Source organism: Streptomyces sp. NPDC059679, assembly GCF_042734105.1.
Classification (GTDB): domain Bacteria; phylum Actinomycetota; class Actinomycetes; order Streptomycetales; family Streptomycetaceae; genus Streptomyces.
Genome location: NZ_JBHWES010000079.1, coordinates 1 through 51,389, shown reverse-complemented (window position 1 = coordinate 51,389; position 51,389 = coordinate 1). Strand labels below are relative to the sequence as shown.

The following is a 51,389-nucleotide window of genomic DNA, read 5'->3' as shown; positions in this document are numbered from 1 at the left end:
CAAGACGGCAACTACGGCAGAAGCACAGGTCAACGCAGCTTTTCAGCTGGACATTTTCACGCGAACTGTTCTGGCCACTTTCACGCGAGTCACCAGGGAGGTTGTGGACGATGGCGTTCTGGACGAGGTTCGTCATCATCCGCAGTATGAGCGCCGCGGAACCGACGGACTGTGTTGTCTCGCCGGTGACGTCGAGCGTGATCTGGCGCTTTTCGGCGAGGGGAAGCAGCGTTTCGGCGGCTTCTTCGGCTATGAGGGAGAGGTCGACGGGCTCGCGGGTGAAGCTCCTGCGGTCGGCCCGGCTGAGCAGCAGGAGGGCTTCGGTGAGGTTGATCGCCCGCGTGTTGACAGTGTGGAGGCGTTCGATGAGTTCGCCCTGGTCCCGCGTGGGGTCGTTGCGGGCGGCGTCGAGAAGTGTCTGAGAGATTGCCAGCGGAGTGCGCAGTTCGTGGGAGGCGTTCGCGGCGAACCTCTGCTGCTCGGCGACGTGGGATTCGAGTTGTTCGAGCATGGCGTCGAACACGTCCGCGAGTTCGCGGAATTCGTCCTGGCGGCCCTGCATACGGATCCGGTGGGACAGCGACCCGTTCGCGGCCATCCGTGCCGCGGATGCGACCCGTTTGAGTGGTGCGAGCATCCGGCCGGCGAGGATCCATCCTCCCAGGAGGCCGAACACGAGGAGGAAGGCCAGTGCTATGGCCGCGGCGGGGACAAAGCCACGCAGGAGGTCGGAGCGGTTGGGCCCGCTGATGATCACGGGGCCGAACGTCTGCTGGAGGGATCTGGGGTCGTCGTCCGGTACCCAGCGCAGCACGAATACCCATACCACGGCCAGCAAGAGCGCGCCGGCGAGGACGAGGAATCCAGCGTAGCTGATGGTGAGCTTCAGCCGGGCGCTCAGCCCTGGGCGTCTATTCATGAGTGCTGCCGGGGCGCGTGGTGTCCATGCCGGTGTCGATTCGGTAGCCGACACCGGGCACCGTGACGATGAGCCATGGTTCACCAAGCCGTTTGCGCAGGGCGGAAACGGTAATGCGGACAGCGTTGGTGAAGGGGTCGATATTGTTGTCCCAGGCCCGCTCCAGCAGCTCTTCGGCACTGACGACACCGCCTTCGGCAGCGACGAGGACTTCGAGCACGGCGAACTGTTTGCGAGTGAGCACGACATAGCGCCCGTCACGGAAGACCTCCCGGCAGAAAGGATCCAGCCGCAAGCCGACGATCTCGCGGGGGATGCCGCGGCGCAGGCCCAGGGTGACCTCCAGCCGCCCGCCGACGTAGCCACCCAGGAAAAGCCCCTCCCTGACCCCGATCGCTGCGACCGCGACACGCTGTTCGGCCTCCCGGATCTCCCGGATGCGCTCGCGCGGTTCGCCGCAGTCGGCTTCTCCGCGGGTGACGATGAGGTACGCAACATCCGACCAACGCGGCCCAACGTGGGCACAGTTCACATCAGATGAGACTCGCATCGGTTCCGGAATACGCCGGAAATATGCCGCCGCTGTGATCAACCTCGGCGGCGGGCGGCGGGGTCGCATTCGGCGGCATGCCGGGCGACCGTGCCGACGCCGGGTCGCGCGTACCGCTCCAGGGGACCACCACGCGTGGCGGGAGCGGGTCAGCAGCATCGGCGTGGGCTTGCCTTGCTCCGTCGTGTGTCAGCGCGGAGTACCGGAGCCGGTGGAGCGTCCAACCCTCCAACTGCGCGGTCAGGGCTTCGTGACCATGGCCGGCGGACACCGGCCGCGCCTTACCCCGGACCAGGCCGCGCCCGTCCGACGCGGATAGGATTCAGGGGCCTGCGAACCACACGGTGGCCAGGAGCGAGGCAGCGGTGCGCTGGTGGAGGTGTTCGCGCGTGCCTCCCTGCTGGGCGGTGGTTCCGGCGGCCCGCCCGGCCTGACGGTTGAGGAACATCCGTGTCAGCTCGCGCGCTGAGCTCGCGTCGCCTCTGGTGGGTGGCTGAAGGAGTGTCGGGGATCGGGCCGGTGCGCAGCGCAGTCACTCACACCGCGCGACATCACGTCGCAACCACGGTTTCTGCCAGTCTCCTCATAGGTCGTAGGTTTACCCGTAGGCGTAAGGTCTCAGCGGGCCCGCTGCCGTGGAGGTGCTCTTGCCGGTGACGGCTTCGAACCAGGCCGGGGGGACGATTGCAGGAGGTGCAGAACATGGCTCGGCGTTCACGACTGCGGCCGGCTGGGGATGTGGCAGCGGCCGACTGGGCGGTTGCGAGGATCGGGCCGTTCGGGTCCGGCGTGGGTGCTCTCGTGCCGCGCGGATTCGAGGCGTACGCGCGGATTCTGCATCCGGCGTTGGCATCTCACGAAAGCCCCGTGACGTGGGCGGAGGTGGCCGCATGGTCGGGCAGGCTGGTGCATCCGCGGGTACAGTTCCGGGCGCTCGCCACTCCTGCGTCGGATGTGCGAGCGGCGAAGCCTTGGGAGGAGGAGCCCGAACCAGGCACCCTGCCTCCCGCCACATTGGCGGCGCTGTGTGACGTCCTGGCCCGGCACACCACGTCAGGTGACCGCTGCTGGTTCTGCGTCTGGGACGGGTACGAGCCCACGTCAGACGGCCGCGCGACCATCATTTTCACCTCGAAGGAGGGGGACGGGCGGCCGGAGCCGAATCTGCTTCCACCGGAGTTTCCGTCAGGCATCGTCAATGGCCCTCGAGTGGAGCTGCCGCAACGCAGCTATCTCCTGCTCGAGGGCCCGCTCGACGCCGCGGGGGAACTGGCGATATCACTCTTTCCGCAGTCGCCCAACCTGTTCTGGCCCAACGAACAGGCCTGGTGTGTCGCGACGGAGACCGACCTCGACTCCACCTATCTCGGTGGCACGGCGGCGCTCGTCGCCGACGTGCTGGCGGATGAGCGACTGGAGGCCGTGCGGGTCGAGGTGACCGATCCAGTGTGGGCAGACAGCGATGAGGTCAATCGCTGATTCCCAGGGTCAGCACTTCGTGAGGTGCACCTTGGCGGTCTTGGCGCCCATGTTCGCGGTGTGCGGGGTGTGCGGGGTGCAGCCGGGAGGCGCGGTGCCTGGGGTGGCCGACTCGCCCTCGTAGTAGCCGGCTCGGCAGACGAGCGCCGCGTTGCCCTTGGCGGCGGCCCGCCCGACGCTGACGTAGGCTTTGATCTTCGATCCGTGGTTGCTGAAGAGGCCGATCTTTCCGCGGATCATCCTCACCGGCTTGGTGCAGGTCACGCGGACCCGGACGTTGACCGTACCCGGCACGTGGCCAGAGTGGTGAGGCGCACCGTGGTTGGCTCAGATGAGCGCCATCTCGCAGTGGATGCCCTTTGCGCTGGCGGCGGCTTCGCCATGAGGCGAGGGGGGAGTGTAGCGGGGGTTTGGCATGGGGGAACGGTCTTGGGTCAGCCGTCCCGCGAACGTGTGCCCGCGCCGCAGCGCTTGGTGGCGGCGTCGCCATCGGGACCAGTTCACCGCGTGGTCGCGGCGTGCAGTTCGCGCTCCTGCACGGCCATCACCGCGCGGCACGCGTGGGCGAGCATGGCGAGTGTGATGTGCCGGTATCAGCCCACGTAGCGGCGGACCTCGTACTGGTCCAGGCCGCACTCGTTTGCCGCGCTCTGGAAGCACTCCTCGATCTCCCAGCGGCTTCCGGCAACGCGGACCAGGCCGGTGACGGAGGCGTCCAGCGGCGCGCAGGCGAGGTAGCAGGCCATCTCGTCGGGCTTGCCAATGGTGCGGCGGGCCGGCATCCACCGCTGCCGGATCGGCTCGCCGCCACCGAACTCGGCCACGGCGGGCAGGCGGCCAGCGGCCCAGTCGTGGAACCGTTCGCCCTTGGCTCCCGGCCCCGCCGGCAAAGGACCGCAGGTCAACCACACGGCCGAGACCGCGGTGCCGCCCACCCGCGCAGCGACACGGGACGGGCGTGCTCAGCGACAGAGCGCCGGCCCACCGCCGGCCCAACGGCCAGGTCAGCAAATGGGCCGCCACAGCCCACATCAGCCTCGACGAACTCACCCAGCAGATAGCGAAAAACCCAGAACCTCACGACCGGCCCCATGACCGAACCCCAGGAAACGGCGGCCCTGATCCCGCTCCCCCTGTCCGACACAACCAGCAACATCACCGGCACCGACCACACCACCGACGGCGCCACCATCAAAACAGACGGACCCACACCCACACCGAGACCAGGATGCGACGAGAGAACCTGGACACCCCACACGCACACCAAAAACCCCGGAAACCCAACACCCCCAACACACCCAACCACACACCAGCCAGACAACAACAAAACCCACCCCAGCCATCAACCAGCGGACCACGCCCTCGGACGGCGACCAGTACAGCCCGATCTCAACGGCGGGATGCGCGCGCTTGCAGGCTGCCAGCGACCAGGTGAGAGTGAGGAAGGCTCCCGACTCCAGCCTCACCGTGCTCAGGCCCTCCCTGGTGGCCCCCGGCGACAGCACGCCGCCCCGCATCGAGCTCGCCCAGGGCACATACGACGTGATCGCGGAAGAGCTTGCCGCTGTCGTCCAGCCGGAGCCCGCCGCCCTGACCGAACAGTGAAAGTGCCGCCAGGCGCCTGAGCTGTGTGCGCGAAGAACAAGCGTAATTCGGTGGCGTCTGACGTGGAGATCAGGAAGGCTCGCGCGCATGGTCTCGGTATTGCAGAACGTGGCGATCGACTGTGCGGATGCCTACGAACTGGCCCGGTTCTGGAGCAGGGTGACCGGCCGGCCGCTGCACCCGGAAGACAAACCAGGTGACCGGGAGACTCAGGTACTGCTGGCGGAGGGCCCAGTGCTGCACTTCAACCAGGTACCCGAGGCTAAGACGATCAAGAACCGGATCCATCTGTGCTTGCGCCCAGAGACCTCACGCGATCAGGAGGTGGAACGGCTGCTCGGCCTCGGCGCCACCTTTGTCACCGATCACCGGAATCCCGACGGCTCCGGCTGGGCAGTCCTTGCTGATCCCGAAGGCAACGAATTCTGTGTTCTGCGCAGCGACTCCGACCGAGCCGCCATGACTTCCTGACACTCACGCGGTCACCCCCGCCGGTCACAGCCCTCCCTGACGGCTACGACGAGAACGGTCGCTTCGCAACGGGCGGCGAGTTTGCCATACCGGACGGCCACCGCCCGGTGCCTCTTGAGGCAGTTGATGCCGCATTCGACTGCGTGGCACCGGCGGTAGTCGGTCTTCTCGAACGTCGGCGGCGGCCACCACGAAAGCCGGGCTCCCGGCAGTCCGCGAACTGGCCGACCCTGTTCAGGATGGTGCAGCGAATCCCGCGTCTACGCAGACAGGCGCGGTTCGCCCAAGACGAGTACACCTTCCACGCGGACTCTGCGCGGCCGAGTCCCCAAGTGCCCGCCCAGATCGCCGTCGATCTCCGTGAGACTGGCATCCCAGGCGGGTTGACCGGGTACGAGTACCGGCCGCTGAGTGAGGCGGTGTTCCTCGGGGGGATCGGTGAGCGTGGGCGGGTCGGTCGCCATCGCAGCGAGTGGCCTGCTGGGACGGATCGCCGTCGACATGGCCACTGGTCACGTGGCGCAGATCCCCACAATCGGGTCAGCGATGGCCAGCCACGTGAACAGCGACCTCGGCTCCGTCAACCGATACGTCGCGGCCGTGATCGCACGCTTCCCGTTCTATCCGAACGGCGACGCGGAAAGGTGTGAGGAGGTGGCGGAAGAGCTTCGCGATCTCACCTCCGGCATCGACAAGACCGCCCTCGTGCACAACGGTCGGCGTTTCACGACTCTGGTCATCTCGCCGAGGTCCGCGGCGGCCAGATTGCCCAGGTCGCGCTTGACCAGCGCCCAGATGCCCTCGGTCGGACTGAGGTCAGGAGTGTAAGCCGGGAGTTGGAACACGGACAGCCACTCGGCGCTCGCGTCGATGAATTCCTTCATGCCGGCGACCAAGAGGTGGACATTTGCCCCAGACCGGCACGATCGGGCCGCCGAGCCGGATACGGGCGGCGCACGACCAGGTCGCGGGAGTCCAGCCATCCGAAGCCCTTCGGCTCGTCCCTGCAGAGCCGATACTCGCGGATCGCAGGGACGAGCCGGGATCGCCTGCCCGGCTTGAAGCAGGCCATGCCCGCCATCGGCACCCGCCCCAAGCCTCGGCCCCGCACCCGCACGACCGGCGTCTGGCCGATCCGACCCCAGGTCCTGGCACGCGGCGGAGTCTTCGACTGCCCGGCTTCGTCCTCGAAGACGACCCAGGCGCCGCGCTCTGCCGCGGTGCTCCTACCCGCGGCCATGCCTCCTTCTTCCACACCTCGACCGCATCGGCGTCGCGTTCGATGGCTCGCCCGGTCGGCTGCTGCCAGCTCCAGCCGTGACGCTTCAGCAGCTGCCAGGTGCCCTCGACGGTGTAGGAGACGCGGAACAGGCGGCCGATCAGTGTCTTGATCCGCTCCAGCGTCCACCGCTGGTCCGCCCAGCCGTGCACCAGCGGGCCGCGCTCCAACTCTCTTCCAACCTGGCGATCTGGGTCTCGCTGAGCCGGGGCCGCCCCGGAGAACCCTCCGACAGGACCCCGGCCTCGCCGCACTCGCGCCAGGCCCGGCGCCACCGCTCCACCGAGCGCTCGCTCACCCGCAGAGCGGAAGCGATCTCCCCGTTCGTCTCCCCACCCCCGAAACGGACGACAGTCTGCAACCGGATCCGCTCCCCCGCGGTCCTCGGCGTCGGTCAGTCCACCACCCTGCGCGTATCTCTCCCCCAGGAGCTACCGGCCCCCGTCCGACCGGCCGCTGTCGGGCGAACAGCCCGACAGCACCCAATCAGGTTCAGCAGCAGGGGCCGTCCTCCCGACAGCATGCGGATCGGCACCGGGAAATGAGCACCAGAGTCCCCCTGCTATGGTGCGCCGATGTCATCGGTCAAGCAGTTCCAGGTCACCTTCGACTGCGCAGAACCTGAGCGCGTCGCTCGCTTTTGGTGCGAGGTGTTGGGGTACGTCGTACCGCCGCCACCGGAGGGGTTTGCTACGTGGGGTGATTTCGATCGCTCTCTGCCGCCTGAGCGGCAGGGTTCAGCGTTCGCCTGCGGTGACCCCTCAGGCGTGGGCCCGCGGCTGTACTTCCAGCGCGTCCCCGAAGGCAAGGTCGTCAAGAATCGGCTGCACCTTGACGTGCGAGTCGGCACCGGGCTGGTGGGGGAAGAGCGCCTCGCCACGCTCGAAGCCGAGTGCGCACGATTGGTCGCGCTCGGCGCGGTACGCGTGCGACTGCTGCTTGCCGATGACCACAACGAGTCGTGCATCGTGATGCAGGACATCGAGGGCAACGAGTTCTGCCTCGACTGAGCATCCTCTGAGGCGGCGAGGTGGGAGCCGTCTGCCTCGGGCCTCTCAAAGGTGGTCCCGTGCGGGGCGGGAGTCATCCCGTGAGGGCGAGGTTGTGAAGTCGGGCGATGCCCAGCATCGCGGTGTGAATGCCGTCGCCCTTCAAACGGCAGTCGCGAAGGATCTTCCAGGTCTTCATCCGCACGAGGACGTGCCCGACGCGGGCCCGGACCTTGCGGTGGGAGGTGTTGTGCTCCTTCCCCAAGCAGGCAGTACGGTCCGGCCGCGTTCGCGGCGGTGCGGGACGGCCAGACCGGTGCCCTCATAGCCGCTGTCCGCGATGACCGTGGTCCGGCCGACGGCAGTCCTCACACCGGACAGTTCCCACGCCTTGCAGTCGTTGCGGCTGCCGGTGACCGGCCGGGCGACGACGAGTCGCGGGTCGGCGTCGATGATGACCTGGTGGTTGGCCGAGTGCCGGAGCTCTTGGCCTGCTCGGCAACCGTGTGATCCCGCGTGGGGACCAGAGTGCCGTCGGCGATCAGCACGACATCCTTCCGGAACCGCTTGCGAGGCTGAAGCGCGAGCGACGGCCCGAGGTGGCCGATGATGCGCTCAGCCGGCCGACTTCGACACCCCGAACAGCGGGCGAGCTGCCGCAGCGTCAAGTTCGTACGTCAGTAGGCCGCTGCCAGCAGGAACCGGTCCTCCAGGGGCAGGCACCACGGCCGGCCCTTGAGTACCGGGTCCGCACCCTTGACGCCCCATCGCAATGACCAGTTTGCCGCACTGCCGTGGGCTCAGCCCGGTGAATGGGGCTGTCCAGGCCGGATCCGACACCGTGGTCACACCAGCCAACACAAGATCATCTCACCCGTGACCAGCAGATACGGAACCACCCTTAGGTTCCCGGGGTTGCGGCCGCTGTGTGGAGGGTGTCGGTGTATCCCTCGCGCAGCGGTCCGCCCAGCAGTTCCAGGACACGGCAGGAGGCGGCTACCAGCGCCTTGGGGTCTGCGTGTTCGGCGAGCGCCAGGTGCCCACGCAGCAGTTCCTGACCGAGGATGGGGTCGGCCTCAACCAGGCGCCGAGGCAGCCATTTGCCAGCCCCGTTCCAGGCGCGGTGGTGAGCGGTCAGGAGGTAGGCGGCTTCGCGAAGCACGCGGTCAGCGATCGCCAGTTGCTCGTGACGATCGCTGCCGGGCCGGGTCTCGGTCAAGTCGTCCAGGAGGTCCGTGAGCAGGAAGCGGCCTGCGTCGCACTCCTGTGGAGTGAGCGGGTCGGGACCGGCGGCGAGCAGGTTACGGGCCTCGGCGCGGAGTTGCTCGGCGTGGCCGTGGGGGTCGTGGAGCAGAACGGATTCGGCATAGAGGAACAGCGCGGTTGCCCGGCGGGTGACCCGGCTTCGCAAGAAGGCTTGCCGTAGGTCCGCCCGGGTGTTCAGGAACGCCTCTGCCAGGCGGCCCTCGTGGCGGAGCACCTCTCGGCGGCTGGCCCCGTCGTCGGGAAGGAGAACGGTGATGTCGAGATCGCTGGCGGAGGTGGCCTGCCCACGGGCGCTGGAGCCTCCCAGTACGGCGCCTACGGCATCCGGGTAGCGGACGGCGACCAGCCTTCTGGCGCTGCGGACATACAGGTCAACTGAGCGAGACAACGACGCCTCCGGCGTGTGATCGCGATGGGGCTGCCGGGTGCCGGGGCCGCGAAGGGCCCTCCCGTTTCTTCACCTACTTGGCGGTTCGACACCGGTCAGCAGAGTCCCGAAAGCTGTGAACAGGGCGAGGAACACCATGGTGCCAGCAGCGCCGACGTCGTTCTCGACCACATGGCCGCCGACGAAGAACCATGCGATCGCGCCGAGCATCACCAGCAGGCGATGGCCGCGTTCCCGCAGCACCGGCATCGACACCACGCCCGTAATCCCCGCGAAGAGCGGAGAACGTCCCGTCCGGATCGGTCTCCCCCGCCCACTCGTCCAAGAACCCCTAGAGCCAGTAACGGACGACAGCCGCCACCACCGACACGAGTGTGCCCTTCAGCCAGCGGGAGGGCCTGCCCTTCATCATGTCCTCACTCTCCCATGACGCCGTGGCGGAGGTATGAGCACAAGTGGGTATGAGTGCGTGCCCTTCGCCGCCGTGCCCGTGGGCGCGAACAGCTCCCGGCTGCAGGCGCGCCTCGGCGGCACGCCAGACCTCGATCAGCCGAGCCCTGCTCTTGCATCCCACGTCAACGGTCGCAGTCCGGATCCCGTTCGAGGACGGGCGGGATGACCTTGCCCAGACGGAATCGTTGGCGGCGTCCAGTGGACCCCGTACTGGAATCCCTCCTTGCGCAAGCAGGCGCTCCCGGCACGTATACCGGAAGCGGATCAAGGCAGTTGCTGAGCAATCACGGGCGGAATGAGGCGATCTCGCCCCGATCTGGCCCACCCGCACCCCATCCGACGGGCCAGGGTCCCGACCCGGCAGAAAGTGCCTGATCACACAGGGGGTGCGGGTGTTATGGTCCCTCGCATGGCTGAACTGATCGTTCCCACGGGTCGGCTGCATTCCTCGTGGCTCACGGCGCGTGACGAGTGGCAGGCCGGCGCTCACCAGGACGGGGCCGGCCTGCGTCTGGCCGGTGACGATGACCTCGACAGCCCGGAAGGGTTCGCCTCATGGGTCGAGCGACTGCGACAGCAATCGGACCGGTCGCTGCCTGTCGGGGAAGGACGCGTCCACGCAACGCACTGGTGGATTGTCGATGGCGAGACGTACCTCGGGGCCATCGACCTCCGGCACTACCTGAACGCCTTTCTGCTGGAAGGCGGCGGAAACATCGGCTACAGCATTCGGCCTTCCGCCAGGAGACGCGGACTGGCCTCGTGGGCGCTGGCAGCGGTCCTGCTCAAAGCGCCGGCGCTCGGTCTGGACCGGGTCCTCCTCACCTGCGACGACGGCAACATCGGCTCGGCACGCACCATCGAACGCAACGGCGGCGTCCTCGAAGATGTACGCAGCACCGAAACCGGGGTCAAGCGCCGCTACTGGATCACTCTCAACGACGCTGGTCACAGCCATTCACTGATAGCCGCGACGAGGACGGCCGCCTCGTAGCAGACCGCGCGCGTGTCGTACCTCATGGCCACGACGCGGTGTCGTTTGACGCGATTGATACCGCACTCGACCGCGCGTCTCCTCTTGTCGTCCCCGGGGTCGAACTTCGGCGGACGACCGCCGAACGAGCTGCGCTCCTTGCAGTTGCGGGCCTGATCGGCCTTGTCCGGGATGGTGCAGCCGATGCCGCGCCCTCCACAAGCAGGCGCGGTTCTCCCGGGAAGTCGTACGCCCTGTCCGCGCACACCCGCCTCGGCCGGACGTGCGGCCTGCCCAGCCCCGGACGGGACACCCGGACGAGGACAGCCTCGAACTGCAAGATATCCCGCACTGCCCGGCGATACGACGGACCTGAATTTCCGGCCCTCCTCGACGCCCAGATGCAACTCAGTAGCCAACCCGCCACGCGAGCGCCCGAGCCCCTGGTCATCCGGCTCGACAGCAACGCCCCCGGACGGCTCCATCTGCCCCAGCATCCGACGGTCCGAGGAATCCCGCCGATCAGGCGATCGGCCTCTCCCGGCACCTCGGCGCGTGATGCCCCGTCCCGTTCGTTCTGTTCCCGTCCCGCGTGAGCTGGTCCGCTTCGTCGACGTCTCACGCGATCTGGTCGCAGCTACCTACTCGTAGATCCGCGCGACTGAGAGCTGTAGGGCTACGGATCTCCACGTAACGGGTTCGAGTTGCGCGTGACGTGGTGAGTTGGCGCCCACCCAAGCGGCCCAGGCGCCGAGCCAGTCGTAAAGGGTGCTGTGCGCCCAGCTACCTCCATCGCCTGCCCATTGACCACGGTCGATCTTTGCCTGGCACTCCTCTTGGTCCCGAGCGAAGTCGGTGGCGAGCGTCGCCACATACCTCCGCAGGTCGCGGGGCGTGTCGACCTCGTTCGGTTCGATTTCGGAGTCCGCGAGCACGAGGTTGAAGCCCGGCGATATCGTGCGGGCGATGTCCAGTTGGTACGCCAGTCCCTGCCAGCCGGGTCGGTCGGGTGCTTCTTCGTGAAGTAGGTCGGTGCCGTCGAGGCGGCCGCCGAGCAAGCCGGCCCACCCCCACAGAAGACCATCGATGGTCCGGTTGGTCCAACGGCTGACCGTCGGCGGCTCTGCCTCCTGGCCGCTGCACGCCTGCTCGCAATCGAAGGCCAAGAAGCCGAGGTAGGCAGCGAAGCCCTGCCGGGACTCCACCTGTCGCCAGGAGTCGATGCTTCGGGATGCGGACACATCGAGAGGCTATGGCCCGCCCTGGCCGGCGTCGACCAGATTGTTTGAGGATGAGCGCGCTGATGGCACGCGTCTCCCCGCTGACTCCGGGCAGTGGGCTGCCAGGAGTGTCACGCACCGGTACGACCACGGTGGTCAGCGCGACGGTCTCCGCCTCGTCGGCGAGGCCAAGCCAGAGCAGACGGTCAAGGTAAGGCCGGAGGCCAGGGTAAGGGCCACGGCGGCAACGCGCAGGGGCAGCGACGAGCGGCCGACCTCCACGGTCACGCCGCTGACCTGCATGGCGGGCTTGCCGTGCTCCTGCACGTCGACGAGCACACCGGTCACTTCGGCGGGGCCCGCGCCTATCTCGCCGACCCGCAGGCGACCCGTCCCGCGGGGGTGATGATCGGCAGCCCAGGCCTGGAGGATGTCGTGATCGGCGGCCTGGGCCTGTGGCCCCGCTGGCCCCACGGGGAGCTGTTACGACGAGTGATATTGCCGTTTGATTCGGAGGCGTCGCGGAGCCGTCGGCCGGGAGCCAGCCCGTACTCTGGGGTGCCCCGGTGTGAGTGGTATGCGATCGGCTCCGCTGCCGGACGTGGCAGCTGGGTCCGGCGCTCGCCGTCGGGCCCGCGCCCCGGACCGCCTTGGCTCAGCCCAGCGCGTCCATCAGGGCGGTGACATAGGCATCCAGCCGCTCCTCCACAGCTCGCGTCGTCAGCTCTGTCCTCCCTGCCTCCCGCCATGGCTGCGACACCAACTGCACTTCTTCTGAGAACGCCAGCCCGGACCGCACCCGCCAGTACAGCCGCTCGCTCGCGGTCTCGGCCAGCACCCCGCCGGCCTCCTCGTACGCCTCAGCGAACCGCAGACCCCACGCCGGGCCGTGCAGCAGCGCGAGATTGGTGGAGCAGTGCGCCACATCGAGATCCGCCGGGCCCCAGGAAGTCGCTGCCCAGTCGACGACGCCGGTGATCCGGGTATCTTGCGGCCTTGTGGGCGGCACGTCGAACAGCACGTTGCCGGGTTGGAAGTCCCGGTGCAGGAAGCGCCCTTCATACGGCGGCGCGGGCTTGCGGATCACGTCGATCGCCGCGGCCCATGCCGCCGCGTCGGCGCCCTTCGGAACGACGACGGTGTCGGCTGTCGTCAACGTCACATACTTCCGGGGCCGCTCGGCGGGGCGCAACGCGTGGATCGCAACGAGTTGATGGGCCAGCAGAGGGACGCGCGTCTCCAATCCCTCGTCGTCGAGGACCGTCCGGCCTGCCAGATGTGTCATAAGGAGCGACGGATACTCGCAATGCGCGGCGGTCGGATCAACCGCGACCAGCCCAGGAGCCGGCACACCGGTCCCCGTGAGCAGGGTCAGGGCGCCGGTCTCCCTGCTCAGCCAGTCCTCGGCGTGCTCCACGTTGACGAAGGTCCGCAGAACCAGGTCACGAGTGCCTCCGCCCCGCGTGCCGATGGTCAGCCTCCGCATTTCGGCAGTGATGCCGCCGTGCAGCGCCTCGGTTCTGACGATACGTTCGCCGGCCTCCAGGTGCCGGCTCACCCAAGCCAGCGTCAACGGTCGGACAGCCGCCGCTTCGTCGTGGTTGGTCACCGTGTCACCTCATCATCCGGACGGCGACACGCGCAAAAGCTTTTAAGCGAGGGACCGTTCATCGCCCACACCATGCGGTTCCTCATCGAGGCCCGCAAACCCTCCTGACACTGCCCCGCCGCCGCGGCTCCGACTGCGCCACCGGCCCGTCCCACTGACCGACGGACCGGCATCGGCGCAGCCTGACCGGCTCGGCAGGAGTTGGCTCTCAATCTCACTGCCCGACTGGCTCCCAAAAGACCTGCCGAAAACTGAGGTGAGCCGGTGCCGCACGCCAGTGCGCACGAGCAGGGCGTGTGCTCTCCGCATCGCCGAGGTGAGCGGCGCACGGCGCACGGCCACTCGGCCTGCCTTGTGTCCTCCTGCTGTGCTCGTAGGGGAAGGTAGTTGGTCGCCGTCCAGTACTCGCCGACGTAAAAATCCGTGGCAGATTACGGTTGGCAGGTGCCAGAGTGGCCGTATCAAAGGGGCGTAGCTCAGCCCGGCCAGAGCAGCGGACTCCAAACCCGCGCGCCGCAGGTTCAAATCCTGCCGCCCCTGCCAGTCGTTCCCCTTGGTGTTGCATCGGCACCTGCGCCCCCCACGACCCGGTATATCGGCTGAACGGAAGTCCAGGGAAATGGTTCGGTCGAACCGGTGGCCGGGTGGGTGGCGCCCCGCTGGTTGTCGAGGGCGATTGGCCCGATTCCGGCACTGCCCAGGACCGGTACACCGAATGGGTACGATGCGGAGCATCTCCTCCACGCCCGCGTAGACCATCCTCGTGGCCATTGTCACCACGGTGGTGACGAACCACCCCAGCTAACCGACAAGGGAGCGCTTCGCCTGCCTCAGCGGACTGGGGCGGTCGGCGCCGGGTTGACCCGCTCACCTTCACGCTTGCTCCGTTCTGGAAGGCAGATCGGCGTTGCCGGTCGGGAGCGGTTCACCCGTACTGGCATGCGGACCCGGCGGCACCGGGAGGAGGTGGATCCTCCAGCCCGGACGCTACCGAGCCTCCGGCCGGGCCGATGGCGCCCAACACCCGGGTTCACCGAGACGAACGACGGGTCAGACGACTACTACGCCGACCCGCTGCACCTTACGCTCGTCTTCAGCATCGACGAGAAGACAGCCATCCGCTACGCGAACTCAGCATGCGCGCTTCTGGGAGAAGCTGACGAGCAGACAGCGCAGTGATTCTCCAGCGCTTCGGGCACGAGCTGCCGCTGGCCGAACGTCTCGCCGAACTGGACGACGAGTACGACATCCTCGAATACGGCGACAGAACACCGGAACGGCATCACCATCGACCCCGCCGGGACCCGACGCGCGATGCTCAGGCTGCCCGAAGTCGGTGACATCATCCGGTCAGGCGGCCCAGCAGCTGGCCGGCTTGGGGGCCGAAGGTGGCGTCCTCGGTGTCCCGCGCCCGCTCCAGGTACCGCACGGCCTGGGCAGTGTCGCCGTCCTGGCCGGCCATCTCCCCGAGCCGGTAGGCCGCCTCGGCGACCAGATCCGGGTTGCTCCTGGTGGCGTCGAGGGTGCGCTGGTAGAACTCACGTGACTGGTCCCGGTCGCCGACCCAGTAGTACAGCTCGCCGAGGTGGGCAAGAGCGAGCTCCCGCTGGAACAAGTCGCCGGAGTCGATCACCCACTGGTACCAGCGCCGCGCCTCGGCCACGTCCCGGCGGTCCTTGGCGTCGCCGCCCAGCATCATCGCCCCCATCGCGGCCGTACCCCGCTCGGCGTTGTCGACCATGTCCAGGTAGCGGCGCCGGGCTTCCTCGGTGTCGCCGGACAGCGTCGCCAGCTGGGCCAACCGCAGACGGCATACGCCGACGACCGTTTCGCCGTCCTCTCCCAGCCTGGCCCCTACGTCGGCACCGCGCTGTTGGGCCTCCTTGGCCAACGCGAGATTCCCCTGGTCCTGGTACAGACAGCCAAGTTCGTACCAGGCCATGCCGCAGGAGAAGGAGTCCTGGGTCGCACCGGCCCGCTGGTAGGCCGCGATCGCCGCGTCGGTCTCACCTCGGCCCGCGTGCGCCTTGCCCAGGTAGCAGTTGGCACGGACCGCCCAGGTGATGTCGTCGGTGTCGGCGATCAGCCCCCAGGCGAGGATGGCCTCGTCGATCCGCCCCGCCCCTTCCAGATCGGTGCCCAGCTTGAAGCAGTGCTCCGGATGAACGCCGGCCGCCATCAACTCCCGGGCCTCCTCGTGCCGACCCTGGTGCCGGAACAGCACGCCGAGGTCGACAGCCGCCCTGCTACGCGCCTCCGGGAACTCCTGGGTGACCCGCTGGTACAGCTCGATCGCCTGGTCGAGGTCACCGGCAAGGTAGAAGCGGCGGGCGGCCGCCAGCACCCCGCCGCCCGGGGGACCGCCGCGGCGCAGGTTCGACGCCTCCCTGGCGACCAGTTCGCCGTCCAGATCGTGCTGGATCTGACAGACTTTGATCAACCGCTCCGACACCTTGTAGGCCAGAGGTGTGCTCTGGTCGCCAAAGTCGGCCAGCACAAGGAGGGCCCGCCGGGTGACGGCCGACTCGTCGGGCAGCTTCCAGAGCACCGACATGCAGCACTCGGAGGCTATGTCCAGCGATCGGTCGTCCCACCGGGCCAGCCGCCCGAACACCGACCGCATGCCGTCGACGTCCTCGTCCAGCAGCAGCCGTACGGCCAGCGCCGGGGCACCGAACTCGGGATCGGACGCGGGAATCCGCTCCAGCGCCTCCCGTCCGCCGTCCAGATCGTCCTCATAGGTGATCAGCTTCTCGGCCGCCAGCCAGGCGAGCGGTGGAACCGCCTCGGCGGGCAGATCGCCGGTCAGCAGCTCCTCGGCCAGCTCGTACCGCTCTTCCGCCGACCAGCTGTCCGCCGGCGAGGAGTTGAACAGCCCGGCCGCGGCGCGGGGCACGAGCGCGCGGTGGCCTGTCTCGAGCACGCCCGTGAAGAATGACTGGCTGTCGCCACTCCCATAGCCGTTGGTCAGACCCGCCTCGCCGAGCCGGACGGCGGCCCAGGGCAGCACGGCGGGCGCGGATTCGCAGGCTTCGGCGAGCGCGTCCACGACGCGTTCGGTGTTGTCCCACATCGTCAGGTTGATGGCGGTCAGGTAGGCGGTGTAGCCGGCCGCCAGCCTGTCCTCCGACTGCACAGCCCTGACCTCCCAGTGGGCCGCTCCCGACCCGGGCCGGCCGTCGTCGAGCAGGTCGCCGAGCAGGGCCGCGAACACCCCGGCCAACGGGTGCCGGCCCTGGGCCAGTGCTTCCAGGTCGGCCAGTACGTCCAGGTCACGGGTCAGGTAGCGGGCGAGCGCGCCGACCGGGCCGACGGTCGTGGTGAGGTCCGGAGGCGCCGCCTCGGCGGCGTCCAGGATGGCCAGAGCCACGGCCGCGCGCGGGCCGTGAGTGAAGTCGGCGGTCTCGGCCAGGTCGCCCAGGAGTTGGCGGGCGGCGCTGCGATCGCCGTGCCGCAGTTCGATACCGGCGAGCACGATGCCGGCCTGGTGCGCGGCGTGACGCCAGTCGCCGGCGGCGATGGCGCGCAGCTCGGCACGGGCGGCGGCCAGATCCCCGGCGCGGTAGTGGTCGAGACCAGGCCGGACCGGAGCCAGCCAGAAGGGCGGCGCCTCCGGCTCGTCCAGCGGGGCCAGCGCGAGATCGGCCAGGTCGGGCACGTCGGCCTCGGGGCCGACGTGGTCGAGGACTCGGGAGGCGCCCTCGTCGTCGCCCGCCTCGCGCAGCAGCCTGGCCAGTGGCGCGGCGGCCCGCGGCCGGAACCAAGGGTGGCCGGAGTCGACCACGGCCTGGTAGGCGCGGATCGCCGCCAGGAAGTGCCGCTCACCGCGCAGCAGCCGACCGAGCTCGACACCGGCTGCCGGAGCCAGGTGCGGGTGCCCGCTGCGGGCGAGCGCGGCCAGTTGGCCGGGGGCGGAGTCAGCCTCCCAGACCTGCGGATAAGCGACCGATTCGCCGGCCGCGATCCTGGCGAGGTTGGCCCGCAGCGCGGCGAACCCGCGCACGTCGGACCGCCAACTCAGGTCCTTGGCGCGCTGGTGCGACTCCACCGCGGCGGCGAACTCGCCAAGCTCGAACTGGGCCAGGCCAACGCAGTTCAGCGCCACGCCGCGCAGGTCTACATGCCCGGCGGCGAGCACCCGCTCGTGGACTGCGTGCGCGGCGGCTAGGGCCGCCCGGTGGTCGCCCTTCCGCAACTGCTCGGCGAACACCGCGAACGCCGTCCGATGCGCCTGGTAGCCGCTGTCCACCCCGGACGAACCGTCCACCACTGCCCCCGCATTCATGATCCGCTCTGGTCGTCTGCTGCGCAGAGCATAGGCGACAGGTCCGACAGCGGAGTTGCGGCGGCGATCAGCTTGCCGAGGCCACCCTCTCGTCGTGGTCACGGTGCCTTGTATGGCGCATTGAACAAGGGCGCCTGGACGTGGACCGGTTGCGGCGGACGGCCGCCTGATCCTGGCCGTCGATGTCTCGCCGTGGCTGTGACGATCCCGGGCCGGCCGTACTCGCTCGTGGCCGCGCTGGAGACCTGGCCGCACCTCCTGGACCGCGGGACCACGGTGCTGGATGCGATCCGCCTCCAGCCCGAACGGGCTGAGTGGGCGGTCAGTGTGCGACGAGTTGCCGGCCGCCGTCGATGTCGTACGTGGCGCCAGTAGGGGCTCCGTTGGCCATGATGTGCAGCGCGAGGGCGGCGACGTCCGCCGGTTCGACCACCCGGCCGATGGGCAGCGTCTTCCTCAAATCCTCACGGTGCGCCTCAAGTTGGTCACCGAGGAGAGCGCCCGTCACGGCCATCCCGGTCGCGGGCCGCCGACCGCCGGTGCCGCCGATGAAGGGTTCGGCGAGGGGGGTGTACGACGGGCTGCCCGCCGTGACCACCACATGGTCGACCTGCCCGGGCAGCTCCCCGAGAAAGCGCCCCAGGCGGTCGGTGTCCTGGGCGTCGAACGCGGCGGTGCTCAGCGGGTCCAGTTCGTCCGCCGCCCGCTTCAGGCGTTCGGCGTTGCGCGCCACGAGCACCAGGTCGCCGTGCGCCGCACGCACCTGTCGCGCGGTCTCCAGACCGATGCCTCCGCCGCCTCCCACCACCACGACCGTCTGCCCGGCCAGCCCTCCGCGCGCTCCACCGGCTCCTCCATCGTCCCATGCACAGGGGTCACCACCCTCAGAACACGATCTGGCGTTACGGGGAGCCCTTGCCCGCCCCGCCGTTCACGATGTCGACGAACTCGTCTGTCCTGAGGATGGCGTGGGCGTACAGAGGCGCGTTCAGCTCGAATGTCGCTGTCATCTCGTCCCAGCTGAAGGAGGCGATGGCGTCGCGGATGAGGGTCACGTGGTAGCCCAGCTCCTGACCGAAGCGTGCGGTGGTGTCCACACAAGTGTTTGCCCGCATACCGATCAGCGCGATCTTGCGGATGTGGTGCTGCTTGAGCATGAAGTCGAGGTCGGTGTTCGCGAAGCCGCTCGAAGCCCAGTGCTGGCGCACGACCAACTCGTCCTCGCGAGGGTGGAGGTCGGGGTGCCACTCGGCCCCCCAACTGCCCTCGGCGAAGGTCTGCTGGGTCACGATGCGCTGCTGGGTCGGGGACAAGTGGTCCCACGTGATGTAGTCGTTCGGCGTCGTCTGGTGGTGGGGCACGATGAAGACGCGAAACCCCTGGCTGCGGGCCGTGGCGAGCATGGTGCGCATGTGGTCGAGCAGGCCGACGCCTTCTGCCACTTCCTTCGCCCGGGGCCACAGCTTGCCGCCCTCGGAGAGGAAGTCGTTGTACGGGTCGACGAGCAGAAGAGCGGTTTCGTCCGGGGAGTACGGCGCTGCGGAAGTCATGAACGGCTCCCATCTGATCAGCGAACGGATCGATCGCCGCTGGGATGCGAGACGGAGTGGACGACCAGGGCACGCCCTGCTCCTCTGGTGCAGGCCGCCGACTGGACTTTTAGTCTGTCACTCGTCCGGCCGAACGGCATCCGCGCCGTTGGACCCGGACGCCGTCCACGCGGTCTGGGAAGACGCCGCCGGGCCGGACTGGGCAGGCTGGTCACACCGTCTGCGCAAAGAGCGGGGTTGTGGAAGCATTCGCGGAACGGTCACCGTGACCATTCCGCGAGAGGCCGGCCAAGACGGGCCGCGCACTGGGGTCGAGCTCAGGCGGGCAGCTTTGTGTCGATGACGAAGCTGATCTCGATGACCTGGCCGGGGAAGGTCAGTTCGGTGACGCCGAAGACCGTGCTGACCGGACGGTGGTGGCCGAAGTACGCCAGGTTGCCCTCCGCCGTCGCCGCGGCATTCTGGCGCAGGTTCACCACGTACAGGGTCTGCGAGACGACCTGGTTCCGGGTGACGCCGTAGTGGTCCAGGACCTTGTCCAGGTTGACGTAGTCTGCTTGAGCTGGGCGTCGAAATCGTCCGCGTAGAGGAACCCGCCCGCCTCGTCGAGCGAGAGCTGTCCGGAGACGTGGATCAGATCCCCGGACTTGATCGCCTGCGAGTAGCCGAAGTCGCTCTCGGCCGGCACATTGTGGTTGAAGACATCGATGGTGGCCAACAGTGCTCGCCCCTCTGTTCACTCTCACTTGTGGTTACTCAGGAACTGTAAGAGAGTGAGAGCCGACCTGGAAGAACGCACTTTTCGGTGACTGAGGAACCTCATGGTGACCAAGCAGCTACTCAAGGGCCTGCCCGAGAACGCAGACCTCAGGCGCGCGGACTCCCTGGCGCGGGAGATCTTCTCGGACGTCGCCAACAAATGGGCGCTCCTGATCATCGAGGCGCTCGGTGAGCGCACCCTGCGCTTCAGCGAGCTGCGCAAAGAGGTCGAGGGCATCAGCCACAAGATGCTCACCCAGAACCTGCGCATGCTGGAGCGCAACGGCTTGGTCGAGCGGACGGTGCACCCCACCGTGCCGCCACGGGTCGAGTACACGCTCACCCAGCCGGGCCGTGCGCTACGGGCAACGGTCGACGCCATATGCGGCTGGACCCACCAATACCTCGGTCACATTGAGGACGCGCGCCGTCGCTTCGGCGACTGACAGCCCCACAGCACCACACCCGGAACACCACTGTCAGTGCGGACGAGTGGACCGGCCAGCTCGTACCCTGCTTCCCATGTCTTCCTCCCGCCTGCGTCGAGTCGCCGTCCTCGTGCTCGAGGGTGCGAAGCCGCTCGATGTCGGCATTCCCGCGCAGGTGTTCACGACCCGCGCCAGCATGCCGTACGAGGTGCGGGTGTGCGGCGCGGCGCCCGGGCTCGTGACCGGCGGCGACGGCCTGGCCTACCACGTCACCCACGGCCTCGACGCGCTTGGATGGGCCGACATGGTCTTCGTCCCCGGCTATCGGTTCCCGGACCGCGACGACCCGCCACGGGCCGTCGTCGATGCGCTGATCGCCGCACACGGCCGGGGTGCACGGCTTGCCGCCATCTCGACGGGCGCCTTCGCGCTCGCCGCCACAGGGCTGCTCGACGGCAAGCGCGCCACGACGCACTGGCACTACACGCGGGCGCTTACCCAGAAGCATCCGCTCGTCCGGGTCGACGAGAACGTCCTGTTCGTCGACGAGGGCAGCGTGCTGACGTCGGCCGGCGCCGCCTCGGGCATCGACCTGTGCCTGCATATCCTGCGCAGCGATCTCGGGGTGGCCGCGTCGAACCACGCGGCCCGGCGCCTGGTCGCGGCCCCCTACCGCAGCGGCGGCCAGGCGCAGTACGTGCCGCGCAGCGTGCCCGAGCCGCTCGGTGAACGGTTCGCCGCCACCCGCGAATGGGCCCTGCACCGGCTCGACGAACCCCTCAGCCTCGAATCCCTCGCCCAGCACGCGGCGGTCTCACCGCGCACGTTCTCGCGGCGTTTCGTCGAGGACACCGGGTACACGCCGATGCAGTGGGTCATGCGCGCCCGTATCGACCTGGCTCGTGAGCTGCTCGAGCGTTCGAAGCGCAGCGTCGAGCAGATCGCGAACGACGTCGGTCTCGGCACTGGCACGAATCTGCGGATGCACTTCCAGCGCATCCTCGGCACCACGCCCAGCGAGTACCGGCGTACCTTCACCCGGGGCGAGTAGCCCGCCGCCCGGGCGTCTGGCGTGATCCTTGCGAACCATGGCGCTCACGCCACGGCCATGGCCGGATCCCGCACGCGAAGCTGGTGACGAACCGAAGGGACACCACGACACATGACTCGCATCGCCATCAACGGATTCGGCCGCATCGGACGCAATGTGCTGCGCGCCCTGCTGGAACGCGGCAGCGACTTCGAGATCGTCGCCGTCAACGACCTCACCGAGCCCGTCACCCTCGCCCGGCTCCTCGCGTACGACACCACAGCCGGACGGCTCGGCCGTCCGGTGACCGCCGACGGGGACGCCCTTGTCGTCGACGGCCGACGCATCACGGTGCTCGCCGAGCGGGAGCCGGCGCGGCTGCCGTGGGGCGAGCTCGGCGTCGACATCGTGCTGGAGGCGACAGGCCGCTTCACCTCCGCCAAGGCAGCCCGCGCCCACCTCGACGCGGGAGCGAAGAAGGTGCTGGTCAGCGCGCCGTCGGACGGCGCCGACGTCACGCTCGCGTACGGGGTCAACACCGACGCGTACGACCCGGACGTGCACACGATCGTCTCGAACGCCTCCTGCACGACCAACGCGCTCGCGCCGCTGGCCGCCGTGCTCGACGAACTCGCCGGCATCGAGCATGGCTTCATGACCACGGTGCACGCCTACACGCAGGAGCAGAACCTGCAGGACGGTCCGCACCGCGACGCCCGCCGCGCCCGTGCCGCCGCCGTCAACATCGTGCCGACCACGACGGGCGCCGCCAAGGCGATCGGTCTCGTGCTGCCGAACCTCGACGGCAAGCTGTCGGGCGACTCGATCCGCGTGCCGGTACCGGTCGGCTCGATCGTCGAACTCAACACCACCGTCGCCCGCGACGTGACCCGCGACGACGTGCTGGCCGCGTACCGCGCCGCCGCACAGGGCCCGCTCGCCGGCGTCCTCGAGTACTCCGACGACCCGCTCGTATCCTCCGACATCGTCGGTAACCCGGCCTCGTCGATCTTCGACTCGGCCCTGACCCGCGTCGACGGCCGCCACGTCAAGGTGGTCGCCTGGTACGACAACGAGTGGGGCTTCTCCAACCGCGTGATCGACACGCTGGAGCTCCTCGCCACGCGCTGACCGGTCCCCGAGCGTGATCGGGTCCGTGAGCCGGCTCGCTCACAACCACGACCGGATGTGTGCCACGGGGCCCTGTCGGCCCGCGTCCCTGACAGGCGCGGGCGACAGGGCCCGGCTCCGTTCGCGGCTCAGCAAGGACTGGCGGGGGCGACCCTGGACTTGCCGCCGGCGTCGGGCGCCCTGTTGGCGCGGGTGGGGTCAGACGTCCAGCATTCCCGATGTGTCGATGACCTGACGGATCGCCCGGCCCGAGGCCAGCTCCTCCATCGCCGTGTTGATGCCGGTCAGCGGCAGAGTGCCGGTGTGCATCCGCTCCACCGGCAGCCGGCCCGCCCGCCACAGGTCCAGGAACCGGGGGATGTCGCGGCGCGGTACCGCGTCGCCCATGTACGAGCCCAGCAGGGACTTGCCCTCGCCCGCGAACGTCAGCGCCGGGACCTCCAGCACCCGGTCGGGGGCGGGCAGGCCCACCGAGACGGCCGTGCCGCCCCGGGACAGGGCCGTCAGGCATTCGGCCATCACCTTCGGGCTGCCCACCGCCTCGACCGCCAGCTCGGCACCACCGGACGTGAGGTCATGAATCGCCTCGACCGCCTCGCCAGGGGCGTACGTGTGGGTCGCGCCCAGTTGGAGGGCCAACTCGCGCTTCTCCGGTACCGGGTCGACCGCGATGACCGGGTACGCGCCCGCCGCGCGGGCACCCAGCACCGCGGCCAGGCCCACGCCGCCCAGGCCGTAGACCACCGTCGACTGACCGGGACGCAGGGACGCCGTGTTGATGACGGCTCCGGCGCCGGTCAGGACCGCGCAGCCGAACATCGACGCCACCGTGAACGGGATGTCCTGCGGTATCGGTACCACCGACTCCTGGGCCAGCACCGCGTGTTCGGAGAACGCCGAGACACCCAGCTGATGGTGGACCGGGTTGCCGGAGGCGTCGGTCAGCAGGGACGGGCCGTGCAGCAGCGCTCCCGACCCGTTCGCCGCGGCGGCCTGTGCGCACAGGGCGGGCCGACCGGCCGCGCAGTCGGCGCAGAAGCCGCAGCTGGGCACGTAGACCAGGACCACGTGGTCACCGGGACGGACCCGGGCGACGCCCGCTCCGGTCTCCTGCACGACGCCCACCGCCTCGTGCCCCAGCGCCATCGGCAGCGGGCGGACCCGGTCGCCGTTGACCACCGACAGGTCCGAGTGGCAGAGCGAGGCGGCCGCGATCCGGACCAGCACCTCGCCCTCGCGTGGGGCGCCCAGCTCCAGCTCCTCCACCTCGAGCGGGCGGGTCTCGGAGTAGGGGCGGGCGGTCGATATGCCGCGCAGCACCACCGCACGGGTCTTCATGCCCGCACCTCCGGACGCGGGGCACAGCGCAGCACGTCACGGCTCTCCAGCAGCGGGACGACCTTGCCGAGCACGATCTCCTGGAAGTGCGGGGTGGCGCAGTGTGCGGTGAAGTCGGCTTCGGAGACGTACTCCTCGTACAGCACGATCGTCCGCGGGTCCTCGGTGCCCTGGTGGACGCGGTAGGCAAGGTTGCCCGGCTCCTGGCGGGACGCCGCGGCCATGGTGTCGAGCAGGGGGAGGACGGTGTTCTCCTTGCCCTCCTTGGTGCGGTAGCGGGCGACGACGACGTATGACATGGGGGCTTACTCCTGGGAGGGTGCGGCAGGTCGCTTCCGTGCTGCGGGCGGAACCGGCGGCAGCTGGTCCCGGCGCAGGTGCCAGAGGCGGGGGTCGGACGTGGCGGCGGCAACGGATCCGAGGGCCAGCGCGAGCGCCACGTCCGAGGGGGTCTCCACGAAGCCCGCGGCGACCGACGGGGACATCGCGCGCTGTGCCTGCTCGCTCATCCGGGCGACGATCGGGGCGGGCATGATCTCGACCAGGTCCGGCGCCCCGCGCGAGACCGCGTCCGTGGAGCGGCGCAGATTGGACCGGTCGGTGACGAACACCTTCATCATCGTCAGCAGACCGAGCGGCCGGCCCTTCTCGATCAGCGAGAGCCGGGTGCTGACCACACCGTGTGCGCCCATGTTCTTGATGAACTCCAGCGCGCCGCGGTCCTGGGCCAGACCGGGGCTGCTGTCCACGTTCACGAACACGGTCTTCCCCGCCCGGACCAGCGCCGGCACGGCCTGGGGCAGCTGCCCCACCGTGAGCGACGCGACGATGCACACCTTGGCCGGTGCGGTCAGGAACTGCCGCAGCGGCTGGGGGGTGACGACCGACGCGATGACCGGGACCTCGGCCAGTGCGGAGACCAGCCGGGCATCGAGTGGGGCACCGGACCGGGACGGGGAAGGGGTCATGGCGAGGGCCTACCTGGGGTCGAGGGTCGGTGGCTGCTGAGGTCAGCTCAGCGGGGACGTACCGAAGCGGCTGGGAAGGCCCAGCTTGCCAGGGTTGAGGAGGCCGGCCGGGTCCAGGGCCTTCTTCACCGCGACGAGCGTCGCGAAGCCCGCCCCGAGGGATTCCTCCAGGTAGGGGCCGCGCAGCAGACCGCAGCCATGGTGGTGGCTGAGCGCCGCGGCGTGCTTGATGAGTACGGCGTTGGCCGCGTCCCACACCGCCCGGTACCAGTCGCGGCGCGCCTTGGGCGCCACGTTTCCGCGCAGGGAGAAGTAGACGCAGGCGCCGTCGGTGTACGCGTGGGACTGGTGGGCCGAGGCGGCCAGGGTGCCGTCCACCGCCTGGATCGCGGCGACCACCTCGTCGTAGACCACCGGGAGGTCGGTCCAGGACGCGGCCATCTCCAGGGTGTCGGCGACGAAGCCCGGACCCGGCTTGAAGCCTTCGGCGGACTTGCCGACCAGCATTCGCTCGTCCAGCCAGCGCTCGAAGACGGCCTGGCTGTCCAGCTCGGGCCCGTACTCCTCGCAGATCTCCTTCGCCACCCCGATCGACGCGTCGACGATGGCCGGGTCGCCCTCGTCGGCGATGAGCAGGAGGTTGGTCTCCGGGTGGCCGAAGTGGTTGCCCGACTCCAGAGTGTCGTACAGGCGCAGGACGGCCGGGGTGGCGCCGCGCTGCATGATCCTGCGGCAGGCGTCCAGGCCCTCCGCGAAGGTCTTGAAGCCGTACGCGGCGGCGCTCGCGTACTCCGGCAGCGGGTGGACCCGCAGCCGGGCCGAGACGATGACACCGAGGGTGCCCTCGGAGCCGACGAACAGCTGGCGCAGGTCCGGGCCGACCGCGGCGCGGGCGTAGTCGCCGTACGTGGCCCGGGTGCCGTCCGCGTGTACGACGTCGACGCCGACGACCATGTCCTCGATCTTGCCGTAACGCGTGGAGAGCTGACCGGCGCCGCGGCAGGCGATCCAGCCGCCGACGGTGGAGACGGCGAACGCGGACGGCCAGTGGCCGGTGGTGACGCCGTACTCCTCCTGGAGCTGCTTCTCGAAGAGGTCGCCGAACATGCCGGCCTGGACGTCCACGATGTTCGACTCGGCGTCGAAGCCGATGATCTGGTTCAGCCCGCACATGTCCAGGACGACGCCGCCGAAGACGGGGAGCGCGGCACCGGTGACATTGGAGCGGCCCGCGGACGGGGTGACCGGGATGCCGGCCTCGTGGCAGATCCGCAGCACGGCCGCGACCTGGTCCGCGTCGGCGGCCTCGACGATCACGGCGTTCGGGGTGGCGGGACGGCCCTCGGTCTCGCCGATCATCGAACCGGCCCACCAGTCACGGGTCCGGGTGACGACCTCGTCGCGGGAGGTGTGCACCGCGTGCGCGGCCTCGCGCAGCGCCTCGACCACGGGCTCGGGGACCTCGACCGGGTTCACCTGGAGCGCGGCCTCGCCGTCACCGATCGGGGTGTTCCGCGCCCACGTGGCGAAGCTGGGGGCGCCGACGGTGTAGTTGCCCCGGTTGAACGGGTGGGTGATGGTCTGACGGCTGATCATGCTGGTGCCCCTTCGAGGAGTACGGACTTTTCGTGACGGACGGCTGCGAGGTACTCGGCGACCGAACGCTCGACCTCCGCCTCCGTGAGGTTCAGTTCCTGGCCGAGGATCGCGCCGACGGCCTCGGCGGCGTCGACGGAGGCGTCCCGGGCGAACAGCCGGGCGCGCGTGCGGCGGGAGAGGACATCGTCGACCGACCGGGCCAGCTCGGCACGGGCCGCGTACACGACCTCCGCCTTCGTGTACGGGAGTCCGGCGACGATCGGCTCGGCCAGCGACGGGTCGTCCTGAATGAAGTCGCCGATGAAGCGGGCCTCGGTGCCGAAGCGCTCGCCCAGGTGGGCGGCGATGCCACCGGACGCGGCGACGGCCTCGGAGTCGTAACCGGCGCCGCCGAGGAGCGGGAGGTCGGTGGTGCGGCTCTTCCCCTTGCGGCCGAGGACCGTCATCACCTTGTCGATGACGAGTTCGCCCATGTGCCGGCTGGTGGTGAGCTTCCCGCCGGTCACCGTCACCATGCCGGTGCGGCCGACGGTGATGTGGTGGTCGCGGCGCATATCGAGGGTGGCGCCCTCCTTGCCACCGACCAGCGGGCGCAGACCGCCGATGGAGCCGACCACATCGTCCGGGGTGAGCTTCCCTTCGAAGGCGGTGTTGGCGCCCTCCAGCAGGAAGTCCATCTCCTCGCGGGTGCAGTGCACGTCGTCCGGGGAGCCCTGGTAGTCCTCGTCGGTGGTGCCCAGCACGACGTTGTTGCCCCAGCGGGTGCAGGTCGCCCGGCGGGCCCGGCCGGGGATCGGCACGGTGACCGTACAGTTGATCCGCACTTTGTCCCACGGCACCACGATGTGGACGCCCTTGGCGGGCCGGACCTGCGGCCTGTGACCTTCATCCGCCTTCGCGTCCAGCTCGTCGGTCCACACCCCGGTGGCGTTGACGACGGCCCGCGCGCGGATGTCGATGGTGTCGCCGTCCACCGAGACCCGGGCACCGGACACCGTGCCGAGCTGCATCAGCAGGCCCTCTGCCCTGGCCCCGTTGAGGACCGTCGCGCCGAGCACGGCGGCGGTGCGGACGATGGTGAGGACGAGCCGGGCGTCGTCGGTGCGGGCGTCGAAATACATCAGCCCGCCCTTGAGGTTCTCGGCGCGCAGCGTCGGAGCCTGGGCCAGCACCTCGGGAACGGTGAGCCGCTGGTGGAGCTTGCCGATCCGCCATCCGCCGACCAGGTCGTACGTCCACAGCAGGCCCTCGAAGCCCTTGGCGAGGCGGGCGTCGAAAACACCCTCCTTCTCCAGGATCGGGAAGAGGAATGGCAGCCGGTGCACCAGGTGCGGGGCGTTCTTCCGGAAGCGGTGGCGCTCCAGGAGCGAGTGGCGGACCAGACTGACGTTGCCCTGCTCGATGTAGCGCAGGCCGCCGTGCACCATCTTCGACGACTTCGACGAGGTGCCGGAGGCGAAGTCGTCCTTCTCGATCAGGGCTGCGCGCAGACCGCGTGAGGCGGCGTCGAGCACGGCGTACGCCCCGGTGATGCCACCTCCGATGACGAGCACGTCGTACATGTCGTCGGCCAGTCGGCGTTTGAGGGCGGCCCGGTCGAGCAGCAGCGGTGTCCGGCGGGTCGCCGCGGCGGTGCGCCGCGGTTTCCGGGCAGGCATGGTGATCACAACATCAACTCCTGGTGTTTCGGTTCGGCGGCCCCGGCATCCTGCGCGGGTCGCCGGTGCGACGGATGGGGGCCGTCAGTGGGGGGTGTGAGGTTCGGGCGTGCTCTCCCTCAGGGGGGTGCTCTCCCGCAGGGGGCAGCGCGGGGTCATTCAGATTCGTTGAGATGGGCGATCAGCACATCGCGCCAGGCGGTGCGCAGTTCGGTGCGCTCGGCCGACGTGATCGACGGCTCGAAGACCCGGCCCTGCGGTTGCGCCTCGACGACCTCTTCGAGCGAGGGCCACAGGCCCTGGGCGACCCCGGCCAGATACGCGGTGCCGCGCAGGCTCGCGGTGGCGGAGTCGGAGACCCGCTCCAGCGGCAGGCCGGTCAGGTCGGCCTGGATCTGCATCAGCGGATCGCTGCCGGAGACGCCGCCGCCGACCCGGAGCCGGGTGAACGGGGCGCCCATGGTGTCGGCGACCCCGTCGATCAGGTCACACACCGAGTGCGCGATCCCGTCGAGCACGGCGCGGGCGAGATCGGCACGAGTGGTGGCCAGAGTGAGCCCGGTGAGGGATGCGGTGGCCTCCGGGTGCCAGACCGGCGTACGGACCCCGGCGAGCGCCGGGACGAAACGCGGGGTGCGGCCCGGCCGGGTGGGGACCCGGCCCGCTTCCTCACCGAGCTCCTTCGGCGACGCGAACAGGCCCAGATCGTCACAGAGCCAGCGCAGCGCCGAACCCACGGTGGAGGTGTATGCCTCCAGGCTGTAGTGGCTGATGTCGCCCTGCCGCCGGCCGGGCTGGGCGAGCACTCCGGAGATGTCCGGCCGGGGCAGGGCGGGCGTGGTGCCGGTTGCCGCGTCGACGAACGCGCCGGTCCCGTACATGCACATGCCCTGCCCGGCGGCGAGACCGCCGAGCGCGACGAGTGCGGCGTGCTGGTCGCCCATGGAGGCGGCCAGCGGGACGGCGATACCGAGGGCGGCCGGGTCGGTCGTACCGAAACCGGTGTCGTCGGAGCGGAGCTCCGGCAGCAGGCCGAGGGGGAAGCCGAGGTGGCCGATCCACTCCTCGTCCCAGGCGTGCCGCTCCAGCAGGTAGCCACCGGTGGACGCGGCGTTGGTCGGGGTGGTGGCGTGTACGACGCCACCGGTGAGGCGCCAGATCAGCCAGGTGTCGACGGTGCCGAAGAGCAGCCGTCCCGCCCGGTGCGCCTCGGCCACCTCCGGGTGTGCGGCGATCTGCCGGGCGGCCCAGAGGAACGGGGCGCGGGCGCCGACCGGCCGGCCCTGCCGGGCCAGCAGGACGGCGTCCCACTCCGCCTCGTAGGCGGCGAGCTCATGCGCATACCGGCGGTCCTGCCACACCACCGCGGACAGTAGCGGCCGCCCGGTGACCCGGTCCCACAGCATCGCCGTGGCCCGCTGTGTGGACAGCGCCACCGAGGTGATCTCGATGCCGTCCTCACGCGCTTCGCCGACGGCCCGGCGCGCCACCTCGAGGGTGGCGGTCCAGATCTCCATCGGGTCCTGCTCGGCCGAGAGGTCATTCGGATGGCTGACCTTGATCGGCCGGTAGAACACCTCGTGGGTGGCGCCCGAGTCGAGCACGACTCCGGCCCGGGTGCCCGTGGTGCCCTCGTCGATGGACAGCACACCGCGCCGTGGGGAGGCGCCGGGGAACGTCTGGGTCATGGCAGCCCTTTCATTCGAGCATCGCGAGCGAGCCGTGCGGAGGGATACGGAGGGGACGGATGCGGGGGGCGGGACGGATGCGGAGGGAACGGATGCGGAGCGGACGGATACGGAAGGGACGCACACGGAAGGGCGGGGACCATCGCGCGGTGCGCCAGGTCCGGCAGTCGGTCAGCGCGCAGTCACGGAGAGCGCCGAAGTGGCGTCGCGGTCCTGTCCGGCGACCTCGTCGGGCGAGGCGGCCTTCGTCGGGTCCCACTTGATCATCAGGCAGGTGATCAGGCCGAGCAGCGGCACGACGGACAGCATCAGGAAGGTGTCGGCGAGTCCGAGCGAGTCCTTGATCTGCGGAAACACATACAGGCCGACGACACTGCCGAAGCTGCCGACCATCCCGGTGACACCGGTGCCCAGGGCGCGGACGTCACTGGTGTAGGAGAGCGCGGCGATGGATTTGCCGTTGGCGCCGGGGCCCGCCGAGTGGCAGAGGATGAACAGCACCGGCAGCAGGAAGGCCACGGCCGTGGGCACCTTATCGAAGGTTAGCCCCATCGCCACCAGGGCCACGAACACCCCGGCAAAACCGGCAGCGGAGCTGAGCCGCAGCCCGAGGCGGCGGCCGAAGTATGCGGACAGCAGCCCGCCCGCGATACCGAAAGCGTTGAACACCATCGAGCCGATGGTGGCCTTCTCGAAACTCTCGCCGAAGATCGTCAGGCTGATCAGCGGGAGGTACCAGCCGACCGCAAAGTACTGCATCGACTGCCCGAGCGAGATCACCGAGGAGAGGATCGTACGCGGCAGGTACTCGCCCTTGAACAGAAGCCCGGCCTGGCGGAAACCGATGACCGGTGCCTCAACCGCAGTGCGGGGCATAGCGTCGGACGTACCGACGACGGCCTTGATCCCGTAGATCCGGTCCAGATTGGCGACGGACTCGTCCAGCCGGCCCTTGCTGGCCAGCCAGGTGGGGCTCTCCTTGAGCATCAGCGCCTGACTCAGCAGCAGCGCGACGGCGACGACCGCGGCCGAGCCGACCGACCAGCGCCAGATGTCGGCGCCGACGTCCAGGTTGAAGAAGAGGAGTGCCAGGGCGAGGTTGCTGGTGGTGGCGACGTACCAGACGGCTTGCCACAGGTTGAGCCGGCCGCCCAGCTTCGCGGGGGTGTACTCGGCGAGCAGCGCCATGGCGACCGCGAAGTCGATGCCGTACGCGACACCCACCAGCACGCGGCCGAGCCACACGACGGTGAAGCCACCGGCGAACGCGGCGAGCAGGCCACCCGCGATCGCGAACACCTTGGCGATGAGCAGCGGGGGAACGCGGCCGATACGGGTGGCGAGCCAGCCACCGAGGGGGTTGAAGATGATGGCCAGCGCCGGAGCAGTGGCCGTGAGGATCGAGACTTGGGTGCTGGTGAGCTCCATCTGGGTCGTCATGGGCCCCAGACCGGCGCTCAGCGCCGCGTTCGAGTAGGCGTCGAGGAACAGCCCGCCGAACACGAGGAACCAGATGATCTGCGCCCGGCCGGTGATCTTTCCCAGCCCATCGATGAGCGCAACGACGTCGGCGACGCTTCTGACGCTCGGACGTTGTGCCATGAATCCGCCTTCGAGGAAAACCTACCGGCGGCACGGGGAGCACAGAAAAAGGCACGACGAAGCCACCGACAGGTGGTCTGTGTCTGTGCCTGCCCAAAAACCGCGGAAAGCGCCGCAGCACCTGAACTGCTGGAACTGCCGATTACGCGGTGCAGTGAGAGTAAGAACGAGCCATGAGAAACGTCAAGAGTTTCAGCCAGGTTACCGAAACGTGACGGGTGTCGAGCGGGGGGCGCGGGTGGGCGTGCGCCGATCACCCCGGCCGCCCGCCGCGATGGCGGCCGCCGGCTGACTGCGGAATGACCGCCATGCCGGCGAGGCAGATCAGTGCGCCGTGGCCGGCCCCGTCGGCAGGGACCCGGACGTCCAGGTGCAGGTGCGGGCCGTCGAGGTGAAGCCGGAAGCCGAAGAACGGGCAGCACCGCTGTTCGGCGACGGCCAGCTCCGTGATGCCAGCGGCCCGCTCGGCGGGCAGGGTCAGCCGCAGCCCATCCGGGATCCCTACTCGCTCGGCGCCATCAAGGGCTGCGTGCCAGGCGCTTGCGCGCTCGGCCATATCCTCACCACTGAGCGAGCAGGCCACCGCGGCGCTCTTACGCTGTTCGGCCTCTTCTCCCGCCTGTCGGCTGGGCGCGAGCACCATGTCCGTCGGCCGCGCGACAGGCACAGGGGCGGTGAGGAAGCCGCGCTGCGGGTCGCAGCGGCCGGAGCGGTCCGGCAGCGCGTCCAGACGCTCCAGTGCAGCGTGCAGCGAGGAGGCGAAGGCCCGCACTTCCGCTGTCCGGCGTTCGGCCTCGGCCAGGCGGGCGGCGATCTTCGGCCGAAGGCTCGCCTTCACCTCGGCGCATGCGCCGCCCTCCCGTACCCCGATCAACTCGCCGACCTCGTCCAGCGGCAGTCCCAAGTGCTTGGCCGCGCCGATGAAATGCCAGCCGCTCCACCGCCTCCTCGCCGTACACCCGGTAACCGGCAACCGGCAACCGTGCTCAGTGCGACGCACGCCTGGAGGTGAGTGTGCAGCAACAGCGTTTCAAGGCCCGAACGGCGAGGATGTCATCCAGTTCAGCGCCGATGCCCCGGTCACCCACCTTGGCGCGCTGTCGCACGTTGGCTGATTGACTGCCGGCGCAGGGCTGGGCGGTGCCGTAGCCCACGCCCGCCACCCCGACGTCCTCGCCGCCCAGCGTCGCGAGCGCGCACGTATCCGCAGCGAGAGGGGCATCATCTGGGGTCAGCGGCTCACAAAGGGCACAGCGTCAGGGGCGGGCGTGAACACCGATGCCTCCGGAGACGGTGAGGTTGTCGCCGGTGATGTAGCCGGCGGCGTCCGAAGCGAGGAAGGCCACGGCTTCAGCGATGTCGGCGGGAGCGCCGACGCGGCCAAGCGGGACGTCCCGAGCCCAGGAGTCGATCATTTCCTGGGAGACACCCATCTTGCTGTAGGCAGGGGTGTTGATCATTCCTGGGCTGACGGCGTTGACGCGGATGCGGCGGGGGCGAGTTCGAGCGCGAGGGACCGCATGAGGGGCAACAGTGCGCCTTTGGCGGCTGTCATGGCGGCTCCGACCCCTTCACCGGCGCCCACGGTGAACACGACTGAGGCGCCCTCGTTGAGGAGCGGGAGCGCCTTTTGCAGAGTGAAGAAGGTGCCCTTGACGTTGATGTCGAACAGGGCATCGAAGGCGGCTTCGTCGGTTGACTCGATCGGGCCGGGGCGGGAGATGCCCGCGTTGAGGAAGAGCAGGCCGAGGGAGCCGAATCGCCGGCGTGCCTGCTCCATCGCATGGTCGATGTCCGGCAGGGATCGTGCGTCGACCCGGACGACTGTGACGTCTTCGGGAAGTCCGGCGTTGGCGAGGTTGCTGACGCCGGTGACCATGACGCGGTAGCCGCGGGAGTGGAGCAGCTCAGCGTCACGATCAGCGAACTGCCGGCCGAAGTCGGCGTCTGGGAGGCCCTACGCGCAGGGGTTGCTGCCGTACTGGCCCTGCACGACAGCCGCGAGCAGGCCCTGGAGCGGTTCCGTCTCCTGCACAACACCGCCTCGCTGCACGCTGGTTGGCTCGAAAAGCGGCTGCGGTTCCAGGAGGACCTGCTGCCGCTCATCGAGGCGCGTATGGGCGCTACTGCCGGCAGCGCGGGTGTGAGGGCCCGCGCAGTGATCACGACGGCGTTCGCCTGTCTGGATGCCGCATCGATGACGTGGGTCGACAACGACGGCAAGGGCGACATCATGGACCTGTACGACGAGTGCCTGGCTGCAGTACGTGGCTGACCCGCAGCGACCAGCCGGCCCCGAAACCGTGGTCCGTCCGGCAGTGCCGAATTCGTCGGCCTGACCCACATCACCAGTAACGCTGAGACCGGTCAGCACCACCCCGATAAGCGTTTCCGGTCACCGTACGCGCGCGCCCGTACGCGCTGCTGCGCGATGCGGCAGCAGAGCCGGCGGGTGGCGCTGCGTACCCAAGGGAGGCTCGCCGTACTGCGGCCCGAACATCCCGCAGCCCCGAGCACCCCCATTAGCCGTCAACACCTGTCAGTGGACCACAGCTCTCAAGGGCCCCGGTGTCCGGATCGGGGCGGCCCCGGCGGATGGCTAGTCGGCCCGCGCGGCGTGGATCGCGGTGAAGGCCAGGAGAAGTGCGGCGGTTCGAGGCGCATCCTCCAGAATGGGCGAGTGTCCGGCGCCGGGCAGCAACTCGACTCTCGCGCCCGGAACGGCGTGGTAGTCGGCGGCGGACGAGGATCGCCATCTGCGGTCTTGGTCGCCGAAGATCACCTGCAGTGGCTTGCCGAGGGCCGTCAGCCGATCCGGGAGCGTCTGCTGCTCCAGGTAGGCGCGGGCCGCCCGCGTTGACGCGGCGAACGCGTGGTAGGTCATGCCGCGCAAGTCGTCCACGAGCTCTTGTGGGATCTGGAAGCCCGCGCTGAAACCGGTGCTCGCAACCTGGCGGATTTGCTCGTCGGTCGGCGGCCACTGCGAGGGGGCGATGGCGGCGGGCTCCGGTGCGATGAAGGCGCCCAGGTGGGGTCCGGTGTTGATGAGCGCGAGTGCGGTCACCAGGTCGGCTCGCTGCTCGGCGAGGGCGGTGGCGACATAGCCACCGCTGGAATGACCGATGACTATGGCGTTCCTGACACCGAGCCGGTCCAGCGCCACGCCGACCCGGCGTCCCTGCGCGGGGATCTCGTAGTCGGGGCCGACTGGTTTGGCTGACCGGCCGTGCCCGAGCAGGTCGATCCGGATGACGCGATGAGACACGGTCAGCGCAGGAACCATCAGGTCCCACGAGCGGGTCGAGGAGGCAGACCCGTGGATGAGCAGAAGTGCGGGGGCGTCGTGGGGGCCGTCCTGGCACAGGTAGATGTCGCCGCCGTCCAGGGGCATGATCGACTCCTCAGTGGCCTCGGCGTTGTCGTTCACATGCGGTTGCCCGTCAGGAATGGTCATGAGCCCACCGTCGCCGCCGGTGCGTGCCTACGTCTTGGACAAATGTTCCCTCCCCGGGCCGCGTAACATGTGACGATGCGGTCCGCTGCGGATGAACGTGACGATCCGGCTACGTGGGACGTGGCCCGTCCGGAGTGGCCCAGCCGGGTGGCCGGTGTCAGCATGGCTGGGTTCCGCGTCCCCGGCTTGACCACGGGCGGCCTGCGGGTGGTCCCGCATCCGGCCGTGATGCTGATCCTGGAGTTCGGGGCCACCCCGCCCGTCGTGGACGATGGCGCTGGGCGGCAGCAGCGGGGAAGTCTCGTCGCCGGGCCCGGGTTCGGGTCCGGAGGCGTGGTTCGCGCGTGGGGGGAAAACGTCGAGTGCGTGCAGGTACGCATCTCCCCGGCTGTCGCTCGCGCGGTTTTGGGCACCTCCCCGGCCGACCTGAACGGCGCCGTGGCCGTCGACGATCTGTGGGGCCGAGAGGTGTCACGGATCTGTGAGCGACTGAGAAATATCTCCTCGTGGGAGGATCGCTTCGCGTTGACGGACGCGTGGCTCGCCCGCCGACGTGAGGCGGGGGCGTCCGTGGACCGGGAGGTGGCCCGGGCCTGGGACCGGATCGTCGTCAGTCGTGGCCTCGTCCGGGTCGACCAGTTGGCGGCCGAGGTCGGATGGAGCCGGAAGCGCCTGTGGTCCCGGTTCAACTCGCAGATCGGCCTGCCGCCAAAGCGCGCGGCGAAGCTGGTCCGCTTCGACGATTGCGCCCACCGCCTGGTCGCGGGTGAAGGCGCAGCCCGAGTCGCGGCCGACGGCGGCTACGCCGACCAGTCCCACCTGCATCGGGACGTCATGGCGTTCACCGGAGTGACCCCGGCGACCGTGGCCGACGAGCCATTTCTGACGGTCGACGACATCGCATGGAGCAGCCACGGAACACCCGCCCAGCCTCACGTCTCCGCAGATCCCGGCTCGGTCGCCGACCGAAGGTGAGACGGCCCCCGCTGCGATCATGAACATGGACAGAAACGAAGACGTACATCGACCCGTTTCATGAAGATCATCTCGCTGAGGCCCAGGCATCGAAGAGGTCGACCAGCGGCGGCGCGAAGCGCCACTCGTCATCGGCCCGGATCCGTTGGTCCCCCAACTCCACGACGTCGGGTGCCATCTCACGGAGCGAGCGAGCCGCAGCAGCGGTAATGCCGTTCCCCGTGACATCGAGTCGGCGCAAGTTGCTGAAGGCGGACCAGCGGTCATGGAGACGCAGCGCCCCGGATGCGCCGAGCACGCCAAACGGCAGTCTCAGAGACTCCAATCGTGCGATGAGCGCACTCTCGGCGAGCACGTCCACCAGTGTGTCTTTCAAGTCGCTCACCACGGCCAGCTGACGAAGTTTCACGAATCCGGCGTTGTTCAGCAGCGGGACCAGGTCCCGCGCCGAGCCGCCCCAGCTGTATGCGAAGTGGCCGAGCCAGAGTTCGAGCGACTCAAGCTGTGGAAAGGAGCTTGTACCCAGCGCGGATACCACGGCGGGGTTGAGTGCCTGATCACGCAGCACCAGCCGACGCAGACGTGCCATCTGCGGGAACGGAGACGGAGGCTTCGTGCCGAGGATGTCGTGCGCCATGTCGATGTCGTTGCACTGAACGACCAGCTCATGAAGAGTCGGCACTGCTGCAAGCACCCTCTCCAGCGGCACCGAAAGCCTCCACGAGGAGCCGTCGCGCGACAGATCGTCCGGGATGTAGTCACCGCGACCGAAGTCCGGAAAGGTGCGGGCGCCCAGTCCTAGGTGGTGAATCTCCGGCTGACGGCTGGCGAGTACGTCGACGACCGGGCCAAACGAACCATGGTGAACCCGGCTTGTTGTCACGAGCAGCTTGAGAAGGATTCGCTCGGGGTTCGCGTGCAGCCAGCTCTCGAGCGCCGCCGCGCAGTGGTCCTCGTTGACGTCGTGGCTCGTCGCGATGCCGGGTCGGCTGCACTCCAGAGTGAGATGCAGCTCCGCATACAGACCGCGGTCGTCGGCGTAGAGGACGTGGTTGCACGCGGACGAGTCCATCGGTGCAGCTTACCCGGACAGCCCGACTACGAAAGGGCGGCTCCGCGGCTCCCGGGCACTCCACCACATCATCAGCAGCCCATGCCGCATCGGAGCCATCGCCAAAGCCACCCTCGTCCTCAACAACTCATGGCGATGACTTTCACTGAGAAACCTCACTGAGCGCTTCAGTTGACCGGTTTCGCCAGGTGCCGCGCTCAGCACATGTCCGGGCTCCCCCGCTGGCAACTCGTTGGCATCACATAATCCTGAACGCGTCATTCACGCTCCAGGCAGGATGTCTCCGTGCATCACATCCTGTGCGGGCTCGCCGACAATCCCGCCCTGTCGTCCGAGCTGGTCGACCGGCTGATATCCATCGCGGACGACGACATCGCCACGGGCCTCGCCTGTCGCGCGGACCTCAGCCGTGCGCAGGCGGTCGCGTTGGCCGAGCGCGTCGACGAGAGCGCGGTGCAACTCGCGTACGGGGGTCGGCTGACCGCTGCCGACGTCGATCCCTCCGTCTGGCCGGATGCCGCCCTCGCCCTGCTCGACCAAGGTGTCGGCCGCCCGGAGTGGGCGCGTGTCCTCGCGGCGGATCCGGCCCGTGAGCGTCGGGAGAAGCTGGCAGCCTGCCGCGGCCTCCCGTGCGACGTGGTGGACACGCTCGCGGCGGACCCGGACGTACGTGTCGTCGCCGAGCTTGCGTTGTGGACCACCCCAGACATGGCCGCAAGGCTCGCGGCACATCCGCACGCCGAGGTCCGCCGCGCGGTGGCGAACAACGAGGCGACACCCCCGGCCGCACTGGCAGCGTTGGTGACCGGCGAGGGGCTGCCTGCGGCGCGACGCTGTCTGGTCTGTGACCGCGAGAAGACCCCTTTCGTTCACGATCCGCAGTGTCCACGGCCCGACTGCGATCTGCTGCCGGGCGCCTCCTGCGGCGGCTCCCACGAGTCCACCGTCCACGCCATGCGGGAGGCTGCACTCCGTAACCCTGCCACCCCCGTCGATGTCGTCGTCGGCTTCGTGGACCATCCGTCGATGCAGTTGCGCTGGGCGCTCGCCGCCCGCCAGGACCTGCCCCGGCATGCCTGCGCACGGCTCGCCTCGGACTCCACTCCCGGTGTCCGCGCCGACCTTGCCGAAAATCCCGCGATCGACGATGCCCTCATCCGCGCGCTGGCCGGCGACCGTGACCCCGACGTACGCCGCAGGCTCGCACACCATCCCCGCGTACCGCTCGATGTGCTCACCCACCTGGCTCGAACCACCAGGATCGGCACCACCCTTCTGCCCCGTATTGCCACCTCCTCTCCCACCGAGGTCGAAGAGCTGGCCACGTCACCGGACCCGGCCACCCGAATGCTCGTGGCCCAACGACGCGATTTGCCGCCCGAGATACGCGACCGGCTGGCCGACGACCCCGACGCGAAGGTGGTCAACGCCCTCGCTCCGCACCCGGGCCTCACCGAGGCGCAGTTGCGCACCATGGTCGATCGACACGGTGTCCGTGTCCTGGTCAAGGTGGCGACCAACCCGGACACGCCCCCTGCGCTGCTGGAGGACCTGCTCCGGCACGAACCAGCGGTGCGGAAAGTGTTCCGTGAGGTTGCCCGACATCGCGGGGCGACGGCCTCGGCGCTGCTCGCCTGCCTGGCGGACAAGCGGGCGAGACCCATAGCCGCGGGCCACCCGGCACTCCCGCCACCGGTCATCGCAGAGCTGCTCACCGACACGGACCGGCAGGTAGCGGAAGCAGCGGCAGCCAACCCGTCCCTGCCACTCGCCGTGATGTCGGATCTGGTATGCCAGCAGTGAGCGCACCGCCCGCCGAGTCGACCACCAAGTAGCCCTCGACGGCGATGAGCTGCCGCACCTTGAGGAACATCCGCACTCCTCCCGCCGTCTGCCCGACCCATAATTGCCTTTCGTGCCCTGCCGAGCGGAAGCTAGTGTTCGCGCAGCGAGTGACTCACGAGGAGCGAAGACATGGTCGGCAGTCCGAGCACGCGTTGACGTCTGAGGCCGTGAGCGGCCTGTCATCGCGTGCTGCCCTTAACGCGCGGCATAGCGAGCCTTCCTTTCCCGCTGCCTGAAACGGTCGGTGCATCTGTCGAGCGCCGGTTGGCGGGTCTCGTCTTCGGTCATCCGAGGGGTCCCTGTGCCGTCTTCTTCCTCCGCTGTATCCGATTCCGGTCGACCTGCTCCGTCAAGCCTGTGGCGGGACGGCGACTTCCGCCGGCTCTGGGGTACTGACGGACGCCGGTCGGGCCCTGGCACTGGGCGCCGCCGCCGTGGCCGGCCTCCTCGGTGCGCTCGGCCTGCCGGCGCTGCTCGTGGTTGCCTTCGCCATCGGGGCTCTGTCCGTGTTCTTCGACGTGGCATACCAGGCTTCTTCGGTACGGCTGGTGAGACGCGATCAGTTGGTACGGGCCAACAGCGCGCTCGAGGGCAGTCGGTCCGCGGCGCAGATCGGCGGTCCCGCCGTCGGCGGTGCATTGGTGTCTGTGCTGTCGGCGCCGATCGCTGCCGCCTCCAGCGCAGTGTTTTTCGCGCTGTCGTTCCTGTCGATCCGACGGATCGGTCGCCGCGAATCCATCCCGGAAGGCCCGGAACGTCCACCTCGGGTCTGGCGGCGGATCCATGAGGGCCTCCGCTTTGTCGGCAGTGACATCTCGCTGCGGACTGTGTGCCTCGCATCAGCCGCCTTCCAGGATCGCCTCTGCATTGACGAACTTGGATACATGGAACTCGACCGGCACGGCGCCGAACTCCTCTTCCAGGTGCTGACCGAGCGCGAGGAAAAGACCAGCGTGGCCATCGCCTCCAACGAGTCGTTCGGCGGCTGGACGAAGACGTTCACCGACCCGCGTCTTTGCGCCGCCATCGTCGACCGGCTCACCTTCAACGGCGCCATCATCGAGACCGGCACCGACTCCTACCGCCTCGCCGCCACTCGAGCCCGGGCCGCAGAACCCGCTAAGGCCGGCTGACACATTCGCAGGCCACGCCTCCTCGACGGCTCACCACCCTCACGGGCGGCGAGCCGCCATCAGAAGTCAATGAGCTGCTCGCGAGGCCATCACTGGTGCTGCATTCCGAGCTGGTTCGCGGCGGCTTCCACGGTCTGCGCGAGCAGGACGGCAATGGTCATCGGCCCGACGCCGCCGGGAACCGGAGTGATCAGACGAGCTCGAGTGAGGGCGGTGTCGTAGTCCACGTCGCCGACGTTGCCCGGGTTGTAGCCGGCGTCGATCACAACCGCGCCAGGCTTGATGTCCTCACCGCGGATCAGCCGAGGCCGTCCCACGGCTGCCACCACGACGTCTGCCTCCCGGACGACCGCCGACAGATCAGTCGTGCGGGAGTGACAGTAAGTCACCGTTGTGTCCTTGGCGAGCAGGAGCATCCCGGCCGGTTTGCCGAGAATCGCGCTGCGCCCCACCACCACGGCGTGCTTGCCGGCGAGTTCGACGTCGTACGCTTCCAGCAACCGCATGATCCCGCCCGGAGTGCAGGACACGAAGCCCGGCAGCGCGAAGCTCATCGCGGCGAAGGAATGCATCGTGACCCCGTCGACATCCTTCTCCGGAGCGATGGACTCGAACGCCGCTCGCTCGTCGATGTGCGGGCCGCAGGGGTGCTGGAGCAGGATGCCGTGCACTTCCGGATCGCTGGACAGGTCCGCGAGGGTGTCGATCAGCTCGGCGGTCGTGGTGGCGGCGGGCAGACCGATATGCCGGGACTGGATGCCTGCCTTCGAACACCGCGCTCGTTTCATGCGGACGTACGTGGCCGACGCGGGATCCTCTCCCACCAGCACCGTCGCCAGACAGGGACTGGTCCCCGTGCGTCGTGAGATCTCCGCCGACTTGACAGCGGCCTCGTCGACGATGCGTTTGGCGAGGCTGGTGCCGCCCATGAGCTGGGCCATCTGAGTCGGGGACATCGTTGCCCTCCAGGCGTTGCTGACCACTCGCCCAGGCGCACGGCATCGACGTCTCGTCAGGCCGCTCCCCGGTGGTGCTCCACCTCAGCGCCAGTCGCGGCCCACGCTGAACTGTAGTAGACGCAGCATGCTCACACCGATCAGCGCCCTCGGGTGGCAGCGACTTGCGAAGGCCCATCCCCTCTGCAGTGACGTCACTTCACGTGAACATTCCTGACGCGTCCACACGCGAGATGCCTCCCAAACTCACAGACAAATGCTGCTGCTGGAAGTGACCGAAGCCATACGGTCAACTTCGTCTTCGGGACCTTCAGCCAGCTGGTGAATGTCACGGTCATGGCCGTCCGGCAGACCGTTACTCCGGACGGGATGCAGGGCCGCGCGGCCGCGACGATCAACTTTGTCGGCATGGGGCTGACCCCGCTCGACTCGCTGCTCGGCGGCTTTCTCACGGAAGTGTGGGGGACGCGCACCAGCCGACGGACGCTTCCTGCCCCGCCGGAGACTCCGGACCCGTCTGCGTGACGGCTTCTATCGCCGCGAACAGCCGACATAACTCCGTCAGCGATCGTAGCCATCGCTGTGCGGTTGCCTCGGTCTCCTGGGCCTCGAAGAGGCTCGCGCCGAGTTCATCGCTGGGGCCCGGCCTGAGACGACCGATGAGGTTCGGTGCGTACGTGCGCACGCAGCCCCTGCGGGCCGAACAGGATGAGAAGCTCGACCACGCCGCCATCGGCACTGCCCAGCCAGTGCGGCAAGGAGGTGTCGAACTCGGCTGCCTCACCGGGCGGCAACGTCAGGTCGCGCTCGCCGATCACGAGTCGCAGGTGGCCGTTGAGCACATAGAGCCATTCGAAGCCTTCATGGGTCTGCGGGGTCGGTTCGAGCGGTTCTGGCCGGGCGGGGATGATCATCTTGAAGGCGTGCACCCCGCCCGGTCGCCGGGACAGGGGCACAAAGGTCATCCCGTACCGTCTGATCGGCTTGAGGTGGATCCGGGGGTCGCCGGTGCGCGGGGCACCCACGAGGTCGTCCAGCGGAACGTCGTAGATACGGGCCAGCGGCAGCAGCAGTTCCAGGCTCGGCCGGCGCTGCCCGCTCTCCAGCCGGGACAGGGTGCTCTCCGACACGCCGGTCGTCGCGGCGAGGTCGGCGAGGGTGATGCCGCGGTCACGGCGCAGCGCACGGAGCCGCGGCCCCACCGCGTCGAGCACGTCGTCCGTCTTGGGATCCATGAGGCCCATCTTGCCGTTACCGCAAGTTTTCGTGCCAGGTCGTGGTGTGCCTGGCAAGACTGGGCGCCCACCGACACAAGGAGTCTTGATGAGCACCACCGATGCGGTCGCGTTCTGGGACGGCGTCTATGCGGCCCGGCCCGCAGCCGGCAACCCGCGGCCGAATGTTCGCCTCACCGAGACGGTGACGGGCCTGGCGCCCGGTGACGCATTGGACCTCGGATGTGGCGACGGCGGCGACGCGCTGTGGCTCGCCGGCCAGGGATGGCAGGTCACCGCCGCCGACATCTCGCCGGTGGCGGTCGAGCGGCTCGCCGCCCTCGCCTGCGCACACGGCCTGGGCGCCCGCGTCATCGCCGTACACCACGACTTGCACACGTCTTTCCCGCCCGGCGGATTCGACCTGATCTGCGCCCACTATCTGCACACCCCCTGTGACCTGGACCGGGCAACCGTCCTGCGCTCGGCCGCGCACGCACTGCACCCGGGCGGGCGGCTGCTGGTCGTCGACCACGGCTCGACCGCTCCGTGGTCATGGAATCAGGACCCCGATACCCGGTACCCGAGCCCGCAGGAGGTCGCCGCCGGTATCGGTCTGGCCCCGGAGACGTGGACGGCCGAGCGGGCCGACGCACCGCGCCGGATCGCGACTGGCCCGGGCGGGCGCACCGCCGAGGTCACCGACCATGTTCTCCTCATCCGCCGCACCGCCTGACGCGGTGGTCGGGGCTCCCGACGACGAAGGAAGGTGACCACTGTTGCCCGGCACCACGCGCCACAACCGCCGCAGCGACACCCCGCCGCCCCGGACCGGAAGCAGCGAGATCGAGGTCCTACGCACATTTCTCGACTACCTCCGGACTTCGATCGCTACGAAGGTCGACGGTGCCCCCGAGCCGCAGGTGCGAACAGCCGCAGTGCCGTCGGGTACGAACCTGCTCGGCCTGCTCAACCACCTGACTTTCGTCGAGCGCTCGATGTTTCTCGGGGACGACGTCACCAACTGGCAGGCGACGTTCCAGGCCGCACCGGCGGACAGCGTGGCCGATATCGTGGCCCGCTACCGGGAGGCGGTCGAGCGCGCGAACGACGTTCTCGACGGATGCACCGATCTCGGCGCCCCCGTCCCCCGACCGCGACCGGGGCGCCCCGCTCCCAGCGTCCGCTGGGCACTGACCCACATGATCGAGGAGACCGGCCGTCACGCGGGCCACGCGGACATCCTCCGTGAACTGATCGACGGCTCGACCGGCCGCTGATCCGCCTTCTCCCCCGGCGAACTTCTCCCCCGGCGAAGTGAGGGGGCTCAGCAACTGGGCGAGCGCGGAGCATTACGCGGGCCGAGGGCCGCATCGCTCTTCCCACGCTGCGGCGGCGCTGTTCGCAAGCCAGGACCACTACAACGCCGTGCTGGATCTCGACACCTCGGCCAAGCCGGCAACCCGACCATTGCCACCTGGATCGACTGGGAGATCGGTGCCCGGCAGCGGTTCTGGGACTGGTTCGACGCCGGCATGCCCGACACGGCCCTACTCGGCCTTCGACAAGAAGCACGGTGAGTCACACGAGCAGATGCACCCGGCCACGACGGGCACTCTGGCACCGGTACGGCGCGGCGCGGGGCGTTGATTGCTAGACCTTGAAAGTCTAGTCTTGGCGGGACGCGCCGTTACCGGCACCCGATGGAGGAAGCGTGAGAGCCGCCCACAGCACGGCGCGCCCTGGCCGCCTGGTCTGGATGGACACGGACCTGTGGAAACAGCAGGTGAAGCAGCGAGCCGAGGACGACGGTCTGGCCCGCGCCCGCTCACGGGTCCTTGAGGCGCTCCTGACGGCGTACGCCGAAGGGTCGCTCGACGCGCCCGTTCCGGTCGGCAGCACATTCGGCACGGCGGAGCGGGGCGGATGCCGCGTCTACCTCGATGAGAGCGTGTGCGAGAGGGCCGAGACCAGGTGGAAGAGGCAGGAGCAAGCCCGTCGGGGAGGCGTTCCCGGGTTCGGGCTGCTGTGTGAGGTGCTGCTGAGGGAGTATGCCGAAGGGCGCGTCGAGCTGCGGATCACCGTGGCTCCCGCCGGAAGCACGGGGAACACGGGGAGCACAGGGAGCGTGGCGGCATGAGCGAAGCAGCAGCGGACGGGCACAGGCCCCTGATCCCGCAGCCCAAGACCACAGCGGAGGACCTGCGCGCGGCTCTGGTGCAGATTGCGCCGAACCAGGTGGCCGCGTTCGACGCAGAGCGGACGGCGGCGGTGGAGGCCGCCCGCAGCCAGGTCGACGCGGCCCCCATGCGCCGGTTCCTGCGGCGGTGGGCGCTCGCGGTGGCGATCGAGCGTGTTCCCGCGCGGGCCGCGCGCCTGAGCGAGCTGGAGGCCCGCGCGGGGCAGGTGGCGGATCTGGCCGAGGGGCGTGCCATCGCCGCCGAAGTGGCCGCCATCCATGCGCAGGCGGCGGCCGAGGCCGGAGTCGACGGGCGGACCGCCGGGTGACCGAGGACGCCGGACAGGGGTGGCGCTGGGAGTACGAGCCCGACTACGAGTACGTGGCGAAGGGGCTGCCCAAGCGCGTGGTTGTGGAGGTGGAGCGGCTCGCCGGGCAGCTCGTGGACCTGGCCGAGATGGGCATCGACGTCACGGCCGTAGGAGACGGCCCGAGGCCGGGAGTCGCAGGCGGCGTGCGGCGCCTGTCGGTCCTGGAAGACGGGTTCATGCTGGTCCTGCCGCTCCCCCGGCTGCGCCTTGTCGCCGTTACGTATATCTGCCCGCCGTTCGCCGACCTGTAGCCCGCCCCTTTCGCGCATCCGAGGACCGCGGCCCCGTTTCCGCTCCCGTTCCGGGAACGGGGTGCTGCCGCACATCGTGCCCATGCGACGTCGACGGTGCGCTACCGCAGCGGCCGGTGCAGGCGCTCAACCGCAGAGTTCCCCGCCGCCGAGCGCGACTGCGTCGAGAAGAGCGTCGTCGGCGCCGGTCATCGCCGCTCCGGACGGCAAGGTGCTGCCGCACCGCCCGGCCGATGGCTACCTCGGCGGCCTGTGGGAGCTCCCCGCCGGCGGTGTGGACACCTGCGAGTCCTTGATCGAGGCCCTACGGCGCAAGGTCGCCGAAGAGACCGGGCTGACGATTGCGGCCATCGACTGGTTCCTCGGGCACTTCGACTACCTGCCCAAGAGCGGCAAGCAACCCGACGCGGTCACTGCCGACGCCGCCTCAATGACCCATCCCGCGCATGGATCGCGAACCAGACCGGAGTACCAGGAGCGCGTCCGGCACAGCTCCTGGTCCACGAGCGTGCTCATGGCCTGCCGGGTGCCCTGGCCGCCATCACTGGTGACGTACACCACGGCGGTCCGGGTCCCGCCTCGGGTGACCCCACCCCGGGTGCGACAGCCGAGCGGTTCGCGCGGGTGACCGACGTAGCTGCCGCCACAGGACAACGGGATCTCGCCCGGACCGAGTCCATACCTCACGCCCAGCTCGGGCGCGGGCTTGGTGGTCGTCATCTCGTCGAGCTGCCGCGCAGGATTCGAAGTCCTCCGCAAACGAGTCCTGTTGGCGTGGCCGAGCATGTGGCAACTGAGTACCGAACTTGGTGCCTATGCGAAGCCACCGTTGCTCATCAACAGCTGGCCGTTTATCCACTCGCCTTCCCTGGAGCACAGGAAGTCCACGAGGTGGGCGGTGTCCCGCGGAGTGCCCAGACGGCCGAGCGGGGTGCTGCGGACGCAGTGCTCCCGGGTTTCCTCGGACATCCAGCCGGTGTCGACCGGTCCGGGGTTGATCGCGTTGGCTGTCACGCCGAGGTGGGCGAGTTCGCGGGCGGCGGCCAGGGTGATGCGGTCCAGGGCTCCCTTGCTCGCTCCGTAGGGCAGATTGCCGACGGTGTGATCGCTGGTGAGGCTGATGATCCGGCCGGTTCCCGGGGCCGCGGCGAAGCGGCGTCCGAACTCGCGAATGAGAAGCCAGGTGGCGCGCGCGTTGACGGCGAAGTGCCGGTCGAAACTCTCGACGCTGGTGTCGAGTAGACCGGAATCGACAGACTCGCAGTGGCACATCACCAGCGCGGCGACATGGCCCAGCCGCTGTTCGGCTTCATCGAAGACGCGTGCCGGGGTGTCCGGGTCGGAGAGATCCGCATCGATCGCCGCGGTGGCGGCGCCCTGTTCGGTCAGGGCTTGGCTGATCGCATCCGTCGCACCGGGCTCCCTACCCCAGGTCATGCGGTCGTCGTAGGGGGCCCAGTAGGTGAAGGCGATGTCCCAGCCCGATGCGGCCAGCCGACGAGCTATGCCTGCGCCGATACCGACGGTGCGGCCCACACCGGTAATCAGTGCGAGCGGGCGGCCGGCCGAAGGAACCTGTCCGTGGGCAGGCTGGTCATGATCGCTGCTCATCGTCACGGTCCCGCATCGTTCACGAACAGCACCGGGGCGTCAATCGCTTTTGCCGCGAGGAGCCGGGTTCCGGTGATCCCTCGGCTGGTGCAGGCCGGAGGAGTCGCCCGGCCCCGGCGACGCTGTCACCAAGCACACTGCAGCTCAACTGGGCAGACACGAAGTGAACTTCGAGGGCTTGCACCCCAAATCAGCTGCGGCGTTCCTCGCGGTCGGCTTGTGCGGCGTGTGAAGCGAGGATGCGCAGACGGTCGTGGCTGGGTGTGCCGGGCTCGGCGGTCAGGGTGATGAGCTGCTGGTCGGGGTCGTCGGTGCAGGTGAGGAAGGACCAGTCGAGGATGAGCCGGCCGACGACCGGATGGTTCAGGGTTTTCGTGCCTCTGCCCTGGACAGCGACGCGATGGGCACCCCACCACCGCCGGAAGTCGGGGTCCTGAAGTGACAGCTCGCCCACCAGTTCGGCCAGCCGTGGATCATTCGGGTCCCGGGCGGCCTCCATGCGCAGCTGCGCCAGGCTGATCTGTGCCACCCAGTCCCAGTCCGGGTACAGCGCTCTGATGGCCGGTTCGCAGAAGACCAGCCGTACGAAGTTGCGTTTCCCTTCCGGGAACCGCGCGAAGTCGGTGAACAGGGCGGCGGCCATGGGATTCCAGGCGAGGATGTCCGTGCGCCGGCCCAGGACGACGGCCGGCGTGGTGGGCATGTCGTCCAGCAGCCGCCGCAGCTGTGGCTGAACCTTCTGCGTGGCGCGCCGACGGGGCCGGGCAGCGTCCCGACCGGACAGCTCGAGCATGTAGGCACGCTCGCCGTCGTCGAGCCGCAGAACACGCGCAAGGGTGTCCAGCACCGGTTCGGAAGCCTGGCGACGGCCCTGCTCCAGGCGCGTGTAGTAGTCGGGGCTGATCGACGCCAGCAAGGCCACTTCCTCCCGGCGCAGACCCATGACCCTCCGCCTGCCGGCCGAGTCGGGCAGCCCGACCTGGGCCGGGCTCAGCTCCGTGCGCCGCGCCTTGAGGAAGGCGCCCAGTTCGCCGTGGTGCGCGTTGCTGCTGCTCATAGGTCAAGTCTTACATCGCACCATGCCGGTGACAGGGGGCCTGGCCTGTCCCAGGACAGCGTTGTCCGGGGACACAGGACGCCTCTTACCCACCCGCGTACTGCGTGCGAGTGTCGGTGACGTGATCGGGCGGAGAGGCCCCCGAGGCGGGAGGCCCCTGTCGGGGGAATCCGTCTCATCTCCGGTCACAGCACTTAGTCACAGCACCGCCCACCCGCATCCAGGAGACACAGAACATGAAGACCGGCGTCGCCTTCCCCAGCAACAATCTCGTCGTCGCCGGGATTCTCTTCACCCCCGATGACCACATTGACGGCCGGTTGCCGGCCGTTGTCATCTCCCATCCGGGAGGCGGTGTGAAGGAGCAGAGCCCGAGTATCTACGCCGAGCGCCTGGCCCGGGAGGGATTCGCAGCGCTTGTCTTCGACGCCGCGTACCAGGGCGAGAGTGAGGGCGAGCCGCGAGGCTTGGAGAACCCCTTTCAGCGGGCCGAGGACATCAAGTCCGCCGTGACCTACCTCACCACCCGTGACGACATCGACCCGGACCGTATCGGGGCTCTGGGTATCTGCGCGTCCGGCGGCTACGTCCCCTACGCCGCGCAGACCGACCACCGCATCAAGGGCATCGCCACGGTCAGCGCCGTCGACCTCGGGTCAGTGTTCCGCGAGGGCCTGGGCCGCACGCAGGACCCGGCGATCCTCAAGGCCATGCTCGACCGGTCCGGTGCACTGCGCACCGAGGAAGCACGCGGCGCGGCCCCGCGGCTGGAAGCATGGATTCCCGACAACGCGGAGGAACTGCTGGAGACCGCCACCAGGCAGTTCCGGGAGACGTTCGAGTACTACCGCACCCCACGCGGCTACCACCCCCGAGCGGTCCAGGGATGGGTGCTGCGCAGCATCGACCTGATCGCCCAGTACGACTCGTACGCGATGATCCGGCTCGTCTCGCCCCGTCCCCTGCTGATGATCGCCGGTTCGGAGGCAGAGAGCGCCTACTTCAGCAGGGAAGCGATCGAGAAGGCGGCCGAGCCCAAGGAACTGGTCGTCATCGACGGTGCCACCCACATCGACCTGTACGACAAGGACGAATACGTCACACCCGCCGTCGCAAAACTCACCGAATTCTTCGGCAAGTACCTGGCTGGATGACCGCCTGTCGTGCCCGCGAGGGTGCGGCAGGCCGGCGGGCCCACTGCGAAACCACCTGCGCATTCCAGGCCCTGGTGTGCCCTGGTGGGCTGCTCCAACGCGCGCTACTACAGCCGGTCCATGGCTGAATCCCGGATTGCAGATGTCCATCGTCGGCTGCCCCGCCGAAACACACATTGGCGGGCGCATGGCCCATGGGTACGACGCGGTGAAGGAAATGGCGCCCCTCCGCCTCGCCGGCGCGTTCGCCGAGGCCGGCTTCGCCGCCCTGGTCCACGACCACCGCGCCTTCGGCGCCAGCGACGGCACCCCGCGCCAGGACATCGACCCAGGATGCAGTCGGCTTCTACCTCCAGGCACTCCCCCAAGGAACACGCTGGGACAACAGCGTCACCGTCCGCTGCACCCGCAAGGCACACATGTACGAGCCGGGGGCGTCTTCATCGACCGCGTCTCCCCCGCACCGCTGCTGATGATCGTCGGTGAGCAGGACACCGTCACCCTCACAGACACCGGACTCGCCGCCTACAACCGGGCGCTGGAACCGAAGCAACTGGTGACGATTCCCGGTGGGCACTTCGCCCCGTACACCACCGAGTTCACTCAAGCTTCCGCAGCGGCCACCGCCTTCTTCCGCGGTCATCTGACACCGAGCGGAAACTCAAGCGCACGAATCCGTGCGTCGCAAGCGGCCCACGGAGGCGGTCCGCGCGTTGGACGCGGCGCAGATGGCCGACCGCCCGCCTGCGGCCCCCACCGTGCCGCTCGTGCAGCACCGACTCCCGGGCGGCTACCCCGGCGCCCGGTTCACCTACACGACTGTCCGCTGAAGCAAGTAGCCCCCGTAGCCATCGCGTAGATGTACCATCCAGCACCAACATTGATTGCGCCCCCAGACGAGGGAGCTTGTGGTGGACACCTCTACCGATAACACCAACCTGAAGTCCCAGTACGCGGCACAGATCACCGCAGATCTCGAACGCAACTCCGCCGAACACGAAGCCTTGCGCACCGAAATCTCGGCGCTGCAACAGCAATTGTCGGTGCTCGAGAACAACCGGGTGCTCCTGCTCAGCATGCGGCAGACCCTCGGTGGCGAATCCACCGCCGACGTACCGGAGAACACCGAGGTCAGCGGCTCTGCGGACGGTGTGTCCACTGCGCCGAAGTCCGCAGCACTGCCGGCAGCGCGCAAGCCGAAGAAGAACGCCAACACGACCACCGGCAAGCGGAAAGGGGCAGAGTCAGACAGGAGCCGTCCCAAGCGGGTGAGGGAAACCGGTGTGCCCACTCTCCGGGACCTCATCCGTGATGACCTGATCCAGCACGGTGAACCGCGCTCCGCAGCCGAGGTCACCACCGCCCTCACCCAGGCTCTGCCGGACCGCGAGATCAAGGCCACCGTCGTACGCAGCACTCTCGAGTCGCTCGTCGCCAAGGGCCAAGTACACCGCACCAAGCAGCAGAAGTCCGTCTTCTACTCGGCTACCACCCCGGACACGACCGCCGGTACGTCTGAGCCCGGCGCGGCATCTCCTTCCTGAGACCTGTAACCGTCGTCTCCTGCGCTGCGCTCCGGTCGGCCTCCCGGCACACGACCTCTCGCGTGCCGGGAGGTACTCCTCCCGGCCCGTCGTACCAAGTCCTTGAATGGATCATGGGTGGGTTATGGTGCCAGCATGAGCGTACGGTTCAACGGCTGGCCGGAGCGAGCCATGGACGTGCTACTGCACCTGCAGGGCGAGCCCTCAAGCGCGGTGCGCGAGCAGTACCGCGCGGATCGCGAACACCTCGTCCGGCAGCCGATGATCGCGTTGCTGAACGATGTGGCGGATGCCGATCCACGGTACGAGGACTTCTCTGTCTGGCACTACCGCACAAACTCCTGGTGGTGGCAGCACCAGGGGGCAGTGATCCGACTCGGCCGCAAGATCGAGATCGGTCTGCGGTTCGATCTGGACGGCCTGCGGATCCAGGGGGCCTGGTGGTATCCGGACCCTGGCCAGGTCGCCATGTTCCGCAAGGCCGTCGCCGCCGAGGGCAGCGGCCGCGAACTGTCCGCCATCGTCGAGGACTTGCGGCACAAGGGCTACGCCATCTCCGGGGACATGATGAAGCGCCCCCCACGGGGTTATCCGTCCGACCACTTCCGGGCGGACCTGCTGCGCCACCGCTCACTGATCGCTGCCCAACCCCTCGGCTGCGACGACTGGCTCCACACCCCTGAAGCCGTCGGCAAAGTCCTCGCAGCCGCCGACGACCTGGACCCCATGCTCACATGGCTGGTCCGTCACGTGAAAAGCTCCGCCTGACACCGGAAAGCGCTCCGCCCGCGCCGTCGGCGGGTCCGAGCGGGTTTTCAGGACCTTGGTCGCCCCGTCGCTGACGCCGGAGTACCACCAGTGTCAACGACCAGCCGTACGACCCGATAGGTCACATCGGTGTGATGCCCGGGCTCATGGGTGTGTGCGAAGGGCGCACTCGATGAGGAGGACATGATGCAGTTCGTGTTGGTGATCCACCAGGGCACGTATCCGTTGCCGGGCACTCCGCAGGCGGAGTTGGTGTCGGAGGAGGACAGGAAGGCGGCGTACGCCGACTGGGCGGCGATCGGCACGATGGAGAACGTGACCGGTGCGCCGCCGATGGGTCTGCCCAAGGACGCGACGACCGTCCGTGTGGAGGACGGTTCGGCCGTCACCACCGAGGGGCCGTTCGACAACACCTCGGTGGGCGGGTTCCTGGTGGTCGAGGCGGAGGATCTGGATACCGCGATCGCGATCGCATCCCGCGTACCGCAGGCGCGACTGGGTGGCGCGGTCGAAGTACGACCGTCCGCCAAGTACTGGTGAGTTCCCGGCCCGGTGCGCGCCGCGCACC

Annotated in this window: 50 protein-coding genes, 1 tRNA gene, 9 pseudogenes and 1 riboswitch; of the genes and pseudogenes, 29 read left to right on the top strand and 31 right to left on the bottom strand. The window is 69.0% G+C overall.

Annotated features, from left to right (window positions below):
* The 3 genes and pseudogenes from ACFV2X_RS47640 to ACFV2X_RS47630 form a co-directional block, all read right to left on the bottom strand.
* Nucleotides 1-919, bottom strand: a 919-nt coding sequence (locus ACFV2X_RS47640; RefSeq protein ID WP_385628672.1) for a sensor histidine kinase, incomplete at its 3' end; no start/stop codon positions are given.
* Nucleotides 912-1,229, bottom strand: a pseudogene (locus ACFV2X_RS47635) (winged helix-turn-helix domain-containing protein); the annotation flags it as partial. The gene ACFV2X_RS47640 and the pseudogene ACFV2X_RS47635, both read right to left, overlap by 8 nt.
* Nucleotides 1,230-1,791: 562 nt before the next feature.
* Nucleotides 1,792-1,917 carry a hypothetical protein gene (locus ACFV2X_RS47630; protein WP_385628662.1) on the bottom strand — a complete coding sequence of 42 codons (126 nt, stop codon included), beginning with the start codon at nucleotides 1,915-1,917 and terminating at the stop codon, nucleotides 1,792-1,794.
* Between the two features lie 290 nt (nucleotides 1,918-2,207).
* Here ACFV2X_RS47630 and ACFV2X_RS47625 point away from each other — a divergent pair, with 290 nt between their 5' ends.
* Nucleotides 2,208-2,948, top strand: coding sequence for a hypothetical protein (locus tag ACFV2X_RS47625; protein ID WP_385628659.1), 741 nt, complete (start codon nucleotides 2,208-2,210; stop codon nucleotides 2,946-2,948).
* Nucleotides 2,949-2,957: 9 nt separating this feature from the next.
* On the opposite strand, the gene ACFV2X_RS47620 is transcribed toward ACFV2X_RS47625, so the two are convergent.
* Together ACFV2X_RS47620 and ACFV2X_RS47615 are read right to left on the bottom strand one after the other, a co-directional pair.
* Nucleotides 2,958-3,242: a hypothetical protein gene (locus tag ACFV2X_RS47620; RefSeq protein ID WP_385628658.1), complete on the bottom strand. Its 285-nt coding sequence runs from the start codon at nucleotides 3,240-3,242 to the stop codon at nucleotides 2,958-2,960.
* Nucleotides 3,243-3,541: 299 nt separating this feature from the next.
* Nucleotides 3,542-3,772, bottom strand: a complete 231-nt coding sequence (locus tag ACFV2X_RS47615) for a hypothetical protein (protein WP_385628656.1) — start codon at nucleotides 3,770-3,772, stop codon at nucleotides 3,542-3,544.
* A gap of 613 nt (nucleotides 3,773-4,385) precedes the next feature.
* On the opposite strand from ACFV2X_RS47615, the gene ACFV2X_RS47610 reads away from it, so the two are divergent.
* The 3 genes from ACFV2X_RS47610 to ACFV2X_RS47600 all read left to right on the top strand — a co-directional run bounded on the left by ACFV2X_RS47610 (nucleotide 4,386) and on the right by ACFV2X_RS47600 (nucleotide 5,852).
* Entirely contained in the window at nucleotides 4,386-4,553 is a 168-nt protein-coding gene (locus ACFV2X_RS47610; protein WP_385628653.1) for a hypothetical protein, read from the top strand.
* An 87-nt stretch (nucleotides 4,554-4,640) separates the two neighbouring features.
* Nucleotides 4,641-5,024, top strand: coding sequence for a VOC family protein (locus tag ACFV2X_RS47605; RefSeq protein ID WP_385628651.1), 384 nt, complete (start codon nucleotides 4,641-4,643; stop codon nucleotides 5,022-5,024).
* Between the two features lie 444 nt (nucleotides 5,025-5,468).
* Complete coding sequence (locus ACFV2X_RS47600) at nucleotides 5,469-5,852, top strand: hypothetical protein (protein ID WP_385628649.1); 384 nt, start codon at nucleotides 5,469-5,471, stop codon at nucleotides 5,850-5,852.
* On the opposite strand, the gene ACFV2X_RS47595 is transcribed toward ACFV2X_RS47600, so the two are convergent.
* Complete coding sequence (locus ACFV2X_RS47595; protein WP_385628646.1) at nucleotides 5,841-6,455, bottom strand: winged helix-turn-helix domain-containing protein; 615 nt, start codon at nucleotides 6,453-6,455, stop codon at nucleotides 5,841-5,843. The two genes, ACFV2X_RS47600 and ACFV2X_RS47595, sit on opposite strands and share 12 nt — an antisense overlap.
* A complete protein-coding gene (locus tag ACFV2X_RS47590) occupies nucleotides 6,404-6,664 on the bottom strand; it encodes a helix-turn-helix domain-containing protein (protein ID WP_385628644.1) in 261 nt (86 codons plus the stop codon). The genes ACFV2X_RS47595 and ACFV2X_RS47590 overlap by 52 nt, the downstream gene beginning before the upstream one ends.
* 214 nt (nucleotides 6,665-6,878) lie before the next feature.
* On the opposite strand from ACFV2X_RS47590, the gene ACFV2X_RS47585 reads away from it, so the two are divergent.
* A complete protein-coding gene (locus ACFV2X_RS47585) occupies nucleotides 6,879-7,313 on the top strand; it encodes a VOC family protein (protein WP_385628642.1) in 435 nt (144 codons plus the stop codon).
* 73 nt (nucleotides 7,314-7,386) lie between these two features.
* Here ACFV2X_RS47585 and ACFV2X_RS47580 read toward each other — a convergent pair.
* The 3 genes and pseudogenes from ACFV2X_RS47580 to ACFV2X_RS47570 form a co-directional block, all read right to left on the bottom strand.
* Nucleotides 7,387-8,150, bottom strand: a pseudogene (locus tag ACFV2X_RS47580) (transposase).
* Between the two features lie 43 nt (nucleotides 8,151-8,193).
* A complete protein-coding gene (locus ACFV2X_RS47575) occupies nucleotides 8,194-8,946 on the bottom strand; it encodes a nucleotidyltransferase domain-containing protein (RefSeq protein WP_385628640.1) in 753 nt (250 codons plus the stop codon).
* Nucleotides 8,947-9,015: 69 nt separating this feature from the next.
* Nucleotides 9,016-9,204: a hypothetical protein gene (locus ACFV2X_RS47570; RefSeq protein ID WP_385628637.1), complete on the bottom strand. Its 189-nt coding sequence runs from the start codon at nucleotides 9,202-9,204 to the stop codon at nucleotides 9,016-9,018.
* A gap of 604 nt (nucleotides 9,205-9,808) precedes the next feature.
* On the opposite strand from ACFV2X_RS47570, the gene ACFV2X_RS47565 reads away from it, so the two are divergent.
* Nucleotides 9,809-10,393 (top strand): GNAT family N-acetyltransferase, encoded by a 585-nt coding sequence (locus ACFV2X_RS47565; RefSeq protein WP_385628635.1) that lies wholly within the window; start codon nucleotides 9,809-9,811, stop codon nucleotides 10,391-10,393.
* A gap of 620 nt (nucleotides 10,394-11,013) precedes the next feature.
* Here the strand turns inward: ACFV2X_RS47565 and ACFV2X_RS47560 are convergent.
* Entirely contained in the window at nucleotides 11,014-11,613 is a 600-nt protein-coding gene (locus ACFV2X_RS47560; RefSeq protein WP_385628633.1) for a hypothetical protein, read from the bottom strand.
* Nucleotides 11,614-11,859: 246 nt separating this feature from the next.
* Between ACFV2X_RS47560 and ACFV2X_RS47555 the strand changes: the two are divergent.
* Nucleotides 11,860-12,051 (top strand): annotated as a pseudogene (locus ACFV2X_RS47555) (M20 family peptidase); the annotation flags it as partial.
* A gap of 196 nt (nucleotides 12,052-12,247) precedes the next feature.
* On the opposite strand, the gene ACFV2X_RS47550 reads toward ACFV2X_RS47555, so the two are convergent.
* Nucleotides 12,248-13,201 (bottom strand): phosphotransferase family protein, encoded by a 954-nt coding sequence (locus ACFV2X_RS47550; RefSeq protein WP_385628630.1) that lies wholly within the window; start codon nucleotides 13,199-13,201, stop codon nucleotides 12,248-12,250.
* Nucleotides 13,202-13,666: 465 nt separating this feature from the next.
* Here ACFV2X_RS47550 and ACFV2X_RS47545 point away from each other — a divergent pair.
* Both ACFV2X_RS47545 and ACFV2X_RS47540 read left to right on the top strand, forming a co-directional pair.
* Nucleotides 13,667-13,744, top strand: a tRNA-Trp gene (locus tag ACFV2X_RS47545).
* Between the two features lie 632 nt (nucleotides 13,745-14,376).
* Entirely contained in the window at nucleotides 14,377-14,541 is a 165-nt protein-coding gene (locus ACFV2X_RS47540) for a hypothetical protein (protein WP_385628629.1), read from the top strand.
* 2 nt (nucleotides 14,542-14,543) lie between these two features.
* On the opposite strand, the gene ACFV2X_RS47535 is transcribed toward ACFV2X_RS47540, so the two are convergent.
* The 4 genes and pseudogenes from ACFV2X_RS47535 to ACFV2X_RS47520 all read right to left on the bottom strand — a co-directional run bounded on the left by ACFV2X_RS47535 (nucleotide 14,544) and on the right by ACFV2X_RS47520 (nucleotide 19,754).
* Nucleotides 14,544-17,486, bottom strand: coding sequence for a tetratricopeptide repeat protein (locus ACFV2X_RS47535; RefSeq protein ID WP_385628627.1), 2,943 nt, complete (start codon nucleotides 17,484-17,486; stop codon nucleotides 14,544-14,546).
* Between the two features lie 322 nt (nucleotides 17,487-17,808).
* Nucleotides 17,809-18,294: an SDR family NAD(P)-dependent oxidoreductase gene (locus tag ACFV2X_RS47530; protein WP_385628669.1), complete on the bottom strand. Its 486-nt coding sequence runs from the start codon at nucleotides 18,292-18,294 to the stop codon at nucleotides 17,809-17,811.
* Nucleotides 18,295-18,388: 94 nt separating this feature from the next.
* The gene (locus tag ACFV2X_RS47525) at nucleotides 18,389-19,036 is read right to left on the bottom strand and encodes an isochorismatase family cysteine hydrolase (RefSeq protein WP_385628624.1); all 648 of its coding nucleotides are present in this window, start codon (nucleotides 19,034-19,036) and stop codon (nucleotides 18,389-18,391) included.
* A 317-nt stretch (nucleotides 19,037-19,353) separates the two neighbouring features.
* Nucleotides 19,354-19,754, bottom strand: a pseudogene (locus tag ACFV2X_RS47520) (RidA family protein).
* Between the two features lie 103 nt (nucleotides 19,755-19,857).
* On the opposite strand from ACFV2X_RS47520, the gene ACFV2X_RS47515 reads away from it, so the two are divergent.
* The 3 genes from ACFV2X_RS47515 to gap all read left to right on the top strand — a co-directional run bounded on the left by ACFV2X_RS47515 (nucleotide 19,858) and on the right by gap (nucleotide 22,384).
* Entirely contained in the window at nucleotides 19,858-20,241 is a 384-nt protein-coding gene (locus tag ACFV2X_RS47515) for a winged helix-turn-helix transcriptional regulator (RefSeq protein WP_385628622.1), read from the top strand.
* A gap of 76 nt (nucleotides 20,242-20,317) precedes the next feature.
* Nucleotides 20,318-21,274, top strand: a complete 957-nt coding sequence (locus ACFV2X_RS47510; RefSeq protein WP_385628620.1) for a GlxA family transcriptional regulator — start codon at nucleotides 20,318-20,320, stop codon at nucleotides 21,272-21,274.
* A gap of 111 nt (nucleotides 21,275-21,385) precedes the next feature.
* Complete coding sequence (gene gap / locus ACFV2X_RS47505) at nucleotides 21,386-22,384, top strand: type I glyceraldehyde-3-phosphate dehydrogenase (protein WP_385628618.1); 999 nt, start codon at nucleotides 21,386-21,388, stop codon at nucleotides 22,382-22,384.
* A 198-nt stretch (nucleotides 22,385-22,582) separates the two neighbouring features.
* On the opposite strand, the gene ACFV2X_RS47500 is transcribed toward gap, so the two are convergent.
* From ACFV2X_RS47500 to ACFV2X_RS47465, 8 genes are all read right to left on the bottom strand, one after another.
* Nucleotides 22,583-23,722: a zinc-binding dehydrogenase gene (locus ACFV2X_RS47500; RefSeq protein ID WP_385628616.1), complete on the bottom strand. Its 1,140-nt coding sequence runs from the start codon at nucleotides 23,720-23,722 to the stop codon at nucleotides 22,583-22,585.
* Nucleotides 23,719-24,021, bottom strand: coding sequence for a putative quinol monooxygenase (locus ACFV2X_RS47495; protein WP_385628613.1), 303 nt, complete (start codon nucleotides 24,019-24,021; stop codon nucleotides 23,719-23,721). The genes ACFV2X_RS47500 and ACFV2X_RS47495 overlap by 4 nt, the downstream gene beginning before the upstream one ends.
* Before the next feature lie 6 nt (nucleotides 24,022-24,027).
* Nucleotides 24,028-24,690, bottom strand: a complete 663-nt coding sequence (locus tag ACFV2X_RS47490) for a glycerol-3-phosphate responsive antiterminator (protein ID WP_385628610.1) — start codon at nucleotides 24,688-24,690, stop codon at nucleotides 24,028-24,030.
* A 42-nt stretch (nucleotides 24,691-24,732) separates the two neighbouring features.
* Nucleotides 24,733-26,286: an FAD-binding oxidoreductase gene (locus ACFV2X_RS47485; RefSeq protein ID WP_385628608.1), complete on the bottom strand. Its 1,554-nt coding sequence runs from the start codon at nucleotides 26,284-26,286 to the stop codon at nucleotides 24,733-24,735.
* A complete protein-coding gene (locus ACFV2X_RS47480; RefSeq protein ID WP_385628607.1) occupies nucleotides 26,283-27,956 on the bottom strand; it encodes an FAD-dependent oxidoreductase in 1,674 nt (557 codons plus the stop codon). Before ACFV2X_RS47480 ends, ACFV2X_RS47485 begins: the two co-directional genes overlap by 4 nt.
* A 146-nt stretch (nucleotides 27,957-28,102) precedes the next feature.
* On the bottom strand, nucleotides 28,103-29,635 hold the full coding sequence (locus ACFV2X_RS47475) for an FGGY family carbohydrate kinase (RefSeq protein WP_385628605.1): 1,533 nt from the start codon (nucleotides 29,633-29,635) through the stop codon (nucleotides 28,103-28,105).
* Nucleotides 29,636-29,806: 171 nt separating this feature from the next.
* Nucleotides 29,807-31,237 (bottom strand): MFS transporter, encoded by a 1,431-nt coding sequence (locus ACFV2X_RS47470; protein ID WP_385628603.1) that lies wholly within the window; start codon nucleotides 31,235-31,237, stop codon nucleotides 29,807-29,809.
* A gap of 253 nt (nucleotides 31,238-31,490) precedes the next feature.
* A complete protein-coding gene (locus ACFV2X_RS47465; RefSeq protein ID WP_385628600.1) occupies nucleotides 31,491-32,210 on the bottom strand; it encodes a MerR family DNA-binding protein in 720 nt (239 codons plus the stop codon).
* A gap of 178 nt (nucleotides 32,211-32,388) precedes the next feature.
* On the opposite strand from ACFV2X_RS47465, the pseudogene ACFV2X_RS47460 reads away from it, so the two are divergent.
* Nucleotides 32,389-32,478: pseudogene (locus tag ACFV2X_RS47460) on the top strand (IS630 family transposase); the annotation flags it as partial.
* A 15-nt stretch (nucleotides 32,479-32,493) separates the two neighbouring features.
* Here ACFV2X_RS47460 and ACFV2X_RS47455 read toward each other — a convergent pair.
* Nucleotides 32,494-33,116: pseudogene (locus ACFV2X_RS47455) on the bottom strand (SDR family oxidoreductase).
* Nucleotides 33,117-33,134: 18 nt separating this feature from the next.
* Between ACFV2X_RS47455 and ACFV2X_RS47450 the strand changes: the two are divergent.
* A complete protein-coding gene (locus ACFV2X_RS47450) occupies nucleotides 33,135-33,512 on the top strand; it encodes a hypothetical protein (RefSeq protein WP_385628597.1) in 378 nt (125 codons plus the stop codon).
* A gap of 324 nt (nucleotides 33,513-33,836) precedes the next feature.
* On the opposite strand, the gene ACFV2X_RS47445 is transcribed toward ACFV2X_RS47450, so the two are convergent.
* A complete protein-coding gene (locus tag ACFV2X_RS47445) occupies nucleotides 33,837-34,691 on the bottom strand; it encodes an alpha/beta fold hydrolase (RefSeq protein WP_385628594.1) in 855 nt (284 codons plus the stop codon).
* A gap of 162 nt (nucleotides 34,692-34,853) precedes the next feature.
* On the opposite strand from ACFV2X_RS47445, the gene ACFV2X_RS47440 reads away from it, so the two are divergent.
* A complete protein-coding gene (locus ACFV2X_RS47440) occupies nucleotides 34,854-35,666 on the top strand; it encodes a helix-turn-helix domain-containing protein (RefSeq protein WP_385628666.1) in 813 nt (270 codons plus the stop codon).
* A gap of 67 nt (nucleotides 35,667-35,733) precedes the next feature.
* Here the strand turns inward: ACFV2X_RS47440 and ACFV2X_RS47435 are convergent, their stop codons facing one another.
* Nucleotides 35,734-36,738, bottom strand: coding sequence for a hypothetical protein (locus ACFV2X_RS47435; protein WP_385628592.1), 1,005 nt, complete (start codon nucleotides 36,736-36,738; stop codon nucleotides 35,734-35,736).
* A gap of 285 nt (nucleotides 36,739-37,023) precedes the next feature.
* Between ACFV2X_RS47435 and ACFV2X_RS47430 the strand changes: the two genes are divergently transcribed.
* The 3 genes and pseudogenes from ACFV2X_RS47430 to ACFV2X_RS47420 form a co-directional block, all read left to right on the top strand.
* Entirely contained in the window at nucleotides 37,024-38,541 is a 1,518-nt protein-coding gene (locus ACFV2X_RS47430; protein ID WP_385628591.1) for a hypothetical protein, read from the top strand.
* Nucleotides 38,542-38,972: 431 nt separating this feature from the next.
* A pseudogene (locus ACFV2X_RS47425) lies at nucleotides 38,973-39,437 on the top strand (MFS transporter); the annotation flags it as partial.
* A pseudogene (locus ACFV2X_RS47420) lies at nucleotides 39,438-39,716 on the top strand (ATP-binding protein); the annotation flags it as partial.
* 89 nt (nucleotides 39,717-39,805) lie between these two features.
* Here ACFV2X_RS47420 and ACFV2X_RS47415 read toward each other — a convergent pair.
* Entirely contained in the window at nucleotides 39,806-40,672 is an 867-nt protein-coding gene (locus ACFV2X_RS47415) for a bifunctional 5,10-methylenetetrahydrofolate dehydrogenase/5,10-methenyltetrahydrofolate cyclohydrolase (protein ID WP_385628665.1), read from the bottom strand.
* A 22-nt stretch (nucleotides 40,673-40,694) separates the two neighbouring features.
* A riboswitch (ZMP/ZTP riboswitch) is annotated at nucleotides 40,695-40,780 on the bottom strand.
* 177 nt (nucleotides 40,781-40,957) lie between these two features.
* Between ACFV2X_RS47415 and ACFV2X_RS47410 the strand changes: the two are divergent.
* Nucleotides 40,958-41,197: pseudogene (locus tag ACFV2X_RS47410) on the top strand (MFS transporter); the annotation flags it as partial.
* A gap of 104 nt (nucleotides 41,198-41,301) precedes the next feature.
* Here the strand turns inward: ACFV2X_RS47410 and ACFV2X_RS47405 are convergent.
* Entirely contained in the window at nucleotides 41,302-41,907 is a 606-nt protein-coding gene (locus tag ACFV2X_RS47405; protein ID WP_385628589.1) for a helix-turn-helix domain-containing protein, read from the bottom strand.
* Between the two features lie 88 nt (nucleotides 41,908-41,995).
* On the opposite strand from ACFV2X_RS47405, the gene ACFV2X_RS47400 reads away from it, so the two are divergent.
* The 6 genes from ACFV2X_RS47400 to ACFV2X_RS47375 all read left to right on the top strand — a co-directional run bounded on the left by ACFV2X_RS47400 (nucleotide 41,996) and on the right by ACFV2X_RS47375 (nucleotide 45,315).
* On the top strand, nucleotides 41,996-42,622 hold the full coding sequence (locus tag ACFV2X_RS47400) for a class I SAM-dependent methyltransferase (RefSeq protein ID WP_385628587.1): 627 nt from the start codon (nucleotides 41,996-41,998) through the stop codon (nucleotides 42,620-42,622).
* A 43-nt stretch (nucleotides 42,623-42,665) separates the two neighbouring features.
* A complete protein-coding gene (locus tag ACFV2X_RS47395; protein WP_385628585.1) occupies nucleotides 42,666-43,166 on the top strand; it encodes a DinB family protein in 501 nt (166 codons plus the stop codon).
* A 434-nt stretch (nucleotides 43,167-43,600) separates the two neighbouring features.
* Nucleotides 43,601-44,026: a hypothetical protein gene (locus ACFV2X_RS47390; protein WP_385628584.1), complete on the top strand. Its 426-nt coding sequence runs from the start codon at nucleotides 43,601-43,603 to the stop codon at nucleotides 44,024-44,026.
* Nucleotides 44,023-44,394 (top strand): hypothetical protein, encoded by a 372-nt coding sequence (locus ACFV2X_RS47385; RefSeq protein WP_089509321.1) that lies wholly within the window; start codon nucleotides 44,023-44,025, stop codon nucleotides 44,392-44,394. The genes ACFV2X_RS47390 and ACFV2X_RS47385 overlap by 4 nt, the downstream gene beginning before the upstream one ends.
* Nucleotides 44,391-44,687, top strand: a complete 297-nt coding sequence (locus ACFV2X_RS47380; protein ID WP_014172659.1) for a hypothetical protein — start codon at nucleotides 44,391-44,393, stop codon at nucleotides 44,685-44,687. The genes ACFV2X_RS47385 and ACFV2X_RS47380 overlap by 4 nt, the downstream gene beginning before the upstream one ends.
* Before the next feature lie 211 nt (nucleotides 44,688-44,898).
* Complete coding sequence (locus ACFV2X_RS47375) at nucleotides 44,899-45,315, top strand: NUDIX hydrolase (RefSeq protein WP_385628581.1); 417 nt, start codon at nucleotides 44,899-44,901, stop codon at nucleotides 45,313-45,315.
* A gap of 185 nt (nucleotides 45,316-45,500) precedes the next feature.
* On the opposite strand, the gene ACFV2X_RS47370 is transcribed toward ACFV2X_RS47375, so the two are convergent.
* Together ACFV2X_RS47370 and ACFV2X_RS47365 are read right to left on the bottom strand one after the other, a co-directional pair.
* Nucleotides 45,501-46,298 carry an SDR family oxidoreductase gene (locus ACFV2X_RS47370; RefSeq protein ID WP_385628579.1) on the bottom strand — a complete coding sequence of 266 codons (798 nt, stop codon included), beginning with the start codon at nucleotides 46,296-46,298 and terminating at the stop codon, nucleotides 45,501-45,503.
* A 190-nt stretch (nucleotides 46,299-46,488) separates the two neighbouring features.
* The gene (locus tag ACFV2X_RS47365; protein ID WP_385628577.1) at nucleotides 46,489-47,355 is read right to left on the bottom strand and encodes a helix-turn-helix domain-containing protein; all 867 of its coding nucleotides are present in this window, start codon (nucleotides 47,353-47,355) and stop codon (nucleotides 46,489-46,491) included.
* Between the two features lie 236 nt (nucleotides 47,356-47,591).
* Between ACFV2X_RS47365 and ACFV2X_RS47360 the strand changes: the two genes are divergently transcribed.
* The 4 genes from ACFV2X_RS47360 to ACFV2X_RS47345 all read left to right on the top strand — a co-directional run bounded on the left by ACFV2X_RS47360 (nucleotide 47,592) and on the right by ACFV2X_RS47345 (nucleotide 51,361).
* The gene (locus tag ACFV2X_RS47360) at nucleotides 47,592-48,509 is read left to right on the top strand and encodes an alpha/beta hydrolase (protein WP_385628575.1); all 918 of its coding nucleotides are present in this window, start codon (nucleotides 47,592-47,594) and stop codon (nucleotides 48,507-48,509) included.
* 884 nt (nucleotides 48,510-49,393) lie between these two features.
* A complete protein-coding gene (locus ACFV2X_RS47355; protein WP_385628572.1) occupies nucleotides 49,394-50,053 on the top strand; it encodes a BlaI/MecI/CopY family transcriptional regulator in 660 nt (219 codons plus the stop codon).
* 135 nt (nucleotides 50,054-50,188) lie between these two features.
* Nucleotides 50,189-50,821 (top strand): DUF2461 family protein, encoded by a 633-nt coding sequence (locus tag ACFV2X_RS47350; RefSeq protein WP_385628569.1) that lies wholly within the window; start codon nucleotides 50,189-50,191, stop codon nucleotides 50,819-50,821.
* A 183-nt stretch (nucleotides 50,822-51,004) separates the two neighbouring features.
* Complete coding sequence (locus tag ACFV2X_RS47345) at nucleotides 51,005-51,361, top strand: YciI family protein (RefSeq protein ID WP_385628566.1); 357 nt, start codon at nucleotides 51,005-51,007, stop codon at nucleotides 51,359-51,361.
* Nucleotides 51,362-51,389: the final 28 nt, after the last annotated feature.

Coding starts and splice junctions, on each gene's coding strand:
- ACFV2X_RS47500 (WP_385628616.1), bottom strand. CDS start 23,722: ATGAAGACCCGTGCGGTGGTGCTGCGCGGCATATCGACCGCCCGCCCC.
- ACFV2X_RS47345 (WP_385628566.1), top strand. CDS start 51,005: ATGATGCAGTTCGTGTTGGTGATCCACCAGGGCACGTATCCGTTGCCG.
- ACFV2X_RS47475 (WP_385628605.1), bottom strand. CDS start 29,635: ATGACCCAGACGTTCCCCGGCGCCTCCCCACGGCGCGGTGTGCTGTCC.
- ACFV2X_RS47415 (WP_385628665.1), bottom strand. CDS start 40,672: ATGTCCCCGACTCAGATGGCCCAGCTCATGGGCGGCACCAGCCTCGCC.
- ACFV2X_RS47490 (WP_385628610.1), bottom strand. CDS start 24,690: ATGACCCCTTCCCCGTCCCGGTCCGGTGCCCCACTCGATGCCCGGCTG.
- gap (WP_385628618.1), top strand. CDS start 21,386: ATGACTCGCATCGCCATCAACGGATTCGGCCGCATCGGACGCAATGTG.
- ACFV2X_RS47515 (WP_385628622.1), top strand. CDS start 19,858: ATGGTGACCAAGCAGCTACTCAAGGGCCTGCCCGAGAACGCAGACCTC.
- ACFV2X_RS47510 (WP_385628620.1), top strand. CDS start 20,318: ATGTCTTCCTCCCGCCTGCGTCGAGTCGCCGTCCTCGTGCTCGAGGGT.
- ACFV2X_RS47365 (WP_385628577.1), bottom strand. CDS start 47,355: ATGAGCAGCAGCAACGCGCACCACGGCGAACTGGGCGCCTTCCTCAAG.
- ACFV2X_RS47565 (WP_385628635.1), top strand. CDS start 9,809: ATGGCTGAACTGATCGTTCCCACGGGTCGGCTGCATTCCTCGTGGCTC.
- ACFV2X_RS47370 (WP_385628579.1), bottom strand. CDS start 46,298: ATGAGCAGCGATCATGACCAGCCTGCCCACGGACAGGTTCCTTCGGCC.
- ACFV2X_RS47495 (WP_385628613.1), bottom strand. CDS start 24,021: ATGTCATACGTCGTCGTCGCCCGCTACCGCACCAAGGAGGGCAAGGAG.
- ACFV2X_RS47445 (WP_385628594.1), bottom strand. CDS start 34,691: ATGACCATTCCTGACGGGCAACCGCATGTGAACGACAACGCCGAGGCC.
- ACFV2X_RS47585 (WP_385628642.1), top strand. CDS start 6,879: ATGTCATCGGTCAAGCAGTTCCAGGTCACCTTCGACTGCGCAGAACCT.
- ACFV2X_RS47435 (WP_385628592.1), bottom strand. CDS start 36,738: ATGGACTCGTCCGCGTGCAACCACGTCCTCTACGCCGACGACCGCGGT.
- ACFV2X_RS47535 (WP_385628627.1), bottom strand. CDS start 17,486: ATGAATGCGGGGGCAGTGGTGGACGGTTCGTCCGGGGTGGACAGCGGC.
- ACFV2X_RS47360 (WP_385628575.1), top strand. CDS start 47,592: ATGAAGACCGGCGTCGCCTTCCCCAGCAACAATCTCGTCGTCGCCGGG.
- ACFV2X_RS47350 (WP_385628569.1), top strand. CDS start 50,189: ATGAGCGTACGGTTCAACGGCTGGCCGGAGCGAGCCATGGACGTGCTA.
- ACFV2X_RS47385 (WP_089509321.1), top strand. CDS start 44,023: ATGAGCGAAGCAGCAGCGGACGGGCACAGGCCCCTGATCCCGCAGCCC.
- ACFV2X_RS47405 (WP_385628589.1), bottom strand. CDS start 41,907: ATGGATCCCAAGACGGACGACGTGCTCGACGCGGTGGGGCCGCGGCTC.
- ACFV2X_RS47630 (WP_385628662.1), bottom strand. CDS start 1,917: ATGTTCCTCAACCGTCAGGCCGGGCGGGCCGCCGGAACCACCGCCCAG.
- ACFV2X_RS47485 (WP_385628608.1), bottom strand. CDS start 26,286: ATGATCAGCCGTCAGACCATCACCCACCCGTTCAACCGGGGCAACTAC.
- ACFV2X_RS47525 (WP_385628624.1), bottom strand. CDS start 19,036: ATGACTTCCGCAGCGCCGTACTCCCCGGACGAAACCGCTCTTCTGCTC.
- ACFV2X_RS47470 (WP_385628603.1), bottom strand. CDS start 31,237: ATGGCACAACGTCCGAGCGTCAGAAGCGTCGCCGACGTCGTTGCGCTC.
- ACFV2X_RS47440 (WP_385628666.1), top strand. CDS start 34,854: ATGGCTGGGTTCCGCGTCCCCGGCTTGACCACGGGCGGCCTGCGGGTG.
- ACFV2X_RS47400 (WP_385628587.1), top strand. CDS start 41,996: ATGAGCACCACCGATGCGGTCGCGTTCTGGGACGGCGTCTATGCGGCC.
- ACFV2X_RS47605 (WP_385628651.1), top strand. CDS start 4,641: ATGGTCTCGGTATTGCAGAACGTGGCGATCGACTGTGCGGATGCCTAC.